This is a genomic window from Streptomyces sp. ISL-99 (assembly GCF_018614005.1).
Classification (GTDB): domain Bacteria; phylum Actinomycetota; class Actinomycetes; order Streptomycetales; family Streptomycetaceae; genus Streptomyces; species Streptomyces flavidovirens.
The window spans coordinates 1-48,550 of record NZ_JAGGPC010000084.1; the positions used below are offsets into that span (position 1 = coordinate 1).

The 48,550-nt window shown below is 68.2% G+C and carries 47 protein-coding genes and 6 pseudogenes; 24 read left to right on the plus strand and 29 right to left on the minus strand.

Features of this window, described 5'->3' with window-relative positions:
- Nucleotides 1-153 precede the first annotated feature (153 nt).
- Entirely contained in the window at nt 154-534 is a 381-nt protein-coding gene (locus tag J7E91_RS33575) for a DUF4234 domain-containing protein (protein WP_214910900.1), read from the minus strand.
- Between the two features lie 470 nt (nt 535-1,004).
- Between J7E91_RS33575 and J7E91_RS33580 the strand changes: the two genes are divergently transcribed.
- On the plus strand, nt 1,005-1,448 hold the full coding sequence (locus J7E91_RS33580) for a VOC family protein (protein WP_214910902.1): 444 nt from the start codon (nt 1,005-1,007) through the stop codon (nt 1,446-1,448).
- On the opposite strand, the gene J7E91_RS33585 is transcribed toward J7E91_RS33580, so the two are convergent.
- On the minus strand, nt 1,363-1,932 hold the full coding sequence (locus J7E91_RS33585; protein ID WP_214910989.1) for a hypothetical protein: 570 nt from the start codon (nt 1,930-1,932) through the stop codon (nt 1,363-1,365). The two genes, J7E91_RS33580 and J7E91_RS33585, sit on opposite strands and share 86 nt — an antisense overlap.
- A gap of 568 nt (nt 1,933-2,500) precedes the next feature.
- Between J7E91_RS33585 and J7E91_RS33590 the strand changes: the two genes are divergently transcribed.
- Together J7E91_RS33590 and J7E91_RS33595 are read left to right on the plus strand one after the other, a co-directional pair.
- Nucleotides 2,501-3,364, plus strand: coding sequence for an SGNH/GDSL hydrolase family protein (locus tag J7E91_RS33590; protein WP_214910904.1), 864 nt, complete (start codon nt 2,501-2,503; stop codon nt 3,362-3,364).
- Between the two features lie 345 nt (nt 3,365-3,709).
- Nucleotides 3,710-4,198: a hemerythrin domain-containing protein gene (locus J7E91_RS33595; protein WP_308377543.1), complete on the plus strand. Its 489-nt coding sequence runs from the start codon at nt 3,710-3,712 to the stop codon at nt 4,196-4,198.
- A 338-nt stretch (nt 4,199-4,536) separates the two neighbouring features.
- Here J7E91_RS33595 and J7E91_RS33600 read toward each other — a convergent pair whose 3' ends face one another.
- The 5 genes and pseudogenes from J7E91_RS33600 to J7E91_RS33620 all read right to left on the minus strand — a co-directional run bounded on the left by J7E91_RS33600 (nt 4,537) and on the right by J7E91_RS33620 (nt 10,374).
- Entirely contained in the window at nt 4,537-4,815 is a 279-nt protein-coding gene (locus J7E91_RS33600; RefSeq protein ID WP_214910906.1) for a hypothetical protein, read from the minus strand.
- Between the two features lie 444 nt (nt 4,816-5,259).
- Nucleotides 5,260-6,387: a PP2C family protein-serine/threonine phosphatase gene (locus tag J7E91_RS33605; protein WP_214910909.1), complete on the minus strand. Its 1,128-nt coding sequence runs from the start codon at nt 6,385-6,387 to the stop codon at nt 5,260-5,262.
- Between the two features lie 99 nt (nt 6,388-6,486).
- Nucleotides 6,487-7,245 (minus strand): IclR family transcriptional regulator, encoded by a 759-nt coding sequence (locus J7E91_RS33610; protein ID WP_214910911.1) that lies wholly within the window; start codon nt 7,243-7,245, stop codon nt 6,487-6,489.
- A 233-nt stretch (nt 7,246-7,478) separates the two neighbouring features.
- The gene (locus tag J7E91_RS33615; protein ID WP_214910914.1) at nt 7,479-7,859 is read right to left on the minus strand and encodes a helix-turn-helix domain-containing protein; all 381 of its coding nucleotides are present in this window, start codon (nt 7,857-7,859) and stop codon (nt 7,479-7,481) included.
- 267 nt (nt 7,860-8,126) lie between these two features.
- Nucleotides 8,127-10,374 (minus strand): annotated as a pseudogene (locus J7E91_RS33620) (MMPL family transporter).
- 299 nt (nt 10,375-10,673) lie between these two features.
- Here J7E91_RS33620 and J7E91_RS33625 point away from each other — a divergent pair.
- The 6 genes and pseudogenes from J7E91_RS33625 to J7E91_RS33650 form a co-directional block, all read left to right on the plus strand.
- Nucleotides 10,674-11,204 carry a hypothetical protein gene (locus J7E91_RS33625; RefSeq protein WP_214910916.1) on the plus strand — a complete coding sequence of 177 codons (531 nt, stop codon included), beginning with the start codon at nt 10,674-10,676 and terminating at the stop codon, nt 11,202-11,204.
- A 129-nt stretch (nt 11,205-11,333) separates the two neighbouring features.
- Nucleotides 11,334-12,224, plus strand: coding sequence for a DUF4097 family beta strand repeat-containing protein (locus J7E91_RS33630; protein ID WP_214910918.1), 891 nt, complete (start codon nt 11,334-11,336; stop codon nt 12,222-12,224).
- Between the two features lie 61 nt (nt 12,225-12,285).
- Nucleotides 12,286-13,290, plus strand: coding sequence for an ATP-binding cassette domain-containing protein (locus J7E91_RS33635; protein WP_214910920.1), 1,005 nt, complete (start codon nt 12,286-12,288; stop codon nt 13,288-13,290).
- Nucleotides 13,290-14,081 (plus strand): ABC transporter permease, encoded by a 792-nt coding sequence (locus J7E91_RS33640; RefSeq protein ID WP_214910922.1) that lies wholly within the window; start codon nt 13,290-13,292, stop codon nt 14,079-14,081. The genes J7E91_RS33635 and J7E91_RS33640 overlap by 1 nt, the downstream gene beginning before the upstream one ends.
- 74 nt (nt 14,082-14,155) lie before the next feature.
- The gene (locus tag J7E91_RS33645; protein ID WP_214910924.1) at nt 14,156-15,412 is read left to right on the plus strand and encodes a cytochrome P450; all 1,257 of its coding nucleotides are present in this window, start codon (nt 14,156-14,158) and stop codon (nt 15,410-15,412) included.
- A 4-nt stretch (nt 15,413-15,416) separates the two neighbouring features.
- Nucleotides 15,417-15,542 (plus strand): annotated as a pseudogene (locus J7E91_RS33650) (ferredoxin); the annotation flags it as partial.
- A gap of 9 nt (nt 15,543-15,551) precedes the next feature.
- Here J7E91_RS33650 and J7E91_RS33655 read toward each other — a convergent pair.
- The 5 genes from J7E91_RS33655 to J7E91_RS33675 form a co-directional block, all read right to left on the minus strand.
- Nucleotides 15,552-16,244 (minus strand): hypothetical protein, encoded by a 693-nt coding sequence (locus J7E91_RS33655; protein WP_214910991.1) that lies wholly within the window; start codon nt 16,242-16,244, stop codon nt 15,552-15,554.
- An 8-nt stretch (nt 16,245-16,252) separates the two neighbouring features.
- Nucleotides 16,253-16,909, minus strand: a complete 657-nt coding sequence (locus tag J7E91_RS33660; protein WP_214910926.1) for a maleylpyruvate isomerase N-terminal domain-containing protein — start codon at nt 16,907-16,909, stop codon at nt 16,253-16,255.
- A gap of 115 nt (nt 16,910-17,024) precedes the next feature.
- A complete protein-coding gene (locus tag J7E91_RS33665; RefSeq protein WP_251016659.1) occupies nt 17,025-17,759 on the minus strand; it encodes a TIGR03943 family protein in 735 nt (244 codons plus the stop codon).
- Between the two features lie 17 nt (nt 17,760-17,776).
- Nucleotides 17,777-18,823, minus strand: a complete 1,047-nt coding sequence (locus tag J7E91_RS33670) for a permease (RefSeq protein WP_214910928.1) — start codon at nt 18,821-18,823, stop codon at nt 17,777-17,779.
- Nucleotides 18,824-19,460: 637 nt separating this feature from the next.
- Nucleotides 19,461-20,282 (minus strand): hypothetical protein, encoded by an 822-nt coding sequence (locus J7E91_RS33675; protein WP_214910930.1) that lies wholly within the window; start codon nt 20,280-20,282, stop codon nt 19,461-19,463.
- 498 nt (nt 20,283-20,780) lie between these two features.
- Between J7E91_RS33675 and J7E91_RS33680 the strand changes: the two genes are divergently transcribed.
- From J7E91_RS33680 to J7E91_RS33690, 3 genes are all read left to right on the plus strand, one after another.
- Nucleotides 20,781-23,456, plus strand: a complete 2,676-nt coding sequence (locus J7E91_RS33680) for a DEAD/DEAH box helicase (protein ID WP_308377544.1) — start codon at nt 20,781-20,783, stop codon at nt 23,454-23,456.
- A 697-nt stretch (nt 23,457-24,153) separates the two neighbouring features.
- A complete protein-coding gene (locus J7E91_RS37140; protein WP_308377545.1) occupies nt 24,154-24,312 on the plus strand; it encodes a LysR family transcriptional regulator in 159 nt (52 codons plus the stop codon).
- 1,199 nt (nt 24,313-25,511) lie between these two features.
- Entirely contained in the window at nt 25,512-25,754 is a 243-nt protein-coding gene (locus J7E91_RS33690; RefSeq protein WP_214910934.1) for a hypothetical protein, read from the plus strand.
- 348 nt (nt 25,755-26,102) lie between these two features.
- Here J7E91_RS33690 and J7E91_RS33695 read toward each other — a convergent pair whose 3' ends face one another.
- Complete coding sequence (locus J7E91_RS33695; RefSeq protein WP_214910936.1) at nt 26,103-26,429, minus strand: hypothetical protein; 327 nt, start codon at nt 26,427-26,429, stop codon at nt 26,103-26,105.
- 455 nt (nt 26,430-26,884) lie between these two features.
- A pseudogene (locus J7E91_RS33700) lies at nt 26,885-27,231 on the minus strand (VOC family protein); the annotation flags it as partial.
- A gap of 426 nt (nt 27,232-27,657) precedes the next feature.
- Between J7E91_RS33700 and J7E91_RS33705 the strand changes: the two are divergent.
- Entirely contained in the window at nt 27,658-28,500 is an 843-nt protein-coding gene (locus tag J7E91_RS33705; RefSeq protein ID WP_214910938.1) for a hypothetical protein, read from the plus strand.
- A gap of 440 nt (nt 28,501-28,940) precedes the next feature.
- Here the strand turns inward: J7E91_RS33705 and J7E91_RS33710 are convergent, their stop codons facing one another.
- The 5 genes and pseudogenes from J7E91_RS33710 to J7E91_RS36550 form a co-directional block, all read right to left on the minus strand.
- Entirely contained in the window at nt 28,941-29,477 is a 537-nt protein-coding gene (locus tag J7E91_RS33710; RefSeq protein ID WP_251016667.1) for a transposase, read from the minus strand.
- Complete coding sequence (locus J7E91_RS33715) at nt 29,474-30,013, minus strand: winged helix-turn-helix domain-containing protein (RefSeq protein ID WP_214910942.1); 540 nt, start codon at nt 30,011-30,013, stop codon at nt 29,474-29,476. The genes J7E91_RS33710 and J7E91_RS33715 overlap by 4 nt, the downstream gene beginning before the upstream one ends.
- A gap of 21 nt (nt 30,014-30,034) precedes the next feature.
- Nucleotides 30,035-30,424: a hypothetical protein gene (locus J7E91_RS33720; RefSeq protein WP_251016660.1), complete on the minus strand. Its 390-nt coding sequence runs from the start codon at nt 30,422-30,424 to the stop codon at nt 30,035-30,037.
- 216 nt (nt 30,425-30,640) lie between these two features.
- Complete coding sequence (locus J7E91_RS33725; RefSeq protein WP_214910944.1) at nt 30,641-31,096, minus strand: SMI1/KNR4 family protein; 456 nt, start codon at nt 31,094-31,096, stop codon at nt 30,641-30,643.
- A 58-nt stretch (nt 31,097-31,154) separates the two neighbouring features.
- Nucleotides 31,155-31,409: pseudogene (locus J7E91_RS36550) on the minus strand (amino acid ABC transporter substrate-binding protein); the annotation flags it as partial.
- 249 nt (nt 31,410-31,658) lie between these two features.
- Between J7E91_RS36550 and J7E91_RS33730 the strand changes: the two are divergent.
- Nucleotides 31,659-32,771, plus strand: a complete 1,113-nt coding sequence (locus J7E91_RS33730) for an ABC transporter substrate-binding protein (RefSeq protein ID WP_214910946.1) — start codon at nt 31,659-31,661, stop codon at nt 32,769-32,771.
- 941 nt (nt 32,772-33,712) lie between these two features.
- Here J7E91_RS33730 and J7E91_RS37145 read toward each other — a convergent pair.
- Complete coding sequence (locus J7E91_RS37145) at nt 33,713-34,036, minus strand: transposase (RefSeq protein ID WP_308377546.1); 324 nt, start codon at nt 34,034-34,036, stop codon at nt 33,713-33,715.
- Here J7E91_RS37145 and J7E91_RS33745 point away from each other — a divergent pair.
- The 8 genes and pseudogenes from J7E91_RS33745 (at nt 34,007) to J7E91_RS33775 (ending at nt 39,631) form a co-directional block, all read left to right on the plus strand.
- On the plus strand, nt 34,007-34,450 hold the full coding sequence (locus J7E91_RS33745; protein ID WP_214910952.1) for a hypothetical protein: 444 nt from the start codon (nt 34,007-34,009) through the stop codon (nt 34,448-34,450). The two genes, J7E91_RS37145 and J7E91_RS33745, sit on opposite strands and share 30 nt — an antisense overlap.
- Nucleotides 34,447-34,782, plus strand: coding sequence for a nucleotidyltransferase domain-containing protein (locus J7E91_RS36565; RefSeq protein ID WP_374224817.1), 336 nt, complete (start codon nt 34,447-34,449; stop codon nt 34,780-34,782). Before J7E91_RS33745 ends, J7E91_RS36565 begins: the two co-directional genes overlap by 4 nt.
- A 427-nt stretch (nt 34,783-35,209) precedes the next feature.
- The gene (locus tag J7E91_RS33755; RefSeq protein WP_214910954.1) at nt 35,210-36,163 is read left to right on the plus strand and encodes a class I SAM-dependent methyltransferase; all 954 of its coding nucleotides are present in this window, start codon (nt 35,210-35,212) and stop codon (nt 36,161-36,163) included.
- Nucleotides 36,164-36,340: 177 nt separating this feature from the next.
- A pseudogene (locus J7E91_RS37150) lies at nt 36,341-36,502 on the plus strand (hypoxanthine oxidase); the annotation flags it as partial.
- 149 nt (nt 36,503-36,651) lie between these two features.
- Nucleotides 36,652-37,236: pseudogene (locus tag J7E91_RS37155) on the plus strand (xanthine dehydrogenase family protein molybdopterin-binding subunit); the annotation flags it as partial.
- A gap of 449 nt (nt 37,237-37,685) precedes the next feature.
- On the plus strand, nt 37,686-38,006 hold the full coding sequence (locus J7E91_RS33765) for a hypothetical protein (RefSeq protein WP_214910956.1): 321 nt from the start codon (nt 37,686-37,688) through the stop codon (nt 38,004-38,006).
- A gap of 12 nt (nt 38,007-38,018) precedes the next feature.
- The gene (locus J7E91_RS33770) at nt 38,019-38,129 is read left to right on the plus strand and encodes a BBE domain-containing protein (RefSeq protein ID WP_214910958.1); all 111 of its coding nucleotides are present in this window, start codon (nt 38,019-38,021) and stop codon (nt 38,127-38,129) included.
- Between the two features lie 128 nt (nt 38,130-38,257).
- On the plus strand, nt 38,258-39,631 hold the full coding sequence (locus J7E91_RS33775) for a hypothetical protein (protein ID WP_214910960.1): 1,374 nt from the start codon (nt 38,258-38,260) through the stop codon (nt 39,629-39,631).
- 528 nt (nt 39,632-40,159) lie between these two features.
- On the opposite strand, the gene J7E91_RS33780 is transcribed toward J7E91_RS33775, so the two are convergent.
- The gene (locus J7E91_RS33780; protein WP_214910963.1) at nt 40,160-40,579 is read right to left on the minus strand and encodes a hypothetical protein; all 420 of its coding nucleotides are present in this window, start codon (nt 40,577-40,579) and stop codon (nt 40,160-40,162) included.
- Nucleotides 40,580-40,987: 408 nt separating this feature from the next.
- Here J7E91_RS33780 and J7E91_RS33785 point away from each other — a divergent pair, with 408 nt between their 5' ends.
- A complete protein-coding gene (locus J7E91_RS33785) occupies nt 40,988-41,758 on the plus strand; it encodes a transposase family protein (protein ID WP_214910964.1) in 771 nt (256 codons plus the stop codon).
- A 126-nt stretch (nt 41,759-41,884) separates the two neighbouring features.
- Here the strand turns inward: J7E91_RS33785 and J7E91_RS33790 are convergent, their stop codons facing one another.
- From J7E91_RS33790 to J7E91_RS33825, 8 genes are all read right to left on the minus strand, one after another.
- Nucleotides 41,885-42,529, minus strand: a complete 645-nt coding sequence (locus tag J7E91_RS33790; RefSeq protein ID WP_214910966.1) for a transposase family protein — start codon at nt 42,527-42,529, stop codon at nt 41,885-41,887.
- 43 nt (nt 42,530-42,572) lie between these two features.
- Nucleotides 42,573-43,106 (minus strand): hypothetical protein, encoded by a 534-nt coding sequence (locus J7E91_RS33795; RefSeq protein ID WP_214910968.1) that lies wholly within the window; start codon nt 43,104-43,106, stop codon nt 42,573-42,575.
- 597 nt (nt 43,107-43,703) lie between these two features.
- Entirely contained in the window at nt 43,704-43,859 is a 156-nt protein-coding gene (locus J7E91_RS33800) for a hypothetical protein (protein ID WP_214910970.1), read from the minus strand.
- A gap of 223 nt (nt 43,860-44,082) precedes the next feature.
- The gene (locus J7E91_RS33805) at nt 44,083-45,285 is read right to left on the minus strand and encodes an alpha/beta fold hydrolase (protein ID WP_214910972.1); all 1,203 of its coding nucleotides are present in this window, start codon (nt 45,283-45,285) and stop codon (nt 44,083-44,085) included.
- A complete protein-coding gene (locus J7E91_RS37465) occupies nt 45,273-45,842 on the minus strand; it encodes an SAM-dependent methyltransferase (protein ID WP_214910974.1) in 570 nt (189 codons plus the stop codon). Before J7E91_RS37465 ends, J7E91_RS33805 begins: the two co-directional genes overlap by 13 nt.
- Before the next feature lie 151 nt (nt 45,843-45,993).
- Nucleotides 45,994-46,821, minus strand: a complete 828-nt coding sequence (locus tag J7E91_RS33815; RefSeq protein ID WP_214910977.1) for a tyrosinase family protein — start codon at nt 46,819-46,821, stop codon at nt 45,994-45,996.
- 52 nt (nt 46,822-46,873) lie between these two features.
- Nucleotides 46,874-47,284, minus strand: coding sequence for a tyrosinase cofactor (locus tag J7E91_RS33820; protein ID WP_214910979.1), 411 nt, complete (start codon nt 47,282-47,284; stop codon nt 46,874-46,876).
- Between the two features lie 538 nt (nt 47,285-47,822).
- Nucleotides 47,823-48,029, minus strand: a complete 207-nt coding sequence (locus tag J7E91_RS33825; protein WP_214910981.1) for an integrase core domain-containing protein — start codon at nt 48,027-48,029, stop codon at nt 47,823-47,825.
- 84 nt (nt 48,030-48,113) lie between these two features.
- Between J7E91_RS33825 and J7E91_RS33830 the strand changes: the two genes are divergently transcribed.
- On the plus strand, nt 48,114-48,533 hold the full coding sequence (locus J7E91_RS33830; RefSeq protein WP_214910983.1) for a hypothetical protein: 420 nt from the start codon (nt 48,114-48,116) through the stop codon (nt 48,531-48,533).
- The last annotated feature ends 17 nt before the right edge of the window (nt 48,534-48,550 follow it).

A 48,550-nucleotide genomic window follows, 5' to 3' on the forward strand; every position in this document is an offset into this window, starting at 1 on the left:
CCCACGCCCGCACCCGGACCAGCCCCCTGACAGCGCTCCGCCCCGCCGCATAACGACGGGGCGAAGCATCAGGGCCCAGGATTAACCAACAGCGTCAGCAAATTGCTCTCCCGGCCCCTACCCGCGTGCAAGAACCGCGTGTGTGGCGGTAAATCAGGCGCGGTCGGCCCACACCGTGTTGAGCTTGCTCTGGTAGTAGAGCGGGGTCAGACCGAGGACGAAGGCGAGCAGCAGCCCGACGATGCCGGAGCAGTCGGAGGTCACACCGGCGGCACGCTGTGCCTGGGCGATCCGGGAGCCGGTCTTCACGATCGAGACGAACGGCGGGACGATCAGCAACGAGCCGAGGGTGACGGCAACGACCGCCATGCCGGGCTTGACCTCAATGGTCGGGTCGATCGCCTTCACCTGCTTGTTGACCTTGTAGTACCAGACGAGCCAGTAGATACCGAGGGTCACCAGAGTGAGCAGCCAGGTGACAACCGGGCTGGAAGGAGCGCCGGCGGGCGCGGACGTGCGGACGTCGGTGGACATCAATTTCCCCACTTGCTTGCTGTGCTTCCTGCTGCCCGTTCTGGCTGAGCCACCCCACGGGAGCAGGGAAGTGATGAGTGTGTTGCCTCGCGTTGGAGCTGTTGGAGCTGTTGGAGCTGACACGAGGGCTTACGGAGCGTACGGCCTCTGAGCATGCCAAGGACGGGCGCGGGCATTGCAAGTTCATTACAACGCACAAACCGGGGGATGTGGTCAGGCGCCCCTGGTGCCGGGAGGCCCGGGCAGGCGAGAGCTGCGGGCACAGCTGCCGGAAGCGTTCAAGGAGCAGAAGTGCCGCCCCACGGCTCCGTGTCGGCCCACTCGTCGACGTTCGTGAGCGCCTGTTCAGCGTTGGGGCTTGGGGCTTGGCGCTCGGTGTTGACGGGGAACCAGATCGTCGTATTTGGCGCTGATCCCTATGGTGTGACATCACGCAAGTCCGACAGCGCGACGGTCGCTAGGGAGCCTCGATGCCCGCGCAGATGAAGCTAACGGCGGTAACACTCGACTGCCCCGACCCATTGGCGCTGGCCGCGTTCTATCAGCAGGCCACCGGGCTCGAACTCCACGACGAATCCAACGGTGACTTCGCCGGGCTCACCCGCGGGGACGGGCTCTGCATCGGTTTCCAGCGGGTCGATGACGCGCATGCGTGGCCGCAGTCCGAATGGGAGCCGGCCGGTCTGGCAGTCAGTCCTGTGTGGCTGTATCCGCGCGAACGGTCGGGCGACGAGCGGAATGCGCTTGGCCCTCAGCGTGACGCCCTGCGAGAGGCGATCGGCGCGGTTAGCCGTCCTGCAGGGTCCAGATCAGCGGGGGCCAGCCCCCTCACCGGACAGGTCCCGCATCGCGGCCAGGCCCGCTGCGGGGCTGGTATCGGCTCAGCTCGGAGGCGCCCACCAGGCGTTGGATAGGCAGCTCATCTGGAGCTGCCTCAATCAGCGCGATGCGGATGAGTTCTGCGTGACGCTCCGCGGGCCGGGGAACGTTTGCGCACCTTTCAACCTCGGCAAAGAGCGCAGCCCGGCTGGCGAACCCGCCGTGGTCGAGAGGTTCTCTCAGCGTCTGGTCGGCGTGGCCCGTGGGCGTCCAGCTGTGCAGTCGGTTGAGCCGCTGGACTGCCTCCTCCGCCAACGCGCGCGCGGTCACACCGTCCACACCCGGCATGCCCATACCGGGAGCGGCGCCCGGCACGCGGGCGTAGCAGGCATAGCGAACGTCGCGCGTCTCTAGCCGGTGGAGCCCGCTGTCGAGCAAAGGGGCCGTGAGCCCGGTGGGCAGGTGGGGCGCGAGCGCGATCTCCCTGTTGAGTCGCGAGTGGTCAGCGGCATCAATGATCTTCACGACAATGTCCGAGCTGACGTAAACGTGGTGGGAGTTGCTCTCCGCGGTGGCCATGGGGCCGGGGTCTCGTCCCAGGACCGCTACCGTGATCGCGCGAGCGGCATCGTGGGCTTGTCGTAAGTCGGTCATGAGCGGTCACAAACCGGGGTGACCGACGTTTGCAGAGGATCATCCGAGTAACCGGTCAGAGCGCACATTGCCAACATCCCGTCATCGTATAGAGGTTGAATGTGTACGTTGTGTCAGTCGGTGAGTCCGCGGTAGCTGATGAGGGCTGCGGCGATGCCGACGAAGGCGAGAAACCCTCGGCCTTGTGCTCGTAGCGGCGGTGCAAGCCCCGGAGTCCCCGGCGCAGACAATCGGTGAGCAGAGGTCCGCTGCGGCTGCGGCGCGGCTGCCGTACGGTGCCGCTGGACGGCAGCCGCGCCGCAGGCTTTCCGCCGGGACTGTGCACGTGGCCCGTGAGCACGGCACGGTTCCCTGATGGAATTTCATTCAAGGTTTCCCCAAGCTCCAGTGTGCAGGCTTCAGTGTGCCGAAAAACGCCGGTGGAGCCACTTGCCCCGGCACAGACAATCGGGGCTGTACGCCTGGCGCAGGCAGCCAAAGGGGGACGGAAACGATGGGCAAAACCAGGAGCGTACTACGCATCACAGCCCTGGCGCTGGCGGGCGCAATGGCGGTAGCCGGAGCCGGGACAGCCCAGGGTGCCGGCACTCCCCGGCCGATCAAGTACGTCGCGCTGGGCGACTCGGTGGCGGCAGGCATCGGTGCGGGATCTCCGACGGCCAACTCCCACAACTGCTGGATCAACGAGGAGGCGAAGATCCGGGTTCCAAACTCAACCAAGGCGTACCCGCGTCGGGTCGCCGCCGCGCTCGGCGCCCAGCTGGACTTCCAGGCGTACTGCGGCGCCACCGTCAGTGGAGTGAGGGCCAACCAGACCCGGACGCTGAGCAAGACGACCAAGCTGGTCACCGTGCAGGTCGGAGCCAACGACTTCGGCTTCGCGGACGTGCTGATCGAGTGCGCGCTGCTCGGACGCCCGTGCATGGACGACCTGAGGTGGATCCAGCAGCAGTACTTGAACGTCCTTCCTGGAAGGCTCGACAAGCTCTACGACAAGATCCGGCTGAAGGCCAAGAACGCCAAGGTCGTAGTGGTCGGCTACCCGAAGCTGGTCACTCCCACATTCAACCCAACCTGCATGGGTGACGGCGGGCTTCCCAACGACGTTCGTACGGAGATGAATGGAGCGGCCCACACGCTCAATGACGTCCTGCGGATCAAGGCCGGCAAGCATGGGTTTGACTTCGCCGAAGTCGAGGCGTCGTTCAAGGGCCACGCCATCTGCGAGGATCCCGAGTGGATCAACGGGTTCAGCAACCCCCTGGTGGAGTCGTACCACCCGAACGCTGCCGGCCATGAAGCGCTTGGCTGGCTGGTCTGGCAGCAGGTCAAGCCGACGGCGGGGAACCGCTCCTGATCGGACAGCTTGCCGCGGTGGAAGCCCTCCACCGCGGCAACCGGCCTCGTTAATGCCGTGCCATGCCGTGCCACATGCTGGCTTGCGCTCCTCCACGCCACCCCAGCTACGGGCGACATCGCCGAGGCCGCGCGCCTACAGGGAACGCCGAACAAATCGGGCCTTGGACAGGGGGCCTTGAACCACTCGGCGGCGAAGGGGCTGGTGGACGCTCCTCCTCGCAGTGCGTCGGTAGGGACGGGAAACCGGTCGACCCCGTCGGCGCGGAGCGTCCCGTCAGGGGGGTGACGTGCGGATTACGGGGAAGGCGTTCGATCTACGTACTCGCACAACTCAGGAGGCGACGTGACCGACGTGGTGGAGCTGATCACGCAGGACCACCGGCGGATGGAGGACCTCTTCCGCGCGATGCGGAGCGTGGAGGAGGACCGGGCCGCCGCGCTCAGGAAGTTCGCGGACCTGCTGATCGCACATGGTGAGGCCGAGGAGGCGGAGGTCTACCCGGCGCTGCGCCGCTACCGGAAGGTCGACAACGACGAGGTCGACCACGGCGAAGAGGAACACACGGAGGGCAACAAGGCCCTGGCAGCTCTCCTGGAGGTGCCCGAGGTGGGCTCGAAGGACTGGGACGAGAAGCTGGAGGAGCTGTCCGAGGCCATCACCCATCATCTGGACGAGGAGGAACGTACGCTCCTCAATCACGCCAGGGAACTCGTCGCGGACGACCGGCGGGCGGAGCTGGGCGAGGCGTTCACCCGCGAGCGCGAGCGGCTGCTCAAGGAGGGGTGCGGAAGCCTGGAGAACGTACGCAAAGTCATCGCAGCGTCCGAATGACGCGCGGCGACCCCGCGGCCCTCGCGCCTGGCATTTCGCCGCGGCTGCAGCGGCGCTGGGCGCGGGCAGCTTATTACGCACGGGGGTTGCAGCATCAGATAGGCGTTCTCACGAACGACATCGAGTTCGGAACTGCTGAGCGCCGTGCTGACGAGAATCTGGACGGTCTCCTGCTGCCGCTGATCCGGCGCATGTTCAAAATCGGTCAAGAGCCCGCTGTCCGGAGTGAGGGGGCAGAGAGACTTCGATACCTGCTTGACCTCTGAGACCTCGATCAGGTGACCGGGTGCTGATCGCCGACGGGCCGGTCCAGGACCTCGGCAGCCGGTACACGCGCTTCACATCAGGGGTTCGCACTGCCAGTAGTGTGAAGAAAACGTCCAGTCATCGGCGCGAGAATGGACGAGCTTTTGGCTGCCTCCGGGGCAGCCTTCCCCGTTAAGCAGACGCGTGTCGATCAGAAGGTTGTTGACCGTGTGGCCTTCACGCTCAAGAAACTCTCTGATGAACTTCTCCGGAGCCGCGAGGAGCGCACTCTGCTCTTCCTCGTCCAGATAAACGTCGAACACCTCGACGTTCAACATTTTGCTTTGCTCAGTGCGGGTCAGACTTGCCATGGGTTCTGCCTTCCGATTGGCTTCAGACCCTCTCATCGTGCGCTATGCCCCGCTGTTCGCAACTCAGCTCGGCACCGGCATCCGCCTGACCGAAGATGGAACGGATTGCCGCTGGAGCAGGCGCCCCTCTCGCCGGCGCCAAAGCTCGTACGCGACGCCCGGCTGGGGAGCAGAGCGGTCCCTGCCGCCGATGGGGTCGTCAGCGTGGAGCGGCACGTCTTGGGATGGCTGATCATCTGCCAGTCGCCGGGAAGGAGCACGACGAAATCACGAGCACTGTGGGTCACGCGCGCAACCCCGTGCGGCGACCCGCGCGCAACACTGCTTCGATTGGTTCACCGCCGCCCACGATCCGATCGAGCTGCGTGTAGTGCCGCACAATTCGGTCTGCGGACGCAGGCCCGCGCGCGGTCGTGAATGACCAGTGCTGACCGAAGTCTGGCTCTAAGCAGCGGATGCCGCCGAGCCAGCAGCGGCCGGTTTCCGGAGCAGGAGCAGCGCCGCGTCGTCGTGGAGCCGACCGCCAACGTGCGCCAGCAGTTCGTCGTGGAGTGCGGCGAGAGTGCGGGACGGCTCGTCCGACAGGTGCCGCGCTACCCGCTCGACGAGCGGGTAGAACTCACGAGCGTGGTTGCGGGCCTCGGTAACTCCATCGGTGTAGAGGAGCAGCTGGTCACCGTCGGTGAAGGGCAGCATCTGAAGGCTCGGGGCCTCGCCGGTGAGAGCACGCAACCCGAGCGGGGGAGCCGGACGGGTCGGCTCAACAACCAGGACTTCGGAATCGCGGACCACCAGCGGCGGAGCGTGGCCACAGTTGACCATCTCCATGCTCCCTGCCCCGGGGTATCCGGCGACCACGGCGGTCACGAAGTCGTCGGAACCCAGATTGCGCGCCAGGCTTCGCTCGATCCTGCCGACGACGTCGAGGAGGTCGGGCTCGTCGTAGGCCGCCTCACGGAAGACACCCAGCACCAGAGCGGCGGTGCCCACCGCGGGCAGCCCCTTGCCACGTACATCGCCGACGATCAGCCTGACCCCGTACGGAGTCGGCACCAGCGCGTAGAGGTCCCCGCCGATACGGGCCTCCGCCTCGGCGGCGCTGTAGCGGACGGCCACCTGGAACTGGCCGACCGTCGCGGGCACGGGCTTCAGGAGGGCGTGCTGGGCGGCCTCAGCGACCGAGCGCACGGCCGCGAGCACCCGCTCGCGGCGCACGCGCAGCCCGCTGGCCAAGCCACTCGCCAGCGTTACGGCGACCAGCGCCGAGAGCACGATCGCCAGCTCGCGACCCGGTACACCGTCTCGAATGCCGAGCACGGCGCCCAGAACGGCAGCGAGGAAGCCGACGCAGAGAACCCCCGGCAACCGACTCGTGGCGGCGGCCAGCGCGGGACCGGCGGCGAGCAGCGGCAGCCAGATCATCCCGGCTCCACTGACGAGGCCGAGGAGTACAACGACAAAGACGATCAGCACGGGGGTGCCGGCGGCGAACTGCGGGCCGGCTCCCGTCCGGGTCCATGTGAGCGGTCCCGTCGGCCACCAGCCGGCTCCATGGTCTCGGGCTTGACTCATGTTGTGGTACGCAGTCCTCTCCTAGTGGCGGCACACACTCCCGAATGTCCCTTTCGTCCAGAGAACAGGGTCCGCACGGGCACCACAAGGACAGAAATTTCAGATAGTGAGCGAAAGGCCCCTGGTCACGCGACTGGCGGTCGGGACCAGACGCGCTCGCACCTCGTCGAGGCGGGAGAGGCGGTCCGCCCGCATGGACACACCGAGCGAGCCGAGAACGCCGCCGCTGTATACGGGCACCGCCATGCAGACCGTACCGAGGGAGTACTCCTCCAGGTCCGTGACAGCCGGGTCGGTGGTCGACGATTCGAGTCGCCGGATCAGCTCGGAACGGTGGGTGATGGTCCGGGGCGTGAGATCTTCGAGGGAGTGCCGGGAAAGGTAGTCGTTGCGGGACTCCTCGTCCATCTCGCGCAGCACGCACTTACCCAGCGCGGTGGCGTGCCCGGCGTCCTCGAATCCCACCCAGAGGTCGACCCGCTGTGCCCGGCGGCTGTCGACGATCTCGGCGACCCGGATCTCGCCCTCCTCGTAGAAGGTCAGGTACGCGGCGGCCGACAGGTCGTCCCGCAAAGCGGCCAGTGCGGGGCGGATACGGCTGAGCAGCGTCTGCGCGCGACCTCCGGTACGCAGCGCGTCCAGCTGGTCCCCGATGACGAACCCTCCGTCGTCCAGCTTCCGTACGTACCCGTCGTGAGTCAGTGTCCGCAACAGGTGATAGGCGGTGGCCAGAGGCAGGCCCGTCTCGCGCGCCAACTGCTTCGTCGGCGCGCCGCTCTCGTGCGCACTCACCGCTTCCAGCAGACGGAAGGCTCTCTGTACGGAAGTGATGAGCGTAGGGCCGTCGTGCGCAGCCATAGGACCAGCTTGCGCCCGACCCACCACCCGAGCAAGGGGCCCTCAAGCCGGATCGCCGTCATAGCGGCAGGCCACCGCCGCACCGTCGCCGGCGAGCGCACGAAGCGGCCCCCGGTATCCACTCGGGGTTGCGTCCGTGTGTACGTCTGCACGGCCGGCATGCCTGCGTAGCCGACAGGTCTGAGCGGCTGTACGCCCCGACTGGAGGCCTCACGCGAGTGCAGCGTCACTCGTCAGGCGTCGAAGCGGCGGCGGGAGGCCTCGATGTGACCGAGGTACTGGTGGGTCCAGCCGCACATTCCGTCGACTGTGGCTCGTAGGGCTTGGCCCGGTTCGGTGAGCGTGTACTCGACTCGCGGCGGCACGGTGGGGTGCACCTTCCGCTCGACCAGGCCGTAACGCTCCAGCATGCGCAGGTTCTGGGTGAGCATCTTGTGGCTGATGCCCTCGACATCGTTGCGCAACTCGCTGAAGCGCAGGGTGCGTTCTCCGAGAGCCTCGATGATCAGGAACGCCCACTTGTTGGCGACGTCCGAGAAGATCTCTCGCGCCAGAGAGTCCGCGCGCCTTAGGTCCGCTTCCTCGGGCGAGCCCTTGAACTGCTTGGTCACCATAAGGTTCCTCAGTCACTGAAAAGTGCGTTCTTCCAGGTCAGGGGCCACTCTCCTACAGCTTCCGAGTAACCACAAGAGAGCAACAGAGCACGTGCGTCTTGTCGGCGGAAGCGAACCCTCGGGCTTCTATGGCAAGGAGGCAGGCAGCATGGCCCATCACCCTGCTGATCGACGGCACCGGCCTGGTGGACGCAGGTACGCGGTCGCCGCACGCGGCAGGCCCAGCGGCGCCGAGCCGCTGGTCCTGAACACGGTCAACCCGGGTCTCTAGTCGACCAGTTCATGTTCGCGGCGCGGAGGCGCCACCCGCTCGGCCGGAGCCGTGCGGGAGAGCTTCTCGCCCTCGACGTCGAGGTTGGGAAGCAGCCGGTCGAGCCAGCGCGGCAGCCACCAGGCGCCCTCGCCGAGCAGGGCGAACAGGGCGGGCACGATCGTCATGCGGACGATGACGGCGTCGAAGAGCACCGCGACCGCGAGGCCGAAGCCGATCATCTTGATGAAGTCGTTGTCCTCCACGATGAAGCCGGAGAACACGCTGATCATGATGGCGGCGGCCGCGGCGACCACCCGGCCGCCGTAGCGGAACCCCGTGACGACGGCCTCGGCGGGGCGCGCCCCGTGGACGTACGCCTCCCGCATGCGGGTCACCAGGAACACCTCGTAGTCCATGGCGAGGCCGAAGACCACACCGATCATGAAGATCGGCATCGTGCTCATGATCGGGCTGGGCTGGTCGACGCCGAAGACATCGGCGAGCCAGCCCCACTGGAACACCGCCACCACCGCGCCGAGCGCCGCCGCCACGGAGAGGAGGAAGCCCAGGGCCGCTTTGAGCGGGACGAGGGCCGAGCGGAATACCACCATCAACAGCAGGAACGCCAGGCCGACGACCAGGGCGAGATAGGGAAGCAGCGCGTCGTCCAGGGTCTGCGAGAAGTCGATGAACATCGCGGTCTGGCCGGTGACAAGTACCTCCGCACCGGTGTCGGCCCGGAAACTGTCGGCGAGGGCGCGGATCGAGCGGACCAGGTCCTCGGTCGCGGCGTCGGTGGGGCCGGTGGCCGGGACGACGTTCAGGATCGCGGTGTCGCCGGCCTCGTTGGGCTTGGCCGGGGTGACGGCGGCGACGCCGTGCCGCTCGGCCAGGCGCTCGCCGACTCTCTTGGCCGCGTCGGCCGCGTCCCGGCCCTCGACGGTGATCACCAGCGGCCCGTTGAACCCGGCGCCGAAGGACTCCGCGAGCATGTCGTAGGCCTTGCGCTGGGTGGTGTCGGGGGCCATGGTGCCCTCGCCGGGCAAACCGAGCTCCAGACTGGCGGCGGGCACGGCGACCGCGCCGAGGCCGAGGGCGGCCAGGAGCAGTACAGCGACGGGGTGGCGCAGGACGTAACTGGCCCAGCGGGAGCCGAGGTTGGGATTGCTCCGGGCGTCCTTCTCGGCGCGCTTGGCGGCCTTGCGCTGCTGGCGGGCGCTGAGTGGCTTGCCGGAGAACTGCTTGCGGTCCCGGCGGCGAAGGACCTTGACCGGCGCGAAGCCGAGCAGCGCCGGCACGAAGGTGAGGGCGACGAGTACGGCGATGGCGACGGTGCCCGCGGCGGCCAGGCCCATCTTGGTGAGCATCGGGATGTTCACGATGGCCAGGCCCGCGAGGGCCACGATGACGGTGAGCCCGGCGAAGACGACCGCGGAGCCCGCGGTGCCGACCGCCTGTCCTGCGGCGTCGGCGCGGTCGCGGCCCTCGGTGAGCTCGGCGCGGTAGCGGGAGACGATGAACAGGGCGTAGTCGATGCCGACGGCGAGGCCGAGCATCATCGCCAGGGTCGAAGTGGTGCTGGACAGGCCGAGGGTGGCGCCGAGCGCCGTGATCGCGGAGATGCCGATGCCGACGCCTATGAGGGCCGTGAGCAGCGGCAACCCGGCGGCGACCACCGAGCCGAAGGTGAGGGCCAGGACCACGGCGGAAACCAGGATGCCGATCTTCTCGCCGGTGCCGTCCATCGCGGCGTCGATCTTCACGGCGTCGCCGCCGGCCTCGGCGGTCAGGCTGCTGTCGGGCCTTGGCCAGTGCGTCGTCGAGCGCGTCGTGCGCCTCGTCGCCGACCATCGCGGCGGGGACCTTGTAGGTGGCGATGGCGTAGGCGGTGGAGCCGTCCTTGCTCACTGCCTTCGTCATGAACGGGTCGCTCACCGAAGCCACCTGCGGGGACTTCTTCAACTGCGCGACCAGCGCCGCGACGTGGGCCTTCTGCTCGGGGGCGGAGATCTTCTCGCCCTCGGGCGCGCGGACCACGACTCGCGCGTCGGCGCCGTCGGCACTCGCGTCCGGGAACTTCTCCTCAAGGAGGTCGAAGGCCTTCTGCGACTCCGTGCCCGGCATGGAGAAGGTGTCGGCGGGCGGTGTCGGCGCGGAGGAGGCGGCGAAGCCCGCACCGCAGAAGATCACCACCCAGAGCAGCGCCATCAGCCATCGCCGCCGAAAGGCGAGACGGCCCAGTTTGTAGAGGAAGGTAGCCACGGCTGGGAACTCCCGTCAGTGGGCAGGGAAGAGCGGCACGCGCAGGGCTGAGCGGGGTGCGGTGGAGAGAAGAGGGAAAGGCCTGGGAGATGGCGCCAGACGGGCACCCCGGTCACACCAGATCTGCCGCTCAAGTGGTGCCACGATGACATCGCTATGGCGCCATCGCAGGCCATGGACCCTCTCGGAAGGTGTCATGCCGCGCCATGCCAACAAAGAAAGCCCAGGCCAGAAGGGCTAACGCCATTGAGGAGCCAATCTGGCTCGCTATGGCGCCATAAATCTGCCATGATGGCGTCATGGACCTCACGCCCTACGTCGACAACCTCCGGCACGAACTCGCCGTCGCGGCGGACGCCGGCGGTGACGAAGCCCGCGCCCTGGCCGAGCGGCTCACCGCCCCCCTGGATTCCGCCACCCGGCTCACCTTGCTCAACGTGCTGTCCGCAGCCATGGGCGAGGTCACCCGGGAGCTGGCGCCCGGCTCGGTCGACGTGCGGCTGCGCGGGCTCGACCCCGAGTTCGTGGTGACGCCGCCGCCCGCACCCGAGCCGTTCCAGGTGACGCAGGCGCCGGTCACGGCCCCCGCCGCACCCGCGCCGCCACCGCCGCCCGCGGACGCCGACGACGGCGCCATGGCGCGGATCAACTTCCGCCTCCCCGCCCACCTCAAGGGCCGCGCCGAGAACGCCGCGGCAGCGGAGGGCCTGTCGGTCAACGCCTGGCTGGTGCGGGCCGTGTCCACCGCCCTTGACGGTGGGGAACGGGCAAGCGCGCCGGGGCGCAGCAAGGACTCGGGCAGCCGGGGCTTCACCGGCTGGGTCCGCTAGGGCCGCCGGCCCGGCCCACCCCCCACTTTCACCGGCGGATCGCCGATCCGGCCGACGTAACCCATCACGTAACTCATCACCCGCCTCACCGGCGGGATCACTCACTCAAGCCAAGAGGACGGGACAGCCATGCCTAGTTTCGAGACGCCCGAACCGATCTCCGTCACCTTCGAGTTGGAGGTCGGCACCGCCCGCATCACCGCGGGCAAGCGCACCGACACGGTCGTGGAGGTGCTGCCGAGCAACGGATCGGACGACAACGACGTACGCGCCGTGCAGCAGACCCAGGTCACCTGCTCGGGCGGCCGCCTGACGGTCAAGACGCCCAAGAAACGGTCCCTGTTCGGCAAGCCGGGCGCCATCGAGGTGAGCGTCGAACTGCCCGCGGGGTCGGATGTCCGGGGCACCACGGCCATGGGCGGCTTCTTCTGCGAAGGCCGCCTCGGGGAGGTCACGCTCAAGACCTCGCTCGGCGACCTCCAGGTCGACGAGGTGGCGGGCGCCGACCTCAAGACCGACCACGGCGACATCCGCCTGGCCCGCTCGACCGGGGACATCGAAGTCATCGGCGCGGGCCGGATCGAGGTCGGCAAGGTCGCCGGTGCGGCGACCGTCAAGAACGGCAACGGCGCGACCGAGATCGGCGAGGTCACCGGCGGCCTGAAGACCAACGCGGCCAACGGCGACATCTCCGTGGGCATCGCGCACAGCAGCGTCGGCGCCAAGTCCGCCAACGGCCGGATCGAGGTCGGCGTCGCCCACGCCGGGGTCGACGCGATGTCCTCCAACGGCCGCATCCGCGTCGGCGACGTGACCCGCGGCCGCATCGATCTGCGCACCTCCGTCGGCGACGTCGAAGTGGGCATCCACGAGGGCACCGCGGCCTGGCTCGACCTGAACCCCAAGTACGGCACGGTACGCAATGCGCTCGCCTCCTCCGCCGGCCCCGCGGACTCCGACGAGACCGTCGAGGTGCACGCGCAGACCGGGGTCGGCGACATCATCATCCGCCGCGCCTGACCCCGCGTACCTCCAACTGCCCGTCCCCCCCAACTCCCCACCCCCCCCAAAGGAAAGCGGCATGACTGCCACCCAGACATCCCCGCCGACCGCCGCGAAGGCGTCGGCATCGGCGATCACCACCATCGGACTGCGCAAGTCCTACGGCGACAAGCTCGTGCTCGACGGCATCGACCTGAACATCGCCGAAGGCACCATCTTCGCCCTCCTCGGACCGAACGGCGCCGGCAAGACCACCACGGTGGAGATCCTCTCCACCCTCATCGACGCCGACGCGGGCGAGGCCTGGGTCGCGGGCCACCATCTGACCCGGGCCGCCGACGCGGTGCGTTCCGCGATCGGCGTCACCGGCCAGTTCTCGGCCGTCGACAACCTGCTGACCGCCGAGGAGAACCTGCTCCTCATGGCGGACCTGCACCACCTCGACCGCCGCGAGGGCAAGCGCCGGGTCAAGGACCTGCTGCGCCGCTTCGACCTGTCCGAGGTGGCGGGCAAGACCGCCGTCACCTTCTCCGGCGGCATGCGGCGCAAGCTCGACCTGGCGATGACCCTGGTCGGCGACCCGCGGATCATCTTCCTCGACGAGCCCACCACCGGACTCGACCCGCGCAGCCGGCGCACCATGTGGGAGATCATCCGCGAACTCGTCACCGACGACGGCGTGACCATCTTCCTGACCACCCAGTACCTCGAAGAGGCGGACCAACTCGCCGACCGTATCGCCGTGTTGGACCACGGCAGGCTGATCGCCGAGGGCACCGCCGACGAGCTGAAGCGGCGTATCCCCGGCGGCCACATCCGGGTGCGGTTCGCCGACGCCAAGGCCCTGGACGCCGCCGCGGGCATCTTCGGCATCGCCACGCGCGACGAGGACTCCCTCACCCTGCAGATTCCCAGCGACGGCTCCATCCCCAACCTGCGGGCCGTCCTCGACACCCTGGAGACCACCGCCGTCCAGGCCGAGTCGCTCACCGTGCACACCCCCGACCTCGACGACGTCTTCCTGACCCTCACCGGTCAGCCCCGCCCCGCCGCAGCCGTCGCATCGCCCAAGGAGAACGCCTGATGGCCACCATGTCCTACGCCGCCAAAGACTCCAGGACGATGCTGCGGCGCAACCTCAAGAAGGCGCTGCGCTACCCGTCCCTGACGGTCACCGTCGTCGCGATGCCCCTGGTGATGCTGCTGCTGTTCAACTACGTCTTCGGCAGCGCCCTGGGCACCGGCATCAGCGGACTGCCCACCGGCAGCGGCGACTACATCGACTACCTGGCGCCCGGCATCATCCTGATGGCCGCCACCTCCGGTGCCCTGACCGCCGCGATCAGCGTGTGCGTCGACAAGACCGAGGGCATCGTCAACCGCTTCCGTACGATGCCGATCTCCCGGGCCTCGTTCCTGACCGGCCATGTCGTGGGCAGTGTGATCCAGACGATGACCAGCGTCACGCTCGTCATCGGCGTCGCCCTCCTGATGGGCTTCCGCCCCAGCGCGACGCCCGTCGAGTGGGCCGCCGCCATCGGCCTGCTCACCCTGCTCACACTCGCGCTCACCTGGCTCTCCGCGGGCATCGGCCTGGTCGCCAAGAACGTGGAGACCGCCAGCAACATCCCGATGCCGCTGACGTTCCTGCCGTTCGTCGGCAGCGCCATCGTGCCGACGGAGTCCATGCCCACCGGCCTGCGCTGGTTCGCCGAGTACCAGCCCTTCACTCCGATCACCGAGACCCTGCGCGGCCTGTGGCTCGGCACCGAGATCGGCAACAGCGCGGCCATCGGCCTCGCCTGGTGCGTGGCGCTCTCCCTGGTCGGTTACGTGTGGGCGCGCAGCACCTTCAAGACCGGCGCCAAGCGGTAACCACGCCTCGTCTCAATCCACTTCACCGATTCGTACCACCCACCCACACCCCGCCCGACGATCCAGGAGGACCCATGTCGTACGACCCGACGGCCGCAGGCACCACCGCCGCCGACACCGCCACCGACGGCACCACCGCCGATGAGCCGCCCACCCTGCCCACCGACCGGCGCACAGGCTGCCCCTTCGACCCGCCCGCCGAACTCACCGCGCTGAGCGACAAGCCGCTGCGCCGCATGCGCTACGCCGACGGACACATAGGCTGGCTGGTCACCGGCCATGCCACGGCCCGTGCGATCCTGGCCGACCCACGCTTCAGCTCACGCTACGAACTCCTGCACCTGTCGGTGCCGATAGAGGGCGTGTCGGGGGAGTTGCCGCCGGCGCCGGTCGGCGACATCACCGGCCTCGACGCCCCCGAGCACACACGCTACCGGCGTCTGCTCACCGGTAAGTTCACCGTCCGCCGGATGCGTCAACTCAGCGAGCGGGTTGAGCAGTTAACTGCCGAGTGCCTGGACGCGATGGAGCAGGCCGGGCCGACGGTCGACCTGGTGGAGGCGTTTGCGCAGCCCGTGCCCGCGCTCATGATCTGCGAACTGCTCGGCGTGCCGTACGCCGACCGGGAGCGCTTCCAGAGCCAGGTGGCGACGATCTTCGACCAGGCGGCGGATGCGCAGGCGAAGGGCGAGGCTTATACGGCGCTGCTCCAGTACCTGGGCGAACTCGTCCTCGCCAAGCGCGCCGAGCCCACCGACGACCTGCTCAGCGATCTGACCACCTCCGACCTCACCGACGAGGAGCTGGCCGGAATCGGCGGGCTGCTGCTCGCCGCCGGGCTCGACACCACCGCGAACATGCTCGGCCTCGGCACCTTCGCCCTGCTCAGCAATCCCGACCAGCTCGACGCCCTGCGCGCCGACCCCGCACTCGCCGAGCAGACCGTGGAGGAGCTGCTGCGCTACCTCAGCGTGGCCGACCCGCTGCCGCGGTCGGCGCTCGAGGACGTCGAGGTGGAGGGCCGGCTCATCAGGGCGGGCGAGACGGTGACCATTTCCGTGCAGGCCACCAACCGCGACCCGCACAAGTTCCCCGACCCCGACCGGCTCGACATCCACCGCAAGGCCACCGGGCACCTGGCCTTCGGCCACGGCGCCCATCAGTGCCTGGGCCAGCAGCTCGCCCGCGTCGAGATGACCGTGGCGTTCCCGGCGCTCTTCGCCCGCTTCCCCACCCTGCGCCTCGCGGTGCCGCCGCAGGAGGTGCCGCTGCGCGACCGCTCCAACATCTACGGCGTGATCAGCCTGCCCGTCACCTGGGACAAGGAGTAGCCCCATGAGCGACCCACGAGAGCCGCTGCGTCTCAGCGTCGACCGTGACCGCTGCGCCGGCGCCGGCATGTGCGCCCTGACGGCTCCGGAGGTCTTCGACCAGGACGACGAGGAAGGCCTGGTGGTGCTCCTGCACCCCTCAACTCCCCGGATTCCAAGGGCTCGTAGCAACCAACCATGGCACTTCCCGGCCCGAGAACCCCGCACCGCGCACCGGTGGGGGGCTCTCGCGTGGGCGCACCCGTCCGCCGCGCCGCCCCGACCTCCCGGGCTCAGCACACAGCATCGCGTCGGTCAGCTCGAACAACGCGTCCGCCCTCCCGGTCATGGACGCGTGCAACTCCGCACGGAAGGCTGTCAGCAGCCCGAACGGCTCCCGCGTGACATCGCGATGCGGCAGACGCACCTCTACGGCCTTCGTATTGATCCGGTGCCAGCGTTGGGGGGGGGCATCGGTGCGGTGCTGGTCCCGGTCGGTCTCGGAGAGCGCGTCCCATGGAGTGGCGCCCCGCAGGCCGTTGCTGTGCGCTGCGCCGACCAGGCCGCGGGCGAGTTGATCGACGTGCCGCGGGTCTGGCTCGGCGTCTGGGGGTGTCGTGGCAGAGGGGTCGGAGTCGCCCACCGGCCCGGCCGCCGGGCCGTCAAGGTCGAAGGCGGCACTCTGAGCACCCTCAGAGCCGCCGGCATCGACCGCGACCGTGCCGCCGTCATCGCCGGCTTCACCCTTCCCTGGAACTCCGGCGTCGTCGAAGGACACGTCAACCGCATCAAGACGGCCGGTGACCAGTTCCCGCGCCGTCGTTGTCTTGCCCGCGCCGGAGGTCCCGTTCAACTGGACGATCATCCGAGGACGAGCGGGAGTTTCGCGGCCAGCTCGCCCAGTTCGGCCTTCTCCGCGTCGGTCGGGGCTCGCCGTCCGGTGCCGACCAGCAGCGCGTCCCTGTCGGAGAACGACGTGGGGAACGCGGTCCCGGCGATCTTCTGCAGCATCTCGCGGGACCGGGCGAGCCCTTCCGCCGGCGGTTCCGCCGTGTCCGGCTGGTGCGCGACCAGGTCGAGGTGGTGCAGCGTCCACTCCAGGACGTACGCGCAGAGGTAGTCGCCTGCGGTGAGGACCTCGCCGCGGGTGCCGACCCGCAGGCCCGGGTCGGCGAGTTCGGCGGCGCGGCCGGCGGAGGCGCCGACGTCGTCGAAGTGGAACTTGAGCAGCCGAGGCTCCTCGTACGCGGCGGCCAGCCGGACGATCAGTGCGTCGAGCGGGTCGTCGCCGGTCGGCGGTGTTTCGGCGACCTCCCAGTAGGTCACCGCGTCGCGGGTCGGTTCCGTTTCGGCAGGGGTCACGAGGGTGATCAGGACGTCCTGAGCGTCGATGACCAGGTGGCACACCAGGTCCCGCACGAGCCAGCCGGTACAGCCGGACGGCTGCGCGAAGTCCTCGTCCGGGAGTTCGGCGACCGCCGTGCGCAACGCCGTCCAAGAGCGTGAGAAGAGATCCACATCGGCAAGGTAGTGCGGTGCCGCAATGGCGGACAAGCGCATTAGGACGGCCGGCTCGTGATCGATCCCGAAGACGGGCCGAGAGAACCGCGGCCCGAGCTACCGGCATCGCTCCCTAAGCGGTGGGCGGCCGATCCTGGTACGGGCTCAGCGGTTGGGGGATGCGCTCTAGTGATCGCACGTCAAGAGCGAGGGCTGCGGATGCGGTGCCCAGGGCGCCGCTCGGGTGCCAGGTCCCCGTCACCTTGACCCACGTGTCCGGGGGCGGTGCCGGGCCACCGTGCATGGTTACCGTCAGGGACTGGGAGTCGGCCGCGCAGCATGCCACGAGCAACCGGGTCAGGTCCCACGTTCCGTTCTTGCCCGGGGTGACGAATCCCGACAGTACAACGGTGCGCCCACTGAGACTTTTCGCGCGATCCTGCTGGACCCGGGCGGTGAACTCCGTCAGCGAAAGGGGTACGGGCCCTTGCGCGGGCAGTTGTTTGAAATGGTCGTAGACCTCGACGACCTTCGGGCTGTCACGCGCGGCTGTGTACGAGCCGAGGGCGGGCGGTGCGTACATCAGCAGGACAAGTGCGGGGGCTGCGAGCAGCCAGGCGATGCCTGGTACGTCGGCGTGATCATGCCCGTCAGGAGCAGGTGCGGTAGCCGCCGGCGCGGAACTTGTCGATTCTCGACGCATGATGAATCGCAGCCCGTGGCGCAACGCACCCGCCAGTCCGAAGCAGACCAGCACAAACCCCGAAGCGATGAGGAATGGCTGCAGGCCCTCCTTTACGTACCGCAGGCAGATGTCGCTGAACAGGGAGACGCGCAAGATCGCCGCCCCCGTGAGGAGGAGCAGCATCGGCGGGAGCATCGGCTTCACAGCAGCCACCATCCGACCACAACGCTGCACGTCACGGCTGTCACCGCCGTCGCTGCCGAGAAGCGCAACGCGAACGCCCGGCCGAAAGTGCCCACCTGTAGAGCGATCAGTTTCAGGTCCACCATGGGCCCGACCACCATGAACGCCAGCCGGGCAGTGGGGGAGAAGCCGGTCAGGGAGGCGGCGACAAATGCGTCGGCCTCCGAGCACACGGCCAGAACGACGGCCAGTGCCGCAAGAAAGAGCACCGACATCCATGGTGAGCCTGCGAACATGTCGAGGACCGAGCGCGGCACGGTCACGTTGAACGCCGCGGCGGCCATCGCACCGAGCACGAGGAAGCCTCCGGCATGCAGGAAGTCGTGCTGGAAACCGAGCCGGAACTCGTTGAGGCGACTGCGGCCGTGTTCATGTCCGGAGTGCCGGGCAGGCATCCGTAGCCAGTCCTCGCGGCCGAACCTCATCCAGAGCCAGCCCATGACCGCAGAGGTTGCCAGTGAAGCGGCGAGCCGGGCCGCGACCATTTCAGGGCTGCCGGGGAATGCCACAGCGGTCGACGCCAGCACGATCGGGTTGATGGCAGGCGCCGAGAGAAGAAAAGCGAAGGCAGCCGCGGGCGTGACGCCACGCCTGATCAAGCTGCCTGCGACCGGTACTGACGCGCATTCACATCCCGGCAATACCGCACCTGCGGCGCTCGCCACGGGGACGGCCAGCGCCGGATTGCGCGGCAGTATGCGTGTGAACAGCTCAGCCGGTACGAAGGCGTTGACAGCTCCGGAGATCAGTGTGCCGAACAGCAGAAAAGGCAAAGCCTGGACGGTGATGGCCACAACGACGGTCTGCCACGCAGTGAATCCCGGATGCCTGAGCCATGTGTCGTTTCCCAACAGCGAGTAGCCGAATTCGCCCGCCAGCAGGGCCAAGGCCAGACCAGCCACGATCAGAGGGACCGGGAGATTGCCGGCGGCGCTCTGTGCAGGCGCCGCCTCGGGGGTGGGGTCCGGCTGCTGCGGCTTGGCCAGTCCTTCCGGGTGACGCATGTGTGCTCCGGTTGTCTGCGAGGGGCAAGACCGTGACCGCCGACCGGCGTGACCCCGCAATCCGGTGAGGCTACGCGTTGCGACGCACGCCACGGGCGACAGGTGGCCGGCAGAGGGCGCTATAAACGACATTCATTTTAAGCACCCTGGGAGAGGTCCATGTCCGGAACACGGTGGCGACTTGGTGCTGCCGGCGTATCGTGCTGTTCTCGCTGCCTGCTGCCACCGAATCTCTGACTCGGATCGTTAGCCCCTTGCTGATTCCTTCACCGCGTCTTCATCAGGTCAGCGAAGTGATTCGGGCCGCGTTACGAAACGGGCGAGCTCCTCGGCGGCACCGCGGGGCAGATCGGCAAACCGCTGCCTCCGGCAGGATCGTGATCACGGTGCGCAACTGTGCGCCGAGGTCCGGCAGCAGGGCCCAGGCCGAAGCGGGGGCGTTGACGGCGGCGAGCAGCAGGTCGCCCTCGTAGAAGTATGCGTCAAGCAGCGGCTCCTCCGGCGAGATGACCCATGGGGCCCATTTCAGCCTTCGATCTGCATGCATCCGCTGCAGTCGGACGCCGTCCAAGGCGGCAAGTGATTACTGCGGACGGGCCAAAGGCTCCGTAACCAGAGCGCGCACGGGATCTCGGACTCAGGTCACTGGGTCCGGTGAGGAGCCTTGATCGGAACACGTGGCCTTCTCTGAGTCCGGCAGGCTGAACCCGACCACGCCGATCTTGGTCGCGCCTCGCTCGACGTTGCTCCCGAGGAAGGATTCCCTCCAGCTGTAGTTGCGCCACTCGCCGCCTGCGTCCTCCTGGACATCCTCAAGCTCAGCGAGCGCGCTGCTGGGGTACGCCTCGGTGTAGGAGTAGCCGCTCTCCCCGAAATCGCACGGCTGCTCCGTCGACTTGAACTTCAGCCGAAGATATTTGAGCTTGACGTCTTCCACCCCGCGGTCGGGAAGCTCCCCCGTCACGGCGACATAGACGGCGACATAGTGCTTCCCGGCGTCAGCCGGCTTACCGGCCAATTCGGGTGTCCAGCTGGTATCCACGGGCTTCACCCGCACACCAAGCCGCATCCCCGGTTCGGTCGTCACGAAGTCCTTGCCGGGGAAGTCGGCGAACCTGGTGTACTCGGGCTGGGAGGCAGTCGGTGACGACTCCGCGCTGGTGGGCGGCGCCTCGCTCTTGGCGTCACTGCCGCCGCCCGAACACCCCGCGACCAGTACAAGAGAGACCACGGCAAGCGTGGTCAGCATGCGAGTCGACACGTTCCCCCTCAGATTGAAACCGAGCCGCATCCTGGCGAGCGCGACCGAATGCGCGCTCAGCAAACGGTGGACAGAGGTCGCCTGTTCGACTTCGTCGTTGCCGATGGAATGTTGGTGGGGTTGGCTGGCAGGGTTGAGGTTGTGCGTGAGTCCAAGGAACAGACGGCCCAGGTCACGGTCGGGGAGCTTGTCCGGCAACGATGGGGGACCGTCCTCGACGAGAAGGACGTGTTGGCCCGTTTCCGGGAACCGGGATGGTCCTATCAGGAACAGGTGCTCCGCTCGTGCCCCGACTGCGAGACACCGCTGCATTCGCTGCGCCGCCCGTACGAGTCAGCGGGTCGTCAGTATCGCTATGTTGCCGTGGTCTGTCCGGCCTGCCCGCGCGCATACACCCTCGCTGACCTGGGGGTGAAGACCTACGGCAAGCTGACAGCCCTTCCCAGGGCCCGTGCCGCCGTGACAGCTCCGGCGATGCCCACGCCACCGAGGCCCGCCACCTCCACCCCGGCCGTGCTCCCCAAGCCGGCGGCATGCCTTCTCCTGGGCCCCTGCCCGTCCGGCCCCGGTGTGACAGTGACCGCGATCGGATCCGTCCCGCCTGGCGCACCTCCCACCAGTCAGCCCACTCCCGTCTGGCCGCCCGATCTCCCCCTCCCCGCGGAGACCGAGAAGCGTGCCCTGTTGTGGTGCAAGGTGACCGACCCTGGATGGCGGCCGTCCAAGCAAGCCCTGGCCGCAGCCGAAGACATCCGCGCCATCACCCCTGCAGATCCGGAATTCGACGCGCTGCGTGCCTTCTTCACCGACCACGGTGGCCAGGTCCGCCGCGCCGGGCACTGGGTTGAGGCTGAGCAGGTCAGTACGGTCGGCGACCTGGGCAACCCCACTGACCTGACCACATGCCCCCTCAATGCCGGCGCGCCGGCGGCAGGCCCGGCCGCGTATGCCGCCCGGGACGCCTTCGCCGCGCAGTGGGACGCCCTGGCCGACCTGCCCTCGAACGAGATGGCCACCTACGTGCCCGTCACCAACCTTGTCCCCGCCGACTGGCAGCGACTGCTGCCGCACCCCACCTTCAACCCCGTCCAGGCTGCCGCCGTTCCTGCCATCCTGGAAAACAACCAGCACACAGTCATCGTTGCTCCCACCGGCGCGGGCAAGACCGCCATCGGCATGGTCGCAGCCCTCCAGACCCACACCCGTGGCCGCAAAGCGGCCTGGCTGGTACCCCAGCGCTCCCTGACCGACGAACTCGACCGCGATCTGGAGACCTGGCGCAGTGCCGGCCGCACCGTCGTACGCCTGACCGGCGAGTACGCCGTCGATGCCGAACTCATCCGCACCGCCGACCTGTGGGTGGCGACCACCGAGAAGTTCGAGGCGATCAGTCGCGCCGGCTCCCTGCGAGCCGCGCTGGCCGAGGTTGGCTGCCTCATCGTCGACGAGGTCCACCTGTTGGGCGACCCCACTCGCGGCCCTGTCCTCGAAGCACTCCTCGCCCGGGTCCGGGAAGACAGCACCCAGGTCCGGATTGTCGGTCTGTCCGCCACGGTCGCCAACGCCGAGCAGGTCGCCGACTGGCTCGGCGCCTGCCTCATCCGCTCGCCCTGGCGCCCCACACGCCTGACCTGGCAACTGCCCGTACTGCCCGAAGCGGCCGACGATCCTGATTGGAACACCCGCGTCCAGATCCGCACCGCGCACGCCGTACGTCTCGCGCGCGGGTTCACCGAGACCCACGGCAGCGTCCTGGTCTTCTGCGGCAGCAAACGAGGCGTGCGTGCTACTGCTCTCGCCCTGGCGGCCGACCGCGGCGTGCCGACCAAGGGCGCCGACGCCGACGACAGCGAACTCGTCGAGCGCCTGTGCACCCGCGCCGGTGTACGCCTCCACTACCGCGACTGGCCCTACAAACGCGCGGCCGAACAAGCCTTCCGCACCCGTCAGGCCGACATCCTGGTCGCGACCTCCACCGTCGCGGCCGGCGTCAACCTCCCCGCCCGGGCTGTCATCGTCCGCGACACCCAGGTCGGCATGGACCGCATCGAGGTCTCCATGGTCCAGCAGATGTTCGGCCGGGCCGGCCGTGTCGGAGCCGGTGAACGCGAGGGCTTCGCCTACCTGCTGACCGGCCCCGCCCAGCGAGTTGAATGGCAGGCCCGCCTTGCCGCCGGGTACACCATCACCTCACGCATCCGCGATCACCTGCCCGACCACGTCCTGGCCGAGGCCGTCCAGGGACGACTGGCCGGCCTGGACCAGGCCGAGACCTGGTGGACCAAGACCTTCGCCCACCACCAGGGACACCACCACCTCGACCCTCTCCATGACGCCCTCGACTTCCTCCACGACGCCGGATACCTCCACCGCACCCCCGACCCCGGCGGCAACGACCGGCTGACCATCACCGAGACCGGCAAACTCACCAGCCGCTTCATGGTCGAATCCGACATCGCCACCACCCTCACCGACGCCCTGTGCCTCCTCCCCGCCCCCGACAACCCCGACGACGCCGAGAACGCCCTCATCACCCTGCTCAGCACCCGCCTGCCCGTTCTCGAACAGGCCCCGTTCACCGACCGCGCCAAAAACGCCCTCTACCAGGTCCTGCGCACAGGCGGACACACCGACGCGCCCGACACCCCGTTCACCCCGGAAGCCGAGGAAGAGGACAAACCCGCTGCCGGTGACCTAGCCCGCGCCGTCCTGCTCCTGGTGGCCAACAGCCCCAAAGCCTTCCGCACCCGCAGCAGTTACATCCTGGGCATCCCCGTCGACTCCATGGCCCAGATCCTCGACGAAGGCCGCCGCTACCTCGCCTGGCTCGCTGCCCAGGGCCAACTCGGCACCATCCACCCCTGGGCCGCCGTCGTCGCAGCCGACTTGACCCAGCGCATCCGCTGGCGCACCCTCGGCCCCCGCCGTGGCTCCGGCCGCCTGCTGTGGATGTGCGAACGCATGGCCACCCCCGCGCACGCCCACCACCTCGTCCCCATCATGTGGCGCGCCGCCCGGCAGCGCGGCATCGACGCCCCCGACTGGCCCGGCACCACACCACCCAGCACCTGCCGCCTCCACCCCGACGACTACCGCGCACTGCTCGCCACCCGCACCACCGGAATCGAACTCGACCACCACCCCGACAGCATCCGCATCCGCGCACCACGCGGTACCCAGGTCCACCTGTGGACCGACCCTGCGGTCGCCCGTCACACCAGCGACGGCACCACCACCGACCTTCCCTACCCCCTGCCCGGCTCCGGCTCAGCCACCTCCGGACACAACCGCGGGGGAGTGGTGTTCACGCGTGGCGACCACCTCGGCATCGGCTGGCTGTCCGCCTACAACGCCATCGGCCCCGGCAAATAACGTACGTGCCCCTGCGGTCGGCGGGCGCGGCACACCGCCGATGCCGGGTGTGCCGGCAGCCAGGCCTTGGCCCTCGTCGCGAGGCCGGAGAGATGCGGGGCCATCGATTCGATGCGCTGGACCAGTGGCGCAAGGCGAGTTCTGGACGCCAGAGAGCGACTCGACACCCAGAGCACGGCTCGGCGACACAACGCCCGAGCACCAGGTTGAACTGGCTCCGAGGCCCGCGGCGATGCGACTGGCCACACCAGACACGCGGACTACTGTTGCGACGGTGCCGCCGCTCTGAGCAGGGGCGGGCGAGATGCTGATCCGGCCGTCGGACGTACGGCAATTACGGTGCCGAGGCCCCGACGCCCGGCCGACTGCACCGACGCAAGCTCGCCCCACTGTGGGGTTCATGCTGATGTCATCACAGCCCCCGTGCCTGCTGGTGCAGCTCACCCACGATCCGGTGCACTCCACTGCCTGGCTCTCCGCCGCGAACCACTCGTCTGCCGATCTGCCGGTCTGCCGCTGTCACTCCACTCCACTCCTTCGCCTCGGCCGCAAGCGAAGCGCAGTCCCCGGCGATCTCCCGATTCCCCAGAGCACACCGGACGGGGGGCAGTCTCGTGCACCCGGTGCGCCGCACGGTAGTAGGCGACCTGCTCCTCGGTCAGACGGCGCGTCGCCGACCGACGCGCTGCGTCTGCTGGTGGCAGTCGCCGACACCGGATCGTTCACCGGGGCCGCTGCCCGGCCCCACTACACCCAGTCCGCGGTGTCCCGACGCATCGCGACGCTGGAGCAGCGGGCGGACGGCCCGCTCTTCGACCGGATCGCCCGCGGCGTACGCCTGAACCCGACCGGATAACCCCTGCACCCGCATGCCGTAGAGGTGCTCGAGCGCCTGGCACGAGCCGAGCGGAGCTCACCGCCCTGCACGCCGACCAGGGCGGCTCGGTGCGGGGTCTGCACTTTCGCCACGGCGAACATCCCGCTGCTGCCCACGGCGCCGCGCGCGTTCACACAGGCCAGGACCAGGGTGGAGACCGTCGTGGTCGAAGGCCGGAGCAGCACCTTGATGGGCGCCTGACGGAAGGAACGCCCGGCCTCGCCGTCACCAGCGACTACCCGTCCGGTCTGAAGTCGGCCGACGGTGTCACGACGACCGTGCTGCTGAAGGACGAACTCTTGGTCGCACTCCGGCGCGGACATCCGCTGGCGGACACCGGTACGGTCGGCTGCGTCAACTGCGCGATGGGTCTGGCTCCAGAGCACTCCCGCGAGCGAGCAGCCCCACGCCCCTCGCCGACGCCTGGGACCGCGCGGGCTTCCGGCCCAGAAAGACGATCAGGATCGCGGAGGGGGCAGGAAAGTTCGGCTACGCCCTCCGCCGGCCTGGACATCACTCTGGTCCCGTCGCTCCCCGCCCGGGCCGTACCCGCCGAACTCGTCCTGTGCCGGATCGGCAGCCGCTCCGGCCGCGACAGCTCTACGGGACCTGCTGCGGGACGCCGCCGACGCGACCCGGTCCTCGGCGCCCGCGCGGCCGTAGCAGCGGGCAATCCCGGCACGTATGCGGCGCTACGCCTGGAGCAGTGACGTTCGGCCATTGGGTGGAAGCCCGGGGCCGGGGGCACAGCGGTACCACGCCGCGTACGCGGCGCTCCGCACCTCCTTGGGCGAGCCCGTCACCGCTCCGAGGTAACGGCACGTCCTCCAACGGATGCGCTACGTGTGCGCCGCCACGTACCCGCGTACAGGTTCAGGGTGAAATTCCCGCACCGAACAGGAGCACACGTATGCGCGCACGACTGGTCGTTGTCGGCATCTCCCTCGCAGCCCTCGCCTCGCTGACTCTCGCCGCCGCCCCTGCCAACGGCGACGACCCCGACCGCCAGCTCGACACAGCGGCGGCGGCCAGCGGCGCCTTCCACGCACCCAAGCTCGCGGTCGCCGCCGGCTTCAAGAGCACGAACGAATGCGTCAGCCACCCGACGCAGGGCGGAATGGGCTACCACTACGTCGACCCGGACAACATCGGCTCCCTGCACCCCGGGCGCGGCGGCCGTGATCTACGCGCCGGACAAGAAGAGCAAGCGCCAACTGGTGGCGGTGGAGTACGTCGTTCCGGACGCCGACCAGAATCCGAAGACCACCAAGGACCGCCCCACGCTGTTCGGCAAGAAGTTCGACGGCCCGTTCACCGACATTGCCGGCCTGCCCGTGCACTACTCCCTGCACGCCTGGCTGTGGAAGGACAACCCCAGCGGTCTCTTCGCGCCGTACAACCCCAGGGTGAAGTGCCCGTAGTCCGGCGGTGCGGCCGCACGTGAGAGCCAGAGGCCCCTGACGATCTCCCGTCAGGGGCCTCTGGCCGATCGCGCGTTCGCAGGAGGCCCGCCCCCGGCGGCCCTCCCGACACACCCTACGGCCGGGCTCACCCCCTCGTCCCGGCGAGGAGGGTCGCGCGGGGCGACGTTGTCACGGCCATCGGGCACGCGGTGTGCTCGGAACCGGGCCTCGCTGGACCGGCGATCTGGACCGCCAGTATCCGGAACGACAAGGTCGCCGAGTGGCGCGTCTACGCGGACACCGCGGAAGTCCGGGAGCGGCTGGTGGTCCGGGATGGCGGCCGGCCGTCCTCGGGCCTGTGGAGGCTCAGGTCGGCAGCGCGACGACCTCCAGGAAGTCGTCGTAAACCTCGCCGTACTGCCTGGCGGCGACGAGGAACATGGAACGGTCGGTCAGGGCTCCGCCCCGCGCGGCCGCTCCTTGTCCGCCGCCCGACAGGTCCGCCAGGCGGCGACCGAGCACCGCGCCTTCGTCGAAGACCGTCCGGAGGGGTTTCACAACGCTGGTCGTGCGGTTCTCGCAGTAGAACGCCGAACAGACGGTGGGCCTTCGGTGTACGGCGACGAGTCGCGGGCGGTGTTCGGGCCGGAAGGCCGGCGAAGACGCCTGCCTGACGTCGGGCGACCAGCTCATGGCGAACTCGAACGGCGGGCCGGGGCCGTACGGGACGTTGTTGGTCGCGCTCCCGGCCCGACAGGCCGAGCAGGCTGGTCCACGAGGAGAGGATATTGCTCCAGCTCTCGCGGTCTCCGGTCTCGGCCAGCTCGGCCAGCTCGGCAAGCTCGGCAAGGAGGATCAGGGCTTCCTCCCGGGCCGCCGCTGCCTCGGTCCGGCGCCCGGCCGCATCCCGCATCTGGGAGTGGCGGACCAAGTCCCACGTCAGGATGGCAAGAGAGGTGCTGCCGGCAGTGAGCTTGCCGCGGGTGGTGTCCACTATGTCGCGAAAACGTCCAAGGCCGCGTCGTGCTGTCCGGCAGCGTCCAGTTCGGCCGCCCACTGAAGCACGGCCCAGAAGGAGACACCCGAGGCGATCCTCCTGGGTGCAGGTGCCCGGATGGTTCTTTGGGTGCACGCTCCCTTCGGCACCTTCAGCTGAGCTGCTCGGCCAGTCCGACGATGATGCCCTCGGGGCCGCGGACGAAGCAGAGCCGATAGCTGTCTTCGTACTGCGCCGGCTCGCCGACGAGTTCGGCGCCGTGGGTGCGCAGGCGGGCAACGACGTCCTTGATGTCGTCGACGGCGAACATGATGCGACGCATGCCCAGCGTGTTCGCCGGCGCGTCCTTCGGCTCGGCGCTGGTCGCCTTCGGCATGTGGAACGTCGCCAGCTCGATTCGGCCGTGGCCGTCCGGGGTTCGCAGCATTGCGATGTCCTGTCGGACGTTGTGTCGAGCCCGATGACACGCTCCACCCAACGTCCCTCGACTGGCGCCTTGGGCGAGCCCCTTGCTGCGTCATCGGGGCGCCTACCGCCATCTCGTCCGACAACGCGGCGTCACTGTTGCCGCCGTCCTCTCCGACCGGCCGACCACCGCCACTGCGGGCTGACAGGGAAACCGAGGAGAGCCTGGACTCAGCACCAGCTCCTGCCCCACCTCACCCTCCCACTGACCGGAAACCGCCCGGCGCCCGACCTCATCGACGTCCGGACCCTGCACGCCGACCCGGACTTCGCCGACCGGGCTCACCGTCTCAAAGCCCTACTCGACAGCTCCGAACGTCAGCGCGCGAACAGCTTCCTGAACCCGAGCGACGCGACACCTACGCCCTGGCGCACCTGGCCCTGCGATCCGTCTCGCCAACTGCCTCGGCATAGCCCCGCGAACCGTCACCATCTCGCGTGCTCCCTGCCCTTCGCCACGTGGGCAGCGACCCGGAAGCCATAGACCGCGTCGACGCGGCACGGCTGCGGCGGCAGCACCCGAACGAGCAGGAAGCGATCCACCGGCTGCCACCAAAGCACAGCGCGCCCCGCATGCTCCTGAACATTGTCTCGCCACTCGACGACTGCCTCCTCGCCAACTGCCTCGGTGCGGTGGCGGTGGCGCGTGTGCTCGCGACCTCGTCGTCTGCACCACGGTGGCCGCCATACGTGTGGGGAACCGGGGCGCCCGCCGTGCCCGTCGTACAGGACATGGAAAGCAACATGTCACAGACCCCGTTGGCCCCGCCCGACCATCCAGCCACCCCCGACGAGTGGCGTGCCCTGGTGGCCGACTGGGACTCCCTCCGGCACGGGTACTACCTCGGTGACAAGGACGAGGCCGTCGTCCGGTGCGTCCGCCACCTTCGCGCGGAGATGACGGGCTCCCACTCCCTCTTGTGGACGCTCGGGCTGGTCGTCCTGTCCCCGTACGTCGGTTGGGGCAACCCGGGGCCCGGTGTCGAGGCACCGGTGATCGACGTGCTCTCAGCGGTGGCACGTGCGCACGAAGGACGCGTATGCGGGCACGAACGGCATCCCTTCGAGCCATTCGAAGATGACTTGGACCTGTGCCTCGACCGGCTTCCAGGCGCGCTGGAGGTTCTGAGCAATCCCGAAACGGTGAGGTTCGGAAACCTGGGCCTTGATGACGAAGAGGAGGACAACGACTTCCGGAACGAGGAGAGCGCCCTGACCGGACCGGAGTTGCTGGAACGGTGGCACTGTCCGCGCAATATCGCCGGATTCGCCAGATTGGCCCTCGATTACATCGGCGGCTGAGGTCCGGAGTACGGCGAGCAGGCGCTGGGGCTCAGCGACAGATTCTCCCGGTGGGGCGTGGAACAAGTCGTGGACGTGGCGAGCACGTAAACGATGTTGCGCCCCAACGCTCAGCCCCCAAAAGCAGCAACAGCCCCTCGGCTCCCGTTCGCAGAAGTGTCACAGAGACGGTTTTCCAGAACGGACACAAGCCGGATGCTTCACGCGGCTAGGCGGCTGGGCTGAACTGCCGGGGGTTCAGAAACAGGTAGTGAGCTTGTTGTTTATGGTCCGGCGTCGATCGCGGCCTCCAGTCTGGATGTCAGTCCCACGCGTTGAAGAGCACTCCGCCCAACGTGGTGATGTCGTAGTAGCGCACCTCACGCCACTCGCCCTGTGTGAGCACTGAGGTATCCACGTGTGAGAGCGGTGTGGCGAGTTGTTCACTGCTACTGAGGTTTTCAGGGTGGGGTCGGTGGGTTGATGGCCAGGCTTGTGGCGGTGAGACAGCCGTCGATCAGGCGGGGCCGGAGTTGGATCCTGCGTAACTCGCTGCGGAGCTTGCGGTCGAGCTCGTCGGGTGTGGTGAAAGCGGTGTTGGCCATCGCTCTGCGCACGAGTGACCAGACGGCCTCGACGGGATTCAGGTCGGGCGCATACGGCGGAAGCCGGACGGTGGTGAGCCAGTCGTGCTCGGCCTCGTACCGCTTCAGCCCCGCGGCCAGATGGGTGTTGAGGTTGTCCCAGACCACCACGATCGGGCCGTCGAGCTGGATGTGTGCCCGCACCAGGAGGTCGCGATAGTCCTTCCACGAGAAGCTCTTGCGTGCGCCCTTGAGCAGGAGGTGCGTGCGGGGCCGGTGGATGAGACGGCTCTTCTCGCCGGGCTTGTAGCAACACAGCGCGGCGACCGAGGTCCGGCGGCGGGACCTGCCGCGCACACGGATGACGGGAGTGTGCCCGCGCCGGCCCCAGGTGTGGGCGCGGGGCGGCGTCATCGAGAAGCCGGCTTCGTCCTCGAAGACGATCCAGGCCCCGCATGCCGCCGCGAGCCTTTTACCCGGGGCCACACCTCCTTCTTCCACAGCTCCACCGCGTGCTCGTCACGCTCCAGTGCTCTGCGGGCGGGTGCCTGCCAGGACCAGCGGTGCCGTTTCAGAAGCCGCCACACCGTCGCCACCGACAGGCTTACTCGCAGCCGACGGCGGATCACCGTCTGAACCCGGACCAGGGTCCAGCGTTCGTCTTCGAAGCCGTGCGTCGCCGGGCCTTTGCCGAGTTCCTCCTCCAGCACGGCGAACTGGGCGTCGGTGATGGTCGGTGAGTTCGCCGGACCCGCAGAACGCAGGCCCTCCATGCCGCCCTCGCGCCAGGCACGGCGCCAGCGTTCCACCGACCGCACGCTCACTCGCAGGTCCTTCGCGATCACCGCGGTCTTCTCACCCGCCGCGAACCGTTGCCCGGCCTGAAGCCGGATCCCCTCACGAAACACCCGACGCTCAGCGGTCAGGCCCCCACCCTCCGAATACCTCACCCCACCGGCATACCGCAGGGATCATGAACCGTCACTACCCGACGACGACACGAAAACCTCAGTAAGGACCACGAAGCCCGCGTTGGTGAAGGCGTGAGCCCACGGCAGCGGGGCGAGGAACTCCTCTCCGTACCAGTCCCGACGCGTCTGGGCGAAGGCGATCCAGGGGTGATGAGCGTGACACAGGACGATGTTCTCGCCTGCGCGCCTGATGATCGTTGCGGTGTGGAAGGTCCGGGGGTACGCCTGTTCCTCCACCTCACCTACTTCACCTCCGGCGACGCGGGAAGCGGCATACAGAGCGGCGCGAAACGCACGCAGGTCAGTCGTTGGGAGCGGGCCGTCCTGCGGCCGGAAGAAACCTGTCGCGCCCCGCGACAGCGTGAAGTCGATGTTTCCCTCGTTGACCATGCCGCTCATTTTGCCTGGCGCGAGGCGTATCGGTGGTCGTAGGTGTCGTGACTGTCGGTTCATACTGCGCGTCTGGGTTTGGTGCCCACTGTCTGCGTAGGTGAGTTCTGAGCGCGCTGGGCGGGATTTCTCTCGTTCGATGTTGGTGAGCAACGAGAGCAGTTCGTGTGGCCGTGTCGGCCCTTCAGGTGTTCGGGTAGGGGTCCGTCACTCCGGTCAGGACCAGTCGGCGCCACTCGCGCCAGTGGACGCACCACGGTGGGCGGGTCTAGTTGATGCTGATGGCGTCGGTGTGGCGGCCGCAGACGAGGACGGGCCACTGGTCGAGGTCGCCGCGGTGGTGACCCAGCAGAGGACGTCCGCACCAGGGGTGCGGCGCCAGATCATGATGTCGTCGGGGTCGACCTCGGGACGCCAGTGTTCGGGGGTGTGGTGCCGGGTCTCCTGTGCGCCTGGCGTGTCGTCGGCAATGCTTCCGGGCCGGTAGTCGCTGTCCGGGACGGGAACGGGGCGGAGGACGTGGGCGACACCGCCGATGCCGCCGGCGCCGTAGGTCTCGAGGAAGGACTGGCACTCCGCGGGCAGGCGGGTTCCCAGCCGGCAATCGATGGCCGCCCAGTCGATCTGCTCATTGACGCCGGTGTCGGTCGGCATGATCTGCGCCAGCGCCACGATTTGGGGATCAGCCTCAAGTACGGACAACTCTGGGCAGTCGGACCTCCGTGCTCTCTCAGCTGGCGTGAAGGATCCGAAAGCGATCGGGTTCCGCAGGGTCCCGATCAACGACTTGGATGGGTGTCCAAGCCCATTGCCAAACGCTGATGCCTGGCGTGCGGGAGAACTGGATCTGCCCGCAGGTGCCTTCGACTGCAACGCGCGGCCAGGGTTCGGCAGTGCGCGCCCGGTCCGCGCCGTGAGAGCCCAGCACTTCGGCGAGGATGGCGACCGTGTCGTAGCCCTCGAAGGCGACGAAGGAGGGCGCTTCGGGCTGGGGCCTGATTCAGAAGCGACCTTCTGAGGTGCAGGCCCTCGTTGGTGCCGATGACGATGAAGCTTGGCAGCCCAGCGAACAAATAATCGGTTGCCTATGGGCGATGGTGGTGGATCCAATGACCGGCATGATCACCCGGGCGCGCCCGCCGCGGCGAAACGTGATGAACGGGAACCGCCGGCCCCGACCGGCGCGCGATCCGGGCGGACCGCGACCGCATCGTCCCAGGGGAGAGGCCACCCGATGAACACGTCACCATCGCTGTCCGGAGCGGAACTCACAGACGGGTCGTCCGTACGTCTGGGCGCTCTCGTCCCGCTGACGCGGCCCGGCTGGGTCGAGGCGGGCCGACACCTGCTCGCAGGACTCGACCTGGCCGTTCGCGAGGTCAACGACGCCGGCGGGATCGACGGCAGACCACTGGAGCTGGTGGTCCGGGACACCGCGGCCGATCCGGAGCGGGCCGCGGCGGCCGTGGACGAACTGGCCGGCCTGGGCGTGGCCGCCGTGGCGGGCGAGTACCACAGCGTCGTCGCCCGCGCCGCCGCCGCCCGGGCCGACGCCCTCGGCGTGCCGTTCCTCTGCTCATCCGCGGTGCTCGACGCGCTCACCGAGGAGCCGACGGAGTGGGTCGCGCGCCTGGCCCCGGCCCAGTCCCACGGCTGGCGAATCTACGCCGGCTTCCTCCTCGGCGCGGGCCGGCGTCGGATCGCCGTGGCGACCCAGCCGAGCGTCTACTGGGCGTCCGGGACCCGCGTCCTGCGGGACCACCTCGCTCCCCGCGGCGGCACCGTCGTCGAACTCGACACGAACGCGCTCACCCCCGAGGCCCTGTGCGACGCGCTCGTCGACCACGGCGCGACGGCGCTCCTCCTGCTGGTCGGCCATCCGGAGCCGGCGGTGCCGATCGTCACGGCCGTCCGGGGCGACCGGCGGCTCGCGCAGATCCTGATCGGCGCTCCGGCCGGGCAACCGGAGTTCGCCGAATGGGCCGCGGTGCTGGGCGAGGACGGTGCCGGGATCCCCTTCCTGCGATATCTGCCCGAGCGACTCGGTCCGCTCGGCGAACGCGTCGGGAAGGAGCTCCGCGAGCGGCTGGGCGAAGCACCCTCCTTCACCGCCTTCGAGGGCTGGGACACCGTCGCAGTCCTCGCCGACGTACTGCGTTCCCACGGCACGGACCGGGCGGCCATCGCCGAGTCATGGCCGCGCGTGGCGGTCGAGGGAACCCGCGGACCGATCCGGTTCTCCCGCACGCCGGGCATCAGCGTTTGGCAATGGGCTTGGACACCCATCCAAGTTGTTGATCGGGACCCGGCGGAGCCTGATCGCTTTCGGATCCTCCACGCCGGCTGAGAGAGCATTGAGTTCCGACTGCCCAGATCTGTCCGAGCTTGAGGCTGTCTACCTCTACCTCTACCTGTCTACGTGTCCATACGGGCTCTCAGCTTCGCGGCGGGGGCCACGACCGCATTCTCGGACTGTCGTGCGGCAGTCGGCGCCAGGGGGTGTCTTATCGGCAAGGCACCCCCTGGTGAGCGTTGCGTTCTGCGGCGGCATGCCACCAGCCAGGTGGAGATGTGCCGGTGACCTTGGCGGTGGGCTGGTCGGGATGGAGTCCGAGCCGTCGCAGCGCGCTGGTGTGGATGCGGATGTCGAACCAACCGTGCCAGTGGCCGTTAGGGCCGATGCCACAGGCCAAACTCCATTGGATCTCGTCCGGGTCGAAGGGCATCCAGTCGATGCCGCGGTCGCGCAGTCAAGCGCGGGCGGCCGCCGTCGGGTGGAGGCGGCCCGGCAGATTTTCGTGATCGAAGCGTGGCGGCCGGCCACCGGCGAGGCCGCGCCGCCGCCGGTAGCCAGCTTGGGCAGCAGGCTCGGGAATGGTCGCTTGATACCTCGTCCGCGCAGGTGGGCGCGGTTGGCGCGAGAACTGTGGGCCCGGTCGGCCCGCACGCGATCAGGTCGGACGTGGGGACGGCCCCGCCCGAGCCGAGGAACCCGGATCGCCGCCAAGACTGCCCGGAACTGCGGGGAGTCGCCCCACGGGCCGGGCTTGATGAGGAGCGAGAGCGGACGTTGACGCTGTTCCCAGGCCAGGTGAATCTTTGTGCTCAGCCCGCCCCAGGACCGCCCCAGCGCGTGGTCGGCCGGCTCGGTCTTCAGCCCGCCGGGCGGCTCCTTTTGCAGAGCCCTTCTCGACGCTCCAGCAGCGTGCTGGTGGGCGCCGCAGACGGTGGAGTCGACATGGACGTCCCAGGTGATGAGGCCCTTCGCGTCAGCGGCCTGGAGCCGGGTCACCATACGAGCCCACGTGCCACCCGTTGCCAACGCCGGAACAGTCCGTAGACCGTCTCCCACTTGTCATACTGCGCAGGGACATCGCGTCGCCATGGCGCCCCGGTCCGCGTCCGCCACCGTACGCCGTCCATCACCGCTATAGGGGCGGTTGTGGTGGGCAGTTGGTGTTGACGGTCTCGTCGGTTCGGAGAAGGGGACTGTCGTTTCCTGGGTAGGGCGGATGACGCTCGTGTAGGTGCGAGTTGGTTGATTCTGGGGTGGGGGAGTGGGGGTCTCGCTACGCTCGGTTTATGCCTTCGTTTGCGGGTGATCCGCGTCATGAGCGTCTCGTTGCTGTCCTTGTGCCGTTGCTGCGCCGGTCGTGTCCCCCTGATGGGGGAGGGTTCGGTGGGGCGTATGAGTTGCGGCTGGCTGTTGATGAGGCCGAGGCGCTGGGTGGGGTTGATCTGATCCGTTCGGCGATGCGTAAGGCGGCCCGGTCGTTGGGCTGGTCGCGGCTTCAGACGTTCGGTGGTTCCTACCCGCAGGTTGCTGTGGCGGGTGTGGTGGACCAGCGGGAGGTCCCGGAGGAATTCGCGGCGGCGGTCGAGGAGTACCGGATGGGCCGGATGAGGGCTTCGGCCGAGGTGGTGTCGCAGACGCTTCAGGACGGTAGGCGCAGGGCGGTGCCGGGTTCTGTGTATGTGACGACGCAGGAGTTCCGTGCTGCTGTCGATGAGGGCGTGCCGGGGTGAGGCGTGAGCGGGCGACTCGGCTGCTGGAAGACTTGATCACTCGTCTTGAGCAGGGCGGTTGGCCGCTGGGTCTCGTGGACGAGGTGTACGTCTTCGGGTCGTACGTGCGCGGGGCTCTGGAGCCGAACGACGTTGATGTCGTGGTGGAGCACGGTACGGACAAGCGATGGCTGGGAGAGTCGCTGTACGCATCGATCAACGGCAGGGACGCGTACGTGGGGATGCGACAGGCTCTTCGTGGCCCGTACACGGGGCATCTCCTTTCAGTTCCGTGGCCGGGACATCCTGCGGGACGAGGGCTTCGAGTTGTTCCTGCTCTGGCGCAAGGGTGAGTCGTTCTCTTTGGCTCGCGATCGCCTTGCCTCATTGAAGGAGGATCCAGAAGCCGTGAACGACTCTCAGCACTTGCAGCGCACAGAAAATCGAAATCATCGTGAATCTATTGGTTCGGTGAGTTGCCGATTGGCGGCGAGTGGCGGTGAGCCTGTCACCGGCTTCGGAGACCGGGCAGCCGTGCGGCCTTGGCTTGCAGTCGTGGGTACGCGCCGTCCGCGTTGAAGAATGCCCTGCCGCGGCCCACGTCGGGGGAGGGTTCGCAAGTACCTGGCGACGCACCGGCTTCCGCGCCACCGTCAAGGAATAATGGGCTTCCGAGGGGTATTTGCTTCGAGGTTCAGGTGCCGCGTCCGTGGGCGGCAGGCGGCCCGGTGCGTTTATCGGCGCCGTGTTGCATTTGGCCACCCTGGCCAGGCTGGACTCATGACCGAATGGGACGCCGATGCCGGAGTGAGCTATAAACGGCGCGGCAGTTTGTGGTTGCTTGGCGGGCTGGTGTGGAAGGTATGGGAAATGTCAACGGATCTTCCTGGTGTGTCGGAAACGTCCCTGTGGACGGTGTATCACCGTGCGGCTGAGGCGGGACGTACGAATACCGTGCTGTCTGACCCGCAAGCGGTGCGGTTGGTCTCCGAACTGTGCTTCCCTTTCCGTGAACATTTCGGCAAACCCAGGGCATGGGTGGCACAGGCCATCGCCCTGCGCGCGCTCACTTTCGACCGTGTGGTCAAACAGTTCCTCACGACGCATCCGGACGGCACGGTAATCGCTCTCGGCGAGGGACTGGAGACACAGTTCTGGCGAGTGGACAACGGGCGAGTGCAATGGATCACTGTTGACCTGGCCGATCAAATTGAGCTGCGCCGCCAGGTTCTGCCGCATGGCCCACGCCAGGTGGCGGTGACCTGTGATGTCAGGGACCACCGCTGGATGAACGGCATCCACAGCGCTGGAGGGGTGCTGGTCACCGCGCAAGGCCTGCTGATGTATCTGGAGCACGACCACGTCACTGAGCTGATCACTGCGTGCGCTGAAGCATTTCCCGGCGCGACGATGGTGTTCGACACGGTGTCACGCCGTTTCAGTGCCCGCTCCCGCCGCGGCGGCAAAGGACCGGGCGGCTACCGCCTGCCCCCCATGCCCTGGGGGATGGACCCGCCCGCACGGCGAGAATTGCAGACTTCCATTCCGGCTGTCAGTACCGCAGAAGAGGTGGCCTGGGCGCCCGGCAGGGGGCTCGTCGGCTACCTCACCTCTCATGCCGGGCAGGTACCACAGTTGCGCAACAACCGTCCCCTGATCACTCGCTTGCGGTTCGCCCGTACCGAGGATGAGGCTGAATACCCCAAGCCCAGCGGCCTCGGCAGCCGGCCGTAGAACGGGACTTGCAAGGAAGATGTTCGGCAACGACGTGAGTGAGCCCATAGCGGTAGTCGGCTGAGCCGGCCAGTTCGTGGACGATCAGTTGGTCGACGAGCGGGTGGGGGGCCGAGGCCGCAGGCTCTCGGTCTCCCCTTGATCCTCATCGACTCTCATCCATTCCTGTGAAGATCCGTGCCGCCCCTTGGCCGACCGGAGGTCGAGGACGTCGTCACGGGCAGGGCCCGCTTCACCCTCGACCGCCCGAACCCCGCAGGACTGTTGCACGTCAAGCTGGTCCGCTCGGAGCACCAGCACGCCCGCGTCGTCGGCATCGATATCACCGAAGCCCTCGCCGTATCAGGAGTTCATCGCGTCCTCACCCATCACGACGCCCCCAAGGCATGCTTCTCCACCGCCCTGCACGAACTCGCGGATGAAGACCCGGCCGACATCCGCGCCTGGACGACGTCGTCCGTGACGCCGGGCAGCGTGTCGCGGCGATCGTGGCCGACAGCGAAGCCGCCGCCGAAGAGGGCTGCCGCCGCGTCCGCATCACCTACCAAACCTTGCCCGCCGTCACCGGCCCCGAAGAGGCCCTGTCGGCCGCTGCCCCGCACATCCACCCCCGCGGCAACGTCGTCGACGAACTGCACATCATCCGCGGGGACATCGACGCCGGGCTGGCCGAGGCGGACTTCTGCTACGAGGGCACCTTCCGCACGCATCGAGTTCAGCACGCCGCCCTGGAAACCCACGCCAGCCTCGTCTGGGAAGGCGATGACGGACGGCTGCACGTCCATACCGCCCCCCAGGCACCTCACCTGACCCGCCGGCTCCTGGCCACGGTGTTCGGCCTGCCGCCCAAGCGCCTGCATGTCACCGCCGCACGTGTCGGCGGCGCGTTCGGCGGAAAGCAGGAAATGCTCACTGAGGACATCGCCGTGCTCGCCGCGCTGCGCACCGGGCGGCACGTCAAACTGGAGTACACCCGAGCCGAGGAGTTCACCGCCACCACGCGCCACCCCTTCCATGTCCGGGTGAAGATCGCAGCACGTTGCGACGGCACGCTCACGGCACTGCGGCTGCACGTCCTGTGCGACACCGGCGCCTACGGCAACCACGGCCCCGCCGTCCTGCGTCTGGCCGGTGTGCGGCGCGGGAAGAAACTTCGGCGTGGTGACGGAGTTCGAGTTCCGGCTCAACCCCGTGGGGCCCGCGGTGGTCGCCCGCCGGTCCTGTGGCCCATGGAGGAGGCGCCGGACGTTCTGCGCTTCTACCGGGACTGGATCACCGACGTACCGGACGAGCTGACGACCATCGTCGTCCACCGCCAGGCCCCGCCGCTCCCCGCCATCCCGCCCGAGCTGCACGGAAGGCCGGTCGTAGCAGTGATCAATCGTTACGCCGGGGACATCAAGGCGGGTCAGGACGTCCTGCGACCGCTGCGGTCCTTCGGGACGCCGCTGCTGGATCTGTGCGCGCCCAAGCCGTACGTACAGCATCAGGCCATGTTCGACCCGTCGTTCCGCCCCGGGGGGTGGTACCACTTCCGGGCCTGCGCGTCGACCGGCTCAGCGACGAGGTCATCAACATCACGGCCGAGCACGCGTTGCGGATCACCTCTCCGCTCTCGGCCTGCGGGATCTTCCGCCTCGGCGGTGCCGTCGCCGGCGTCGGTGAGGACGAGACCGCGTTCAGCGGCCGGGGCACGGTCCACACCTTCAACATCGACATCAACATCAACGGCGACTGCGAGTCCGCCAACGGCTTCGCAGTCGAGCGCCAGTGGGTGCGCGACTCCTGGTCCGCGCTGGAGCCCTGCCACGACGGTGTCTACGTCAACTTCCTCATGGACTAGGGCGCGGAACGCGTGCGGCAGGCGTACGGAGAGGACGGGCTCCGCCGGTTGCGCGCGCTCAAGCAGCACTACGACCCGGCCAACGTCTTCCGCTCCAACCAGAAGATCACTCCGGACGGCTGAACGGGATGCTGCGCCGCGCGGGTGAATGTCGGTGGCGTGCCACGCTGACACGGAATCAGTCACAGGGTGAACATTGGCAGGGGTGCTTCGCGTCGGTTGATGCAGCGGGGATACAACCATGCCCGGAAGTGGCGGGTCCGCAAGCGCGGTGGGTACGTCCCGTTGCTCGTCCTGACCTTCCTGGGAGCGCGGCGGGCGGCGACAGCGCCTTCGCGGTGCTCCAGGCCCGGCTGCGCGGGCCGCAGGGCGTCCCGGAACAGCGGATGGAACGCGAGCCGGACTGGATGGAGCAGTTGTGGGCGAGCCAGCAACCGGAGGCCGTCGCGGAAGAGGAGTACAGGAGACGTCGCCGGACCGAAGGTGACATCGTCCGGACCAAACGGGAGTCGGCGGAGCGGGAGGAACGGCGGCGGGCGGAGCGCAGGCGGGAGGAGAAGGAGCGCGAGGACGAGGAGCAGAGATGGCGGGACGACACCATGTGCGCGTGGCTGGTCCCGCTGCTCGTGGGATCCGTCACCACCCACCGCCACCAGAACACCCCGTACGAGTTCCTTGAGGGCTGGGTACGGCGGGTCGGCGCTGCGGACCGGGCCGATGCCCCGGCCCTCGACCTCACGGTGGAGGTGGCTCTGGCGCAGGGTTTCAAGTACGCGGCGAACCGCCGCCACCGGCATCCGCATGCCCGGGCCGAGGCCCGCGAGTACCTCAGCGGGCAGGCCTGGGACATGCTCAAGCGCACCCGGTTCTGGTTCACCCGGCTCACGCTGCTGCACGCGCTGACCCTGTGGGCGCTGCCCGACGGGGGCGCGGTGACACGCCCGGAGAACGGACCGGGCTCCGATCCTGCCGAACAGGTACGTCAGTGGCTCGCCCTCCCGGACGGCGAGCCGCAGCACCCCTTCGTCGAGGCGGCGGCCGAGCTGTGCGTGTGGGCCATGGAGACCCGCCAGCCGGAGCGGTTCCTGTGGATCGACGAGTCCGGCGTCGCCGCCCACGTCGGCTCGCAGACGGCCCCACGGGGCGAAGCGCGCAAGCACCACCTGTGGATTCCGCCCTCCACCGGCTGGAGTTCCCTGCACCCGCGCGCCCAGCAGCTCCTCGCCGATGTCCTCCTGCTGCTCAACCTCGCCGAGCGGGGCGACTGGCCCAAGGACAGGCTGCGGCGTCTTCAGCACACGGTGCGGCCGGACCTGCCGCCGTGTCTCACCCGGGACCGCGGCCCGCTCGACCCCGGTCGTACGGTCGTCCGTACGCCCGCGTCGCAGGCGGGTTCCAATTGCCGGGACGACTGCGCCTTCGAACTGTGCCCGTACCCGCCCAAGGGCCTGGACGGCCACCGGGTCGAGCTGAGCGAGGCCTTCTGCCGGGCGCAGTCCACGCAACTGTCGCGGTCTCTTCTCCGCCCTCAGGCGCCCTGGCAGAGACGCACGGATGTCGCCGGGCTGAGGCGGTTCTGGGAGCGTATGGGCGAGCGGGCGCAGAACAACGCCCGGCCCAGATGACTCGCGCCGCGTACGAGCCGGACTCGCCGGCGGCTGCCGGGGTGTGTGGCACTCCGTGCTGAGGCGGCGCACTCGCGCATCGCCATGGCCTGGCCGAGGACCCGTCGTAGGGCCATCGCGGCGGGACCGGCAAAGGTCGCTCTGCGGCGTCGCCCCTCGCGTACTGCGTGAACCATCGCGTACCGGGTGCACCCTCTCGTGCTCGGTGAACACCGAGCTCACCAGGACGCGGCGGTTGCGGCGGTCGCGACGGCGACCGCCGCCAGACGCCCGTAATCGAGGGTGTCCGGAGTGACGGTCGGCCGGTGGTAGTGGCGGTTCCGGAAACTCGCCGTACCGGTGATATCAGTGCCGGAATCCCCGCGTTCCAGAAGGACGCGTGGTCGCTGCGGTGCTGACTGTCGCTCCGTTGTGGTGGCGCTGTTGCATGTCTGTGTCGGCTTGGAACTGCGGAGTGCCCACACACCGCTGACCAGAGCTCATGAAGGCCCCGACCATTTCCCTCCGGTCGGGGCCTTCGCCATGCCATCAGACGAGGGGGCGGACAACTCGCCATGCCACCGCCGCGGGTTTCCTCCACGGCTCGATCGTCTGCTGGAGCACCTGCTCGCCCACCTCGACGCAGAAGTCCAGCGCCGTGTCGAAACCGTCCCCGATGTCTTCGAGCACGTCGGCAACGCACTCGACCGCCGCCTCGCCCACCTCGACGCAGAAGTCCAAGGCGTCATCGATGTCGTCAAGCAGATCGTCGGCAACGTAGTCGAGCCCTGCCCTCGTAGCGTCCTCGACCAGGCTGCCCGCAGCAGCTCCAGCTGCTTCGCCCGCCGCCTCTGCTGCCACTTCCCCGAACTTGTCCTCAATCTGCGACTCCACGACGATTCGGACCACAGCCTTCGCCGCGCCGCCCGTGGCCTTGCTCGCGGCAGAGAACACTTGCTCCTTGTCCAATTGACCTTCACCTCGCAACCCAATGGCGAGGCACCCCAGTTGAAGGCGCGTCGCCGCATGACCTTTCACTGTTGAACCTCTGGGCGATGACGGCAGTTCCCGGTCAAGCAGCAGCGGTCAGAGCACTTGCAGCGCACAAGGCGCACATTGGGGCGCGCGATGACAACCCCAACAAGGGCGCCAGGGGTCTTCGCGTTCCGCTCCCTAATCTCCCGACCTGCAAGATGATGTCCCCCTCATCACGCAACGTCCCTGGGGGACCATGCGCACCCGCACCACCACGGCCGCACTCGCCGCCGCCCTGCTGATCCCCCAGCCTCACCGCGTGCGGCAGCACCGAGGACGCAGCGGGACGCGAAGGCCACTAAAGCGTGTTGCAGAAGGCTGTGAGGCGGGCATTTCCCCTGCATGCGTGGGGTGTTGAGGGCTGAGCCGTTGTGGGTGGAGACGTTCACCGGGTTGCGGATGCGGCAGTTCGAGCGGCTGCTGAAGGTAGTGCGGGAACGGGGTGGGAACGGTCCCGGCGGTGGTCGGCCGTGGCGCTTGCCGCTGGCGGAACGGGTGCTGCTGGTGGCCGTCTACTACCGCACGAACCTCACGATGCGGCAGCTCGCGCCGCTGTTCGGATGCTCGCCGGCAACGGTGTGCCGGGTCATCCAGCGACTGCGGCCCCTCCTCGCGCTGGAGCCGGCCCCGCGGCCCGTCGCCGATGTCGAGCGGTTGTGGATCGTGGACGGCACCTTGATCCCGGTCCGTGACCGGAAGGTCGGCGCATCCTCACGTAACTACCGGTTCTCGGCGAACGTGCAGGTCATCATCGACGCCGACACCAAGCTGGTGGTGGCCACAGCCCGTCCCGCGCCTGGCAATCGGGCGGACGCCCGCGTCTGGAGGGAATCCGGCCTGGCGGAACAGTGTCAGGGCGTGACCGTGCTGGGCGACGGCGCCTATATCAACACAGGGCTCGTCGTCCCGCACCGCAAACGGCCCGGCCGAGCGTTACTTCCGGGCGAGGAGGCGGACAACGCCGAGCATCGCCGGGTGCGCGCCCGCGTCGAGCACGCCTTCGCCCGCATGAAGCACTTCAAGATCCTCCGCGACTGCCGACAGCGCGGCAACGGTCTCCACCACGCAGTCCAGGCCGTCGCCCACATGCACAACCTCGCCCTGGCCACATGAACAGACCGGACACGAACCCGGCCCTGACCTGCCCAGTTACAGCCTTCTGCAACACGCTTTAAGCGCTGTCCCGTAAATAAGCTCGGGTATGTGCGGGGTCTGTTGGTCGCTGACCGGTCCGGTCGTCTATCCAGCGAGGGTGAGGCTGTGCAGGCGGGCGATGCCGAGCGTGGCGTGGTGGACGCCGTCGCCTTTGAGGCGACGGTGGGGCATGACGAGGCCAGTGCCCGGATAACCGCCGTCGGTGATCGTCATGGTCTTGCCGACGGCGGCCTTGGCGCCGGATTCCTCCCACGCTTTGCAGTCGTTGCGGTTGCCGGGCAGGGGCCTACCGACCGCGACGACCAAGCGGATGTCGGCGTCGATGACGACCTGGTGGTTGGTGGAGTACCGGTAGTTCTTTGACTGCGCAGCCACCGTGTGGTCGCGGGTAGGGACCAGGGTGCCGTCCACGATCAGCACGGTGTCCTTGCGGAATCGCTTACGAGGCTGGAGCGCGAGCCGTGGGCCAAGGTGGTCGATAACGCGGTCCGCCGCGGACTTCGAGACGCCGAACAACGGGGCGAGCTGGCGCAACGTCAGGTTCGTGCGCCAGTAGGCGGCTACCAGCAGGATCCGGTCCTCCAGTGGAAGGCCCCACGGCCTGCCCTTGCGAACCGGGTCCGCACCCTCACGCCGCATCGCGGTGACCAGCTTGCCGAACTGCCGTGGGCTCAGTCCGCTGAATGGGGCTATCCAAGACGGCTCCGACGCCGTGATCACACCAGCCACCACGAGATCATCTCACTCGTGATCAGCGGTGACGGGATAGCTGTCAGGGACTGTCCGGGTCTTCCATCGTGGCCGTGGCCGTGAAGCAGTGCGCGCGCCCGTCGTCGCAGATCTCGGCGGCGTCGTCGAGCTGCCGGTCGAGGACCTCGTAGACGAGGAGGGCGGCCGTCCTGCCTGAAGGGAAGACCACCGTGGCCTGGTGCACCGGTCCGAAACTCTTGCTGGGGCCTGTGAAGGAAAAACGGCCCCGCCCGTCGAGGACGAGCGCGGTGTAGTAGTTGTATTCCTCGCCAATGCCGTGGCCGCGGAGGTGCGGGCCAGCCGCGATGTGCGGGGCGTGCCGGGCGGGGAGCCGCTCACACCGCGTGGAGAGCGATCCGCTCGCGCGGGTCGAGGCGAAGCAGTACGTCTGCTCGTCCGCCATCCAGCCCAGATGGCCGGCACTGTCGGCTCCGCGGAGGATCACCGCGAGGGTGTCCTCAGACGGCTGTTCGTAGCCCGGGGGCACGCTGTTCTTACGGAAGCGTTCGAGCAGCTTGCCGTCCTCCGGGGTGATCCGCGCCGACTCCTCCGGCACCCCTGGCCCGGTGGGCGCCGCTACGTTTGTGACCTGCGGTGTGGCTGTCGCGCCGGGTGTCAGCGGGGCTCCCTTGCCGTCCGACCCCCCGGCGCTGCACCCGCCCGTCGAAATCACCGTCATCGTGAGAACCGCGGCCCCGACGGATCTCCCCCATCTCACCTTCACATCAACACCCCCGGCCGTGATCATAGAGGCCATCAGCGATGAAGTCTCTGACCAGACTTCGTCGCCATCGGCTGGGCACAGGGCTGCGCATCTCCAGGGCCCCGCCCGCCACCTGAAGGGCTCCCCTTCGTCGCATACCTCAGCCATAGTTGCGGGATAGCCCTTACCTCTCCTCCACCGGCGACGACCGGCTCGAAGCAGGTGCCCGTGTCGCCCGCCCGGACCCCCGGCTGACCGTCGCCTGGTGAACGAACGCAGTCGCGGACGGCGGCTGTCCCGCTGGCTCGGACGAGAGCCCGGAGCTGTGACCGTGATGTCACAGCTCCGGGCTCTCGTCTCTCCGTCGGGGTTCGGGTAGCTACTCCAGCCACGGGCCCGACGCGGGCAGGGCGGTGACCCGGCCCTGGCGCCGTGCGCTCGCCTTCTTCTTCAGCTCGAGGTCTCGTAGTAGAGGTTCGCGGTCACCGTGGCGAGCGCGTCGAGCCTGCCCTGTAGTTCAGTCGCCCTGGAGGTGGCCTCGCGCAGCCTGCGGCGCAATTCGGCGACGGTTTCGTCGCGTTGGACTTCTCCCGGCGTACGGAGCACAGGGCGGGCGACCTTGGCATTCCACTCGGCCCGGATCTCCTCGGCCCGGTGGACGGTGGCATGGCTGACCTTCGCCTCGCGCGCCAGGTTCTCCTTGGTCAGCGCGCCGTCGGTGTGCGGCGGCTCGCCGGCCAGCAGACGGCCATGGCCTCGCGGAGCTTCGTCTCCGTGGCGGCGGACACCGGCATCAGGCGTTCTCCCTCATCTCCCGCGGCACGGGGCCTTACTCCACTTCCGCCAGCACGCCGTCCATGTCCATGATCCAGCTTCCGCTCTCGACGCCGTACACCTTCTTGTCTTTGAGCCACTTCCAGGACATGTGCTGCAGGATCTGGTTGGCCTTACGTTCCCAGACCGGGTTGTGGTCCCAGCCCTCTACACGGAACATGAGCTTGTCGACGCCGGGGATCTCCTTGTAGAGCTTCGGAACGGAGAAGTGCAGCACCGGCCCCATCTCCTGTGGCGTGTTGGCTGTTCTGTCCTGGTCTCCGTAGACGATGCACACCGGCACGGTGCTGCCGAGCGTGGGGCCGTGTGGCACGGTGCTTGTGTTCCAGCCCCACCAATAGGAGTTGCGCCACCGCATGACGCCCTCGGGTGCCCCCGGGGTCGAGCCGCCCCACTTCTGGCCGATGCTGTCGCAGTCCATGATGGCCTGCCACACGTGCTCGGCCAGCTCCTTGTCACTGATGCCGGCTTGGAGTCCCGCCTTGCTGGTCAGGTTCATCGGGAACCCGAAGACCGCGGGCGGATTGGATTCGGGCTTCGTGGGCAGGGGCGTTCCGGGAGGCGGAGCGAAGGGGTCGGAGGTGTTCGTCGACCATCGGCCGTTCGGGGGGAACATGGGCGCGAGAAGGAACATGCTTTCCACGTCCCCGGGATTCTGCAGCGCGTACGGGCCCATGACGAACGCGGCCGCGGACCAGCCGATGAATGCGACCTTCTCGTTGGCGCACCGGCCCCTGATGAACTTGACGACGGTGCCCAGCTCGCCCCATTCGCTCATGGAGTTCCCCAACTGGTGCGGGTAGTTCGCTGACGGGTCGCAGTCCTCCGTACCGGGATTGGTCTTCAAGAGGCCCCGCTGGGCCGGGTTGGCGTTGCACGGGTCGTGCATTTCCGGGCGGGGGGAGAGCCCGGATCCCTGGAGGTCCATGATGTACACGTCGTATCCCTTGCCCGCGAGGGCCTGCGCCCAGCTGTAGCTGGTGTCCGGGTGCGGGGAACTGCCCTGCGCAGGGCGCACGAGGTCGAAGCCGGGGAGGGCCGGAACGCTCCTGCCGTGGAGCATGAGGACCGGCTTGGGTGCGCCCCCGGAGTCGGCGGCCTTGTACTCCCGTACGAAGAGCTCGATCTTGGTGCCGAAGTTCGCCGGGATGGTCGATTTGTGCTTGACCTTGTGGTCGACGGGAGTCATGTGCGGCATGGTCGCCTCCGATGGCTGTTCGCCCTGAGGAACGGTTGTTTCCCGGGGGTGGTCAGCATCTCCGCCGCCTCCGGCCGGTACGGAGAGCCGGGGCGGCGGGTCGCACGGACGGTGACTGATCGGGTGGGCGCCGCTCCACCGATCGGCGGGGCGCGCCCTGGGGAGCGCGCCAGCGACTGCGCTGCAGGCCCGGGGGAACCCGTCCGGGAGCGGGGCGAGTGGATGACTGTCGTGTGCTCGTTCCGGTCCAGTAGGGCTCGTCCGTGGGCCAACACGATTGGATCGTTGTCGACGTAGACGACTGAACCGCCGATTGTTACGGGCCGGCTCCATGGTGCTGGGGACTTCCTCGAGCAAGGCAGCGCAGGATCCCGATCCGACTGGTAGTTGTCATTTTCCCCCAGGAAGTAGTCGTACATGCGTGCCACGCTCCAAGGCACCGGAGGAGTCGCTGACACGCTCCACTCACACACCGATCCCGCAGCATCATCCCGTTCTTGCAGGCGAGGTACGCCATGGGCCGATGACGGCCTCGCACTCACACACCAAGTGATCATTCGGGGGCCGTCGCCATGCCCGGCAGACGGAACGCGACCGTCACGCTGCACGCATGATCAGCCACCCGACAGGCTCGCAGAGGGAGACCGACGGACTCGCGTACGGGTGTGGGGCCGACACGCCGGGGTGCGGGCGAGGGACAGGCTCGGGCTACGCCGCGGTGTCGTAGGTGTAATGCCTGGTGTGGTCCAGCATGTCAGCGGGCGTCACGTCGTTCCAGGGACGCATGACGTCATTGAGGTTCACCACGTTGGGTGTTCCGGCAGCAGGCAGGTACGTCGATCCCGGGTGCCGGGCCTGCCACTGGGCCCAGAGCCGGTCTATGAACGCATGATGCAGCCAGAACACCGGGTCGTTGGGGGAGACACCGGTGGCCATCTGTCCGCCCACCCACACATGTACGCGGTTGTGAAGGTTGAGGCCGCGCCAGCCTTCCAGGTGGTTGCGGAAACCGTCGGACGCGCTGTTCCAGGGCGCGGTGTCGTACGTGGGCATCGCGAGTACCGAGTCGACCTCCGCGCGAGTGGGCAGCTGCTGGCCGCCGGAGCCGAGGGCTCGGCGGAGAAAACCGCGTCCGTCGACCCGTACGGACACCGGCCACTTGCCGGCGGTGACTGCGAAAGCGCCGTCGCTCACTTGCCCGTCCCTGCTTCGGCCAGTACCGCCCAGGAAATCGGCCGCCCACAAAGAGGACGTGGGGGAGCGGTCCACAGTCCAATCCCAGTAGGGCAGTGCCACGTCCGGGTTCACTGCCTGGAGAGCCTGCTCGAACTGTATGAGGAACCTGCGGTGCCAGGGCAGGAAGGACGGCGAACGGTGGCCTACACGGTCTCCGTTGTCGGTGTCGCTCATGATGAACGCGTTGTGGGTAGTAACGAACGTGTCATAACGCCCGCTGCGTTTGAGCTCGAGCAGCGCGTCGACGAAGCGGCGCTTCTCGGCGGGGGTGAGGTTCGCCTGGTTCTTGCGTACGGTCATGGGAAATGCCTTCGGGTTCAGGGTTGGACGGCGTTGCTGGACGGCGGTGCCGTCAGAGCAGGGGTTCGAGCTGCGATCCCTGAAGTTCGACCACGGCGGCGCGAGCCACGGCCCGCGGGCTGGTGAACGTCTCGTAGTGATTGATCACGCTGATCCACGTGCCGTCGGCGTTCTGCATCACGTGCAGCTCCTCGCCGTCGATGCGCACGGAGTAACCGGCGCCGTGGTGTCCTCCGTGATGCGACGGCGCACCTTGTATGCGACGTCCCTTGAAGGACTCGTCGAACGGCTTCGGCTGTGCGGGTGTGTGCCCAGAGCCCTCCGGAGAGTGGGCTTCCCCGTTACCGTGCCCGGCGGCCGGAGGGCCGGATGGCTCGGCCGTTCGCGCGAAGCCCGTCAGGGCGAGGCCGGCCAGAGCCGTGGCGGAGGCGCCCAGGGCGCGACGTCGGCTTAGTTGAGACATGGGTGTTCCCCCTGGCTGATGCGAGTCGATGCGAGTTAATGCGCCTGGAACCCCTGTTTCGGCGCGGGGCGGCACATTGAAGGCCCCTCACCGAGGAACATCCGGCTGGTCAGGCCGTCCGGGCCCCGGCGGGCCGTCGGGGAATATGACTACAGCCTTATGCCCGGCAGGGTGAAGTCTCGGCGCAGCCGTTGGTTGTTATACGGACAAGAGCCCACACATAGTGCGGAGTTGAACTAAGTCGATCTTCCTGTACTGCTCGTCGCGATGACGTTGGTCCGAAGATTTTATTGAGGACATAGGCAAGAAAAGAGGAATTTGCTGTTACCTGTCGGCAATCGTGGCAGTCGTCACGTCCGGAGGCTGTCCGGATTGCAGGTGGGCGTTGAGTGAAGGAGCCAGCTGCTACAGGCCATGCGCTGACTGAGTAACGCGGCCGTGGCCGTTCAGCGGGAGGCGGACTGTCCGCGCATGCAGGGAGGGTTCCCAGCGCGGGGATCGTGCGCTGTGTCAATCCCCTCGAACTGTGGAGTCCTTCCTATGCAGCCAGCCCCACGCTGAGGTCGGCCCAGTACTCGCGTTCGTAGTCGATCGGGCTGTTGAAGTTGCACACAATGTGTGGTCGGCGCGCGTTGTAGAAATCGGTGATCCAGGTGGTGATCCGAATCCGCGCCTTGGCCCGGGTGGCGAAGATGCGCCGGTGGACGTACTCGACCTTCAGGACGCTGTTGAACGCCTCGCTCACGGCGTTGTCTAAAACACGATCCGACGCGGCCCATGGACTGGAAGACGCCCAGATTCCGACAGGGCGCGGGCAAACTTCCGTGACGTGTATTCCGAACCGCGGTCGATGTGGAAGATCACGCCGCGAACGTCGCCGCCGCTCGGCTACGACGGCGACGAGGACGACATCTTCTGGCGCGACTTCCCCGCCAGCTACGGGAAGATGGTCTACTCCGTGATCCGCATGCTCGACGAGGACGACTCCGTCATCCCGTCGGCCCGGGCCGATCCGAAGGACGTCAAGCTGCTGGTCCCGCTGTTCGAGGAGCGTCCTCACGCCCTACATCCGGTACTCGGCCGACGCCAAGAAGCTGTACGACGACTGCTGCCCCCTCCCCATCCTCCTGCTCAACTCGGTGCCGGCCGTCGATTACCGGAAGCTGATGACCAGCATCGGATTCCCCGACCAGACCTGATCGCCGTTTCCAATGGAAACGACGCGTGGGCCCGACCACCCTCTGCTTGAGTTCTAGTGGTCGTCGC

Bases quoted from the DNA above. Each gene is read 5' to 3' on its own strand.
- J7E91_RS33630 (WP_214910918.1), top strand. From the start codon at position 11,334: ATGCCTAGTTTCGAGACGCCCGAACCGATCTCCGTCACCTTCGAGTTG.
- J7E91_RS33670 (WP_214910928.1), bottom strand. From the start codon at position 18,823: ATGCGTCACCCGGAAGGACTGGCCAAGCCGCAGCAGCCGGACCCCACC.
- J7E91_RS33605 (WP_214910909.1), bottom strand. From the start codon at position 6,387: ATGAGTCAAGCCCGAGACCATGGAGCCGGCTGGTGGCCGACGGGACCG.
- J7E91_RS33820 (WP_214910979.1), bottom strand. From the start codon at position 47,284: ATGTCTCAACTAAGCCGACGTCGCGCCCTGGGCGCCTCCGCCACGGCT.
- J7E91_RS33640 (WP_214910922.1), top strand. From the start codon at position 13,290: ATGGCCACCATGTCCTACGCCGCCAAAGACTCCAGGACGATGCTGCGG.
- J7E91_RS33600 (WP_214910906.1), bottom strand. From the start codon at position 4,815: ATGGCAAGTCTGACCCGCACTGAGCAAAGCAAAATGTTGAACGTCGAG.
- J7E91_RS33615 (WP_214910914.1), bottom strand. From the start codon at position 7,859: ATGGTGACCAAGCAGTTCAAGGGCTCGCCCGAGGAAGCGGACCTAAGG.
- J7E91_RS33635 (WP_214910920.1), top strand. From the start codon at position 12,286: ATGACTGCCACCCAGACATCCCCGCCGACCGCCGCGAAGGCGTCGGCA.
- J7E91_RS33590 (WP_214910904.1), top strand. From the start codon at position 2,501: ATGGGCAAAACCAGGAGCGTACTACGCATCACAGCCCTGGCGCTGGCG.
- J7E91_RS33625 (WP_214910916.1), top strand. From the start codon at position 10,674: ATGGACCTCACGCCCTACGTCGACAACCTCCGGCACGAACTCGCCGTC.
- J7E91_RS33665 (WP_251016659.1), bottom strand. From the start codon at position 17,759: ATGCTGCTCCTCCTCACGGGGGCGGCGATCTTGCGCGTCTCCCTGTTC.
- J7E91_RS33815 (WP_214910977.1), bottom strand. From the start codon at position 46,821: ATGACCGTACGCAAGAACCAGGCGAACCTCACCCCCGCCGAGAAGCGC.
- J7E91_RS33805 (WP_214910972.1), bottom strand. From the start codon at position 45,285: ATGCCGCACATGACTCCCGTCGACCACAAGGTCAAGCACAAATCGACC.
- J7E91_RS33580 (WP_214910902.1), top strand. From the start codon at position 1,005: ATGCCCGCGCAGATGAAGCTAACGGCGGTAACACTCGACTGCCCCGAC.
- J7E91_RS33645 (WP_214910924.1), top strand. From the start codon at position 14,156: ATGTCGTACGACCCGACGGCCGCAGGCACCACCGCCGCCGACACCGCC.
- J7E91_RS37465 (WP_214910974.1), bottom strand. From the start codon at position 45,842: ATGATCACTTGGTGTGTGAGTGCGAGGCCGTCATCGGCCCATGGCGTA.
- J7E91_RS33720 (WP_251016660.1), bottom strand. From the start codon at position 30,424: ATGGTCAACGAGGGAAACATCGACTTCACGCTGTCGCGGGGCGCGACA.
- J7E91_RS33785 (WP_214910964.1), top strand. From the start codon at position 40,988: ATGCGTGGGGTGTTGAGGGCTGAGCCGTTGTGGGTGGAGACGTTCACC.
- J7E91_RS33585 (WP_214910989.1), bottom strand. From the start codon at position 1,932: ATGGCCACCGCGGAGAGCAACTCCCACCACGTTTACGTCAGCTCGGAC.
- J7E91_RS33745 (WP_214910952.1), top strand. From the start codon at position 34,007: ATGCCTTCGTTTGCGGGTGATCCGCGTCATGAGCGTCTCGTTGCTGTC.
- J7E91_RS33695 (WP_214910936.1), bottom strand. From the start codon at position 26,429: ATGAGCTGGTCGCCCGACGTCAGGCAGGCGTCTTCGCCGGCCTTCCGG.
- J7E91_RS33610 (WP_214910911.1), bottom strand. From the start codon at position 7,245: ATGGCTGCGCACGACGGCCCTACGCTCATCACTTCCGTACAGAGAGCC.
- J7E91_RS37145 (WP_308377546.1), bottom strand. From the start codon at position 34,036: ATGACGCGGATCACCCGCAAACGAAGGCATAAACCGAGCGTAGCGAGA.
- J7E91_RS33710 (WP_251016667.1), bottom strand. From the start codon at position 29,477: ATGACGCCGCCCCGCGCCCACACCTGGGGCCGGCGCGGGCACACTCCC.
- J7E91_RS33730 (WP_214910946.1), top strand. From the start codon at position 31,659: ATGAACACGTCACCATCGCTGTCCGGAGCGGAACTCACAGACGGGTCG.
- J7E91_RS33575 (WP_214910900.1), bottom strand. From the start codon at position 534: ATGTCCACCGACGTCCGCACGTCCGCGCCCGCCGGCGCTCCTTCCAGC.
- J7E91_RS33755 (WP_214910954.1), top strand. From the start codon at position 35,210: ATGACCGAATGGGACGCCGATGCCGGAGTGAGCTATAAACGGCGCGGC.